55 protein-coding genes and 2 other RNA genes (2 of these 57 only partly in view) are annotated in these 55,440 nt (G+C 66.0%); 30 read left to right on the forward strand and 27 right to left on the reverse strand.

All coding sequences use genetic code 11. The annotated features are described in order from the left end of the window. The 7 genes from ACCQ07_RS06840 to recO form a co-directional block, all read left to right on the forward strand. On the forward strand, window positions 1-694 hold the end of the coding sequence (locus ACCQ07_RS06840) for a DegQ family serine endoprotease (protein WP_039416718.1). 884 nt of this gene lie to the left of the window's left edge; only the last 694 of its 1,578 coding nucleotides appear in the window; the start codon falls outside the window, past its left edge; it ends in the stop codon at window positions 692-694. A gap of 190 nt (window positions 695-884) precedes the next feature. Then, the gene (gene lepA / locus ACCQ07_RS06845) at window positions 885-2,675 is read left to right on the forward strand and encodes a translation elongation factor 4 (protein WP_008576898.1); all 1,791 of its coding nucleotides are present in this window, start codon (window positions 885-887) and stop codon (window positions 2,673-2,675) included. A gap of 105 nt (window positions 2,676-2,780) precedes the next feature. Next, window positions 2,781-3,581 carry a signal peptidase I gene (lepB, locus tag ACCQ07_RS06850; protein ID WP_007970507.1) on the forward strand — a complete coding sequence of 267 codons (801 nt, stop codon included), beginning with the start codon at window positions 2,781-2,783 and terminating at the stop codon, window positions 3,579-3,581. Beyond that, window positions 3,582-3,989, forward strand: a complete 408-nt coding sequence (locus tag ACCQ07_RS06855) for a DUF4845 domain-containing protein (protein ID WP_016850781.1) — start codon at window positions 3,582-3,584, stop codon at window positions 3,987-3,989. It abuts the gene before it with no gap. Further along, window positions 3,979-4,659, forward strand: coding sequence for a ribonuclease III (gene rnc / locus ACCQ07_RS06860; protein ID WP_031421783.1), 681 nt, complete (start codon window positions 3,979-3,981; stop codon window positions 4,657-4,659). The genes ACCQ07_RS06855 and rnc overlap by 11 nt, the downstream gene beginning before the upstream one ends. Beyond that, the gene (era, locus tag ACCQ07_RS06865) at window positions 4,656-5,555 is read left to right on the forward strand and encodes a GTPase Era (protein ID WP_014089686.1); all 900 of its coding nucleotides are present in this window, start codon (window positions 4,656-4,658) and stop codon (window positions 5,553-5,555) included. Before rnc ends, era begins: the two co-directional genes overlap by 4 nt. A gap of 232 nt (window positions 5,556-5,787) precedes the next feature. Beyond that, window positions 5,788-6,510: a DNA repair protein RecO gene (gene recO, locus ACCQ07_RS06870; RefSeq protein ID WP_372363928.1), complete on the forward strand. Its 723-nt coding sequence runs from the start codon at window positions 5,788-5,790 to the stop codon at window positions 6,508-6,510. Between the two features lie 400 nt (window positions 6,511-6,910). Here the strand turns inward: recO and ACCQ07_RS06875 are convergent, their stop codons facing one another. Beyond that, window positions 6,911-7,633: an Hpt domain-containing response regulator gene (locus tag ACCQ07_RS06875; RefSeq protein WP_008574276.1), complete on the reverse strand. Its 723-nt coding sequence runs from the start codon at window positions 7,631-7,633 to the stop codon at window positions 6,911-6,913. 158 nt (window positions 7,634-7,791) lie between these two features. Between ACCQ07_RS06875 and rlmD the strand changes: the two genes are divergently transcribed. From rlmD to ACCQ07_RS06925, 10 genes are all read left to right on the forward strand, one after another. Further along, the gene (rlmD, locus tag ACCQ07_RS06880; protein WP_372363929.1) at window positions 7,792-9,126 is read left to right on the forward strand and encodes a 23S rRNA (uracil(1939)-C(5))-methyltransferase RlmD; all 1,335 of its coding nucleotides are present in this window, start codon (window positions 7,792-7,794) and stop codon (window positions 9,124-9,126) included. 79 nt (window positions 9,127-9,205) lie between these two features. Beyond that, window positions 9,206-9,703: a CYTH domain-containing protein gene (locus ACCQ07_RS06885; protein ID WP_011346823.1), complete on the forward strand. Its 498-nt coding sequence runs from the start codon at window positions 9,206-9,208 to the stop codon at window positions 9,701-9,703. Between the two features lie 225 nt (window positions 9,704-9,928). Continuing rightward, a complete protein-coding gene (locus ACCQ07_RS06890; protein WP_039416709.1) occupies window positions 9,929-10,612 on the forward strand; it encodes a DsbA family oxidoreductase in 684 nt (227 codons plus the stop codon). A gap of 16 nt (window positions 10,613-10,628) precedes the next feature. Further along, the gene (locus tag ACCQ07_RS06895) at window positions 10,629-11,663 is read left to right on the forward strand and encodes an NAD(P)/FAD-dependent oxidoreductase (protein ID WP_372363930.1); all 1,035 of its coding nucleotides are present in this window, start codon (window positions 10,629-10,631) and stop codon (window positions 11,661-11,663) included. A 117-nt stretch (window positions 11,664-11,780) separates the two neighbouring features. Further along, window positions 11,781-13,421: a cryptochrome/photolyase family protein gene (locus ACCQ07_RS06900; RefSeq protein WP_372363931.1), complete on the forward strand. Its 1,641-nt coding sequence runs from the start codon at window positions 11,781-11,783 to the stop codon at window positions 13,419-13,421. Between the two features lie 108 nt (window positions 13,422-13,529). Beyond that, window positions 13,530-14,534, forward strand: coding sequence for a beta-N-acetylhexosaminidase (gene nagZ, locus ACCQ07_RS06905; RefSeq protein WP_029818974.1), 1,005 nt, complete (start codon window positions 13,530-13,532; stop codon window positions 14,532-14,534). Continuing rightward, complete coding sequence (locus ACCQ07_RS06910) at window positions 14,534-15,088, forward strand: hypoxanthine-guanine phosphoribosyltransferase (RefSeq protein WP_003488192.1); 555 nt, start codon at window positions 14,534-14,536, stop codon at window positions 15,086-15,088. The genes nagZ and ACCQ07_RS06910 overlap by 1 nt, the downstream gene beginning before the upstream one ends. Window positions 15,089-15,175: 87 nt before the next feature. Continuing rightward, a complete protein-coding gene (locus ACCQ07_RS06915) occupies window positions 15,176-15,928 on the forward strand; it encodes an S-methyl-5'-thioinosine phosphorylase (protein ID WP_003488190.1) in 753 nt (250 codons plus the stop codon). Between the two features lie 87 nt (window positions 15,929-16,015). Beyond that, complete coding sequence (cspE, locus tag ACCQ07_RS06920) at window positions 16,016-16,222, forward strand: transcription antiterminator/RNA stability regulator CspE (protein WP_003488188.1); 207 nt, start codon at window positions 16,016-16,018, stop codon at window positions 16,220-16,222. Between the two features lie 94 nt (window positions 16,223-16,316). Further along, entirely contained in the window at window positions 16,317-17,585 is a 1,269-nt protein-coding gene (locus ACCQ07_RS06925; protein ID WP_014089695.1) for an FAD-dependent oxidoreductase, read from the forward strand. A gap of 25 nt (window positions 17,586-17,610) precedes the next feature. Here the strand turns inward: ACCQ07_RS06925 and pdeM are convergent, their stop codons facing one another. The 12 genes from pdeM to ACCQ07_RS06985 all read right to left on the reverse strand — a co-directional run bounded on the left by pdeM (window position 17,611) and on the right by ACCQ07_RS06985 (window position 29,147). Next, entirely contained in the window at window positions 17,611-18,255 is a 645-nt protein-coding gene (gene pdeM / locus ACCQ07_RS06930; protein ID WP_122273139.1) for a ligase-associated DNA damage response endonuclease PdeM, read from the reverse strand. Continuing rightward, window positions 18,245-20,746: a ligase-associated DNA damage response DEXH box helicase gene (locus ACCQ07_RS06935; protein WP_338339597.1), complete on the reverse strand. Its 2,502-nt coding sequence runs from the start codon at window positions 20,744-20,746 to the stop codon at window positions 18,245-18,247. The genes pdeM and ACCQ07_RS06935 overlap by 11 nt, the downstream gene beginning before the upstream one ends. Further along, window positions 20,743-22,347 (reverse strand): ATP-dependent DNA ligase, encoded by a 1,605-nt coding sequence (locus ACCQ07_RS06940; protein WP_218495753.1) that lies wholly within the window; start codon window positions 22,345-22,347, stop codon window positions 20,743-20,745. The genes ACCQ07_RS06935 and ACCQ07_RS06940 overlap by 4 nt, the downstream gene beginning before the upstream one ends. Beyond that, on the reverse strand, window positions 22,344-22,577 hold the full coding sequence (locus tag ACCQ07_RS06945; RefSeq protein ID WP_029818981.1) for a hypothetical protein: 234 nt from the start codon (window positions 22,575-22,577) through the stop codon (window positions 22,344-22,346). The genes ACCQ07_RS06940 and ACCQ07_RS06945 overlap by 4 nt, the downstream gene beginning before the upstream one ends. Then, entirely contained in the window at window positions 22,574-23,596 is a 1,023-nt protein-coding gene (locus ACCQ07_RS06950; protein WP_014089699.1) for a ligase-associated DNA damage response exonuclease, read from the reverse strand. The genes ACCQ07_RS06945 and ACCQ07_RS06950 overlap by 4 nt, the downstream gene beginning before the upstream one ends. Window positions 23,597-23,842: 246 nt before the next feature. Further along, window positions 23,843-23,917, reverse strand: a non-coding RNA gene (locus ACCQ07_RS06955) — sX9 sRNA. A 61-nt stretch (window positions 23,918-23,978) separates the two neighbouring features. Continuing rightward, entirely contained in the window at window positions 23,979-24,344 is a 366-nt protein-coding gene (locus ACCQ07_RS06960; protein WP_008578205.1) for a hypothetical protein, read from the reverse strand. Next, a complete protein-coding gene (locus ACCQ07_RS06965) occupies window positions 24,341-24,898 on the reverse strand; it encodes a bactofilin family protein (RefSeq protein WP_014089701.1) in 558 nt (185 codons plus the stop codon). Before ACCQ07_RS06965 ends, ACCQ07_RS06960 begins: the two co-directional genes overlap by 4 nt. Window positions 24,899-25,131: 233 nt before the next feature. Continuing rightward, window positions 25,132-26,841 (reverse strand): diguanylate cyclase, encoded by a 1,710-nt coding sequence (locus ACCQ07_RS06970; protein WP_014089702.1) that lies wholly within the window; start codon window positions 26,839-26,841, stop codon window positions 25,132-25,134. Between the two features lie 110 nt (window positions 26,842-26,951). Continuing rightward, window positions 26,952-27,278: an XAC1346 family secretion chaperone gene (locus ACCQ07_RS06975; RefSeq protein WP_008578208.1), complete on the reverse strand. Its 327-nt coding sequence runs from the start codon at window positions 27,276-27,278 to the stop codon at window positions 26,952-26,954. Between the two features lie 229 nt (window positions 27,279-27,507). After that, window positions 27,508-27,849, reverse strand: a complete 342-nt coding sequence (locus tag ACCQ07_RS06980) for a hypothetical protein (RefSeq protein ID WP_003489455.1) — start codon at window positions 27,847-27,849, stop codon at window positions 27,508-27,510. A gap of 122 nt (window positions 27,850-27,971) precedes the next feature. Beyond that, window positions 27,972-29,147: a thiolase family protein gene (locus ACCQ07_RS06985; protein WP_218555922.1), complete on the reverse strand. Its 1,176-nt coding sequence runs from the start codon at window positions 29,145-29,147 to the stop codon at window positions 27,972-27,974. Window positions 29,148-29,302: 155 nt separating this feature from the next. On the opposite strand from ACCQ07_RS06985, the gene ACCQ07_RS06990 reads away from it, so the two are divergent. Continuing rightward, window positions 29,303-32,143, forward strand: a complete 2,841-nt coding sequence (locus ACCQ07_RS06990; protein WP_372363932.1) for a S8 family serine peptidase — start codon at window positions 29,303-29,305, stop codon at window positions 32,141-32,143. Window positions 32,144-32,241: 98 nt separating this feature from the next. On the opposite strand, the gene ACCQ07_RS06995 is transcribed toward ACCQ07_RS06990, so the two are convergent. The 4 genes from ACCQ07_RS06995 to ACCQ07_RS07010 form a co-directional block, all read right to left on the reverse strand. Continuing rightward, window positions 32,242-33,342, reverse strand: coding sequence for a Glu/Leu/Phe/Val dehydrogenase dimerization domain-containing protein (locus tag ACCQ07_RS06995; protein ID WP_005924809.1), 1,101 nt, complete (start codon window positions 33,340-33,342; stop codon window positions 32,242-32,244). A 156-nt stretch (window positions 33,343-33,498) separates the two neighbouring features. Further along, complete coding sequence (locus ACCQ07_RS07000; protein ID WP_372356352.1) at window positions 33,499-34,755, reverse strand: 2OG-Fe(II) oxygenase; 1,257 nt, start codon at window positions 34,753-34,755, stop codon at window positions 33,499-33,501. A gap of 16 nt (window positions 34,756-34,771) precedes the next feature. After that, window positions 34,772-34,849, reverse strand: a non-coding RNA gene (locus ACCQ07_RS07005) — sX9 sRNA. Between the two features lie 102 nt (window positions 34,850-34,951). Further along, entirely contained in the window at window positions 34,952-35,581 is a 630-nt protein-coding gene (locus ACCQ07_RS07010; protein WP_372363933.1) for a YgjP-like metallopeptidase domain-containing protein, read from the reverse strand. A gap of 278 nt (window positions 35,582-35,859) precedes the next feature. Between ACCQ07_RS07010 and ACCQ07_RS07015 the strand changes: the two genes are divergently transcribed. Continuing rightward, window positions 35,860-36,033 carry a DUF1328 domain-containing protein gene (locus tag ACCQ07_RS07015; protein WP_003489471.1) on the forward strand — a complete coding sequence of 58 codons (174 nt, stop codon included), beginning with the start codon at window positions 35,860-35,862 and terminating at the stop codon, window positions 36,031-36,033. Between the two features lie 157 nt (window positions 36,034-36,190). On the opposite strand, the gene ACCQ07_RS07020 is transcribed toward ACCQ07_RS07015, so the two are convergent. Continuing rightward, window positions 36,191-36,445, reverse strand: a complete 255-nt coding sequence (locus ACCQ07_RS07020) for a DUF2789 domain-containing protein (RefSeq protein WP_008578215.1) — start codon at window positions 36,443-36,445, stop codon at window positions 36,191-36,193. A 173-nt stretch (window positions 36,446-36,618) separates the two neighbouring features. Here ACCQ07_RS07020 and ACCQ07_RS07025 point away from each other — a divergent pair, with 173 nt between their 5' ends. Continuing rightward, on the forward strand, window positions 36,619-36,885 hold the full coding sequence (locus ACCQ07_RS07025) for a DksA/TraR family C4-type zinc finger protein (protein WP_029818991.1): 267 nt from the start codon (window positions 36,619-36,621) through the stop codon (window positions 36,883-36,885). A gap of 183 nt (window positions 36,886-37,068) precedes the next feature. On the opposite strand, the gene ACCQ07_RS07030 is transcribed toward ACCQ07_RS07025, so the two are convergent. From ACCQ07_RS07030 to ACCQ07_RS07050, 5 genes are all read right to left on the reverse strand, one after another. Next, window positions 37,069-37,662: a mechanosensitive ion channel family protein gene (locus ACCQ07_RS07030; RefSeq protein ID WP_029818992.1), complete on the reverse strand. Its 594-nt coding sequence runs from the start codon at window positions 37,660-37,662 to the stop codon at window positions 37,069-37,071. A 425-nt stretch (window positions 37,663-38,087) separates the two neighbouring features. After that, window positions 38,088-38,273 (reverse strand): hypothetical protein, encoded by a 186-nt coding sequence (locus tag ACCQ07_RS07035; protein WP_008578219.1) that lies wholly within the window; start codon window positions 38,271-38,273, stop codon window positions 38,088-38,090. Between the two features lie 189 nt (window positions 38,274-38,462). After that, window positions 38,463-39,839 carry an Hsp70 family protein gene (locus ACCQ07_RS07040; protein ID WP_071117411.1) on the reverse strand — a complete coding sequence of 459 codons (1,377 nt, stop codon included), beginning with the start codon at window positions 39,837-39,839 and terminating at the stop codon, window positions 38,463-38,465. Between the two features lie 152 nt (window positions 39,840-39,991). Continuing rightward, window positions 39,992-40,465: an FKBP-type peptidyl-prolyl cis-trans isomerase gene (locus ACCQ07_RS07045; protein ID WP_014089711.1), complete on the reverse strand. Its 474-nt coding sequence runs from the start codon at window positions 40,463-40,465 to the stop codon at window positions 39,992-39,994. A gap of 342 nt (window positions 40,466-40,807) precedes the next feature. Next, window positions 40,808-41,857, reverse strand: a complete 1,050-nt coding sequence (locus tag ACCQ07_RS07050) for a cation diffusion facilitator family transporter (RefSeq protein ID WP_372363935.1) — start codon at window positions 41,855-41,857, stop codon at window positions 40,808-40,810. A gap of 114 nt (window positions 41,858-41,971) precedes the next feature. On the opposite strand from ACCQ07_RS07050, the gene ACCQ07_RS07055 reads away from it, so the two are divergent. After that, complete coding sequence (locus ACCQ07_RS07055; protein ID WP_011346848.1) at window positions 41,972-42,307, forward strand: zinc ribbon domain-containing protein YjdM; 336 nt, start codon at window positions 41,972-41,974, stop codon at window positions 42,305-42,307. A 548-nt stretch (window positions 42,308-42,855) separates the two neighbouring features. On the opposite strand, the gene ACCQ07_RS07060 is transcribed toward ACCQ07_RS07055, so the two are convergent. Beyond that, entirely contained in the window at window positions 42,856-43,974 is a 1,119-nt protein-coding gene (locus ACCQ07_RS07060) for an alkene reductase (RefSeq protein WP_008578224.1), read from the reverse strand. Between the two features lie 218 nt (window positions 43,975-44,192). Between ACCQ07_RS07060 and ACCQ07_RS07065 the strand changes: the two genes are divergently transcribed. The 7 genes from ACCQ07_RS07065 to ACCQ07_RS07095 all read left to right on the forward strand — a co-directional run bounded on the left by ACCQ07_RS07065 (window position 44,193) and on the right by ACCQ07_RS07095 (window position 49,628). Next, window positions 44,193-45,404: an MFS transporter gene (locus ACCQ07_RS07065; RefSeq protein WP_031421810.1), complete on the forward strand. Its 1,212-nt coding sequence runs from the start codon at window positions 44,193-44,195 to the stop codon at window positions 45,402-45,404. A 162-nt stretch (window positions 45,405-45,566) separates the two neighbouring features. Next, window positions 45,567-45,737 (forward strand): hypothetical protein, encoded by a 171-nt coding sequence (locus ACCQ07_RS07070; RefSeq protein WP_014089715.1) that lies wholly within the window; start codon window positions 45,567-45,569, stop codon window positions 45,735-45,737. Window positions 45,738-45,956: 219 nt separating this feature from the next. Continuing rightward, window positions 45,957-46,412 (forward strand): PA2169 family four-helix-bundle protein, encoded by a 456-nt coding sequence (locus ACCQ07_RS07075; RefSeq protein ID WP_014089716.1) that lies wholly within the window; start codon window positions 45,957-45,959, stop codon window positions 46,410-46,412. Window positions 46,413-46,683: 271 nt separating this feature from the next. Continuing rightward, on the forward strand, window positions 46,684-47,286 hold the full coding sequence (gene thpR, locus ACCQ07_RS07080) for an RNA 2',3'-cyclic phosphodiesterase (protein WP_008578228.1): 603 nt from the start codon (window positions 46,684-46,686) through the stop codon (window positions 47,284-47,286). Window positions 47,287-47,321: 35 nt separating this feature from the next. Continuing rightward, window positions 47,322-47,927: an HD domain-containing protein gene (locus tag ACCQ07_RS07085; RefSeq protein WP_031421811.1), complete on the forward strand. Its 606-nt coding sequence runs from the start codon at window positions 47,322-47,324 to the stop codon at window positions 47,925-47,927. A 63-nt stretch (window positions 47,928-47,990) separates the two neighbouring features. Beyond that, window positions 47,991-48,185 carry an oxidoreductase-like domain-containing protein gene (locus ACCQ07_RS07090; protein WP_008578230.1) on the forward strand — a complete coding sequence of 65 codons (195 nt, stop codon included), beginning with the start codon at window positions 47,991-47,993 and terminating at the stop codon, window positions 48,183-48,185. 69 nt (window positions 48,186-48,254) lie between these two features. After that, on the forward strand, window positions 48,255-49,628 hold the full coding sequence (locus tag ACCQ07_RS07095) for a virulence factor (protein WP_031421813.1): 1,374 nt from the start codon (window positions 48,255-48,257) through the stop codon (window positions 49,626-49,628). A gap of 291 nt (window positions 49,629-49,919) precedes the next feature. On the opposite strand, the gene mprF is transcribed toward ACCQ07_RS07095, so the two are convergent. Beyond that, window positions 49,920-52,484 carry a bifunctional lysylphosphatidylglycerol flippase/synthetase MprF gene (mprF, locus tag ACCQ07_RS07100; protein ID WP_014089718.1) on the reverse strand — a complete coding sequence of 855 codons (2,565 nt, stop codon included), beginning with the start codon at window positions 52,482-52,484 and terminating at the stop codon, window positions 49,920-49,922. A 92-nt stretch (window positions 52,485-52,576) separates the two neighbouring features. Between mprF and ACCQ07_RS07105 the strand changes: the two genes are divergently transcribed. Together ACCQ07_RS07105 and ACCQ07_RS07110 are read left to right on the forward strand one after the other, a co-directional pair. Beyond that, on the forward strand, window positions 52,577-53,455 hold the full coding sequence (locus ACCQ07_RS07105; protein ID WP_326687314.1) for a DUF998 domain-containing protein: 879 nt from the start codon (window positions 52,577-52,579) through the stop codon (window positions 53,453-53,455). Between the two features lie 10 nt (window positions 53,456-53,465). Continuing rightward, the gene (locus ACCQ07_RS07110; RefSeq protein WP_008578235.1) at window positions 53,466-53,813 is read left to right on the forward strand and encodes a RidA family protein; all 348 of its coding nucleotides are present in this window, start codon (window positions 53,466-53,468) and stop codon (window positions 53,811-53,813) included. A gap of 156 nt (window positions 53,814-53,969) precedes the next feature. Here the strand turns inward: ACCQ07_RS07110 and ACCQ07_RS07115 are convergent, their stop codons facing one another. Next, window positions 53,970-55,040 (reverse strand): SAM-dependent methyltransferase, encoded by a 1,071-nt coding sequence (locus tag ACCQ07_RS07115; protein ID WP_014089720.1) that lies wholly within the window; start codon window positions 55,038-55,040, stop codon window positions 53,970-53,972. A gap of 17 nt (window positions 55,041-55,057) precedes the next feature. Further along, window positions 55,058-55,440: the end of a DUF1295 domain-containing protein gene (locus ACCQ07_RS07120; protein ID WP_014089721.1), read on the reverse strand. It continues 400 nt past the right edge of the window; the window shows 383 of its 783 coding nt (coding positions 401-783); its start codon lies off the right edge, out of view — the gene reads right to left on this strand; the stop codon is at window positions 55,058-55,060.

Genomic DNA, 55,440 nt, shown 5'->3' on the forward strand with positions numbered 1-55,440 from the left:
GGCCTTCAGCGCGGCCGAGCAGATCAAGGCCACCGGCCACGTGAGTCGCGGCATGCTGGGCGTGGCGGTCGGCCCGATCGACTCGCTCAAGGCCCAGGGCCTGGGCTTGCCGGACAGCCGTGGTGCCTTGGTCAACGACATCCCGGCCGGTAGCCCGGCAGCCAAGGCCGGCATCGAGGTGGGCGACGTGATCCGTGCAGTGAATGGCAAGTCGATCGACGTCGCCAGCGATCTGCCGCCAATGATCGGGCTGATGGCGCCTGGCACCAAGGTAACCCTGGACGTCTTGCGCGACGGCAAACCGCGCAAGGTGACGGTCACCCTTGCACCGCTGCAGGACGGCGGCGAGAACGCCGCACCGCGCACCGCCGCCGATGAGGCCAAGCCCAGCGCTCCGGCCAGCGTGGAATTGCTCGGCCTGCAAGTTGCCGACCTGACCGCCGCCGAGCGCAGCCGCCTGGGCCTGGAGGCGGGCGAGGGCGTGCGCATTGCGGCGGTCACCGGCGCGGCGGCGCGCAGCACCCAGCCGCCGCTGTCGCCGGGCCTGATCATCGCCCGCGTCGGCCGGACCAAGGTCGGCAGCGTCGCCGAACTCAACCGCGCCCTGTCCAGCTACAAGAAGGGCGACGTGGTCATGCTGCTGGTGACTGACGGCAAGGCAACCAGCTATGTGGCCTTGAAGGCCGGCGGCTAAGGGCGGCCGGGATTGGGGATTTGGGATTCGGGATTGGCAGCAGCGGGTCCGCGCTACGCGGCCCCCCTGCTTTTGCGATTCCCGAATCCCGATTCCCCAATCCCCGGCCCCAGAGGGGTCGGCCGTGCGATAATGCTGCGTTACCCTGACGACGGCTGCGCCGGCGCCCACCTCAATGTCCTCTGATTCAATGCGGAATATCCGCAACTTCTCCATCATTGCCCACGTCGACCACGGCAAATCCACCCTGGCCGACCGCATCATCCAGCTGTGCGGCGGCTTGCAGGCGCGCGAGATGGAAGCCCAGGTGCTCGACTCCAACCCGATCGAGCGCGAACGCGGCATCACCATCAAGGCGCAGTCGGTGTCCCTGCCGTACACGGCAAAGGACGGGCAGACCTACCACCTGAATTTCATCGACACCCCCGGGCACGTCGACTTCTCCTACGAAGTCAGCCGCTCGCTGGCTGCATGCGAAGGTGCGCTGCTGGTGGTGGATGCCGCGCAGGGCGTGGAAGCGCAGTCGGTGGCCAACTGCTATACCGCGGTGGAGCAGGGGCTGGAAGTGGTGCCGGTGCTGAACAAGATCGACCTGCCCACCGCCGATGTCGACCGCGCCAAGGCCGAGATCGAAGCGGTGATCGGCATCGATGCCGAAGACGCGGTCGCTGTCAGCGCCAAGACCGGTCTGAACATCGATCTGGTGCTGGAAGCGATCGTGCATCGCATCCCGCCGCCGAAGCCGCGCGAGACCGACAAGCTGCAGGCGTTGATCATCGATTCCTGGTTCGACAACTACCTGGGCGTGGTCTCGCTGGTGCGCGTGATGCAGGGCGAAATCAAGCCCGGCAGCAAGATCCTGGTGATGTCTACCGGGCGCACCCATCTGGTCGACAAGGTTGGCGTGTTCACCCCCAAGCGTAAGGAGCTGCCCGCGCTGGGCGCCGGCGAAGTGGGCTGGATCAACGCGTCCATCAAGGACGTGCACGGCGCACCGGTCGGCGACACGCTGACCCTGGCGGCCGACCCGGCGCCGCACGCCTTGCCCGGTTTTCAGGAAATGCAGCCGCGCGTGTTCGCCGGCCTGTTTCCGGTCGATGCCGAGGATTACCCGGATCTGCGCGAAGCGTTGGACAAGCTGCGCTTGAACGATGCCGCGCTGCGCTTCGAGCCGGAAAGCTCCGAAGCGATGGGCTTCGGCTTCCGCTGCGGCTTTTTGGGCATGCTGCACATGGAAATCGTGCAGGAGCGCCTGGAGCGCGAGTACAACCTGGACCTGATCAGCACCGCCCCCACCGTGGTGTATGAAGTGCTCAAGACCGATGGCACGGTCATCAACATGGACAACCCGGCCAAGTTGCCGCAGTTGAACCTGGTGCAGGAAATCCGCGAGCCCATCATTCGCGCCAACGTCCTCACTCCCGAGGAGTACATCGGCAACATCATCAAGTTGTGCGAGGAAAAGCGCGGCACCCAGATCGGCATCAACTACCTGGGCAGCCAGGTACAGATCAGCTATGAGCTGCCGATGGCCGAAGTGGTGCTGGATTTCTTCGACAAGCTCAAGTCGGTCAGCCGTGGCTATGCCTCGCTGGATTACCACTTCGTGCGATTCGATGCCGGCCCGTTCGTGCGCGTGGATGTGCTGATCAACGGCGACAAGGTCGACGCGTTGTCGTTGATCGTGCACCGCAGCCACGCCGATCGTCGCGGCCGCGAGCTGTGCGAAAAGATGAAAGACCTGATTCCCCGGCAGATGTTCGACGTGGCGATTCAGGCCGCGATCGGCTCGCAGATCATCTCGCGCTCCACGGTCAAGGCGATGCGCAAGAACGTGCTGGCCAAGTGCTATGGTGGCGACGTTTCGCGCAAGAAAAAGCTGCTGGAGAAGCAGAAGGAAGGCAAGAAGCGCATGAAGCAGGTCGGCCGCGTGGAGATTCCACAGGAAGCCTTCCTGGCCGTCCTGCAGATGGACAAGTAGCAGGGATTCGGGATTCGTCATTCGGGATTGGCAACGGCTTGCCCATCCTCTTGCTCTTACTAATCCCCAATCTCAAATCTCGAATCCCGTTCCGAAGGAACATCAATGAAATGGTTTGAAATCATCCTGGTTGTCCTGACGCTGGGCAGCGGCTTCATCTGGTTGCTGGACAAGCTGTTTCTGGCCAAGCGCCGTGCGGCGCGTGCCGGGTTGCTGGACAGCGAGCCGGCGATCATCGATTACTCGCGCGCCTTTTTCCCGGTGCTGGCGGTGGTGCTGATCCTGCGCAGCTTCGTGGCCGAGCCGTACAAGATTCCGTCCAGCTCGATGATGCCCAACCTGCTGATCGGCGATTTCATCCTGGTCAACAAGTTCGCCTACGGCTTCCGTCTGCCGATCACCAATACCAAGTTCATTCCCACCGGCGAGCCCAAGCGCGGCGACGTGGTGGTGTTCAAGCCGCCGCACGCGCCGGACCAGAACTGGATCAAGCGCGTGGTTGGCCTGCCGGGCGACAAGATCGGCTTCCACGGCGATACGCTGTACATCAACGACAAGCCGATGCATTACACGGTCAAGGGCGAGTACATCGGCAAGGGCAAGGGCGCCGAGATGACCGGCACCACGCTTCTGGTCGAGGACCTGCCGGGCCGCACGCACACCGTGCTGGAATGGCTGGACCGCAACATGCCGGCCGGGCAGGGCGACTGGACCGTGCCGGCGGACAGCTATTTCGTGATGGGGGATAATCGCGACAACAGCGAGGACAGCCGGTTCTGGACCCAGACGCACTTTCTGCCGGAAGCCAATCTGCGCGGCAAGGCGTTCCTGATCTGGCTCAATTGCGAAGGGTGGTTCTGCAAGGGGAGTTTCGATCCATCGCGGATCGGGACTGGAATCCAGTAAATGCACGCACGGCGTGCCAGGGGAAGCACAATGAAGCGCAAGCAAAGCGGTATGACGTTGACGTCGTTCGTGGTGGTGCTGGCGGTAGTGGGGTTCGGTTTGTACATCGGGATGAAGCTGTTCCCGATGTATCAGGAATATTACGCAGTGCGTACGTCGATGAAGGGCTTGGCAAATGAAGCAGGCACTTCCGACATGGATCCGTCCAAGTTGCAGGACATGTTCTTCAAGCGCCTGTACATCAACTATTCTGAAAATGTCAAAAAGGAAGACGTCAAGTTCGAGCGGATCGAAGGCGGCTGGCGCATGAAGGTCAATTACGAAGTCCGCCGCGAGCTGGTTGGCAATCTGGATGTGGTCGGCAAGTTCGATACGGCACAGGATCTGACGAAGCGCGGTGTCGAATAGAACCTTCCAACGCGGTGATCCGATCGGGCACGCATTCGCCGATCCGGCTCTGCTCGCCCAGGCGCTGCGGCATCGCAGCGCCGGGACGCCGCATAACGAGCGATTGGAATTTCTCGGCGACGGCATCGTCAACCTGCTGATCGCCGAGGCGCTGTATCAACGGTGGCCCAAGGCCGACGAAGGCGCATTGACCCGTGCACGTGCCGAGCTCGTGCGCGAAGGTGCGCTGGCAGTGATCGGACGCACGTTGAACCTCGGCGAGCGCCTCACGCTGGGGCCAGGCGAGCTGAAGTCCGGAGGTCACCGGCGCGATTCGATCCTGGCCGATGCGGTCGAGGCGATCGTCGCAGCCATCTATCTGGACTGCGGTTTCGAGCGTTGCCGTGCAGTGGTGCTGCCGTGGTTCGAAGCGTCGCTGGCGGCATTGCCGGTGGGCAAGGCAGAAAAGGATCCCAAGACCCGGCTGCAGGAATGGCTGCAGGCACGGCAACTGCCGCTGCCCACCTACGCGCTGATCAGCGAGAGCGGCGACGAGCATGCCAAGCAGTTCCACGTCGCCTGCATTCTGGAGCAGCCCATCGCCCGCGCCGAGGGCCAGGGCACTTCGCGTCGCCTCGCAGAGCAACAGGCGGCGACTCTTGTCATCGCACAACTGGATTCAAACACGTGAGCGAAACCTCTTCCCCCCACCGCAGCGGTAGCGTTGCGGTGATCGGCCGGCCCAACGTCGGCAAGTCCACCCTGACCAACGCCCTGGTCGGCGCGAAGGTCAGCATCGTCTCCAACCGGCCGCAGACCACGCGTCATCGGCTGCTGGGCATCGCCACCTTCCCGGAAGGGCAGCTGGTGCTGGTCGACACACCGGGCTTGCACCGCGAGCAGAAGCGCGCAATGAACCGGGTGATGAATCGCGCTGCGCGCGGCTCGCTCGAGGGCGTGGACGCGGCGGTCCTGGTGATCGAAGCCGGCCGCTGGGACGAGGAAGACACGCTGGCGTTCCGCGTGCTCAGCGACGCCGGCGTGCCGGTGGTGCTGGTGGTCAACAAGGTCGACCGGCTCAAGGACAAGACCGCGCTGTTCCCGTTCCTGGCCCAGGTCAGCGAGGGGCGCACCTTCGCCGCCGTGCATCCGGTGTCCGCGCTCAAGCGCAAGGGCCTGGACGCGTTGGTGGGCGACCTGCTCAAGCTGGTGCCCGAAGCCGAGGCGATGTTTGGCGAAGACGAGATCACCGACCGCAGCCAGCGCTTTTTGGCTGGCGAACTGGTGCGGGAACAGCTGATGCGTCAGCTCGGCGAAGAGCTGCCGTACGCCACCACCGTCGAGATCGAGCGCTTCGCCGAAGATGGCGCGCTGCTGCGCATCGGTGCGGTGATCTGGGTCGAGCGCGAAGGCCAGAAGGCCATCGTGATCGGCAAGGGCGGCACCCGTTTGAAAGAAATCGGCGGCAAGGCGCGCCTGCAGATGGAGCGCCTGTTCGGTGCCAAGGTGTTCCTGGAAACCTGGGTGCGCGTGCGCGAAGGCTGGTCGGACGACGAGGCTGCGCTGAAGGCGTTCGGCTACGAATGAGGCCGGGAAGGCCGGGACCCGGGACCCGGGACCAGGGTCCCGGGAAGAGCTGGATCAGGCAGGTGGTCTGCATACTGCGGGGGAGGCGGCTTTTCGCATTTTTCAGATTCGCGTGCTGCGCTGACGGCATTGGCTCGGCCCCCCGTCGCTACCCCGCGCGGCCCTCCGATGGCCGATCCGGTGCTTTTCCCGGGTCCCGGGTCCCGTGTCCCCGGTCCCGGCTCTTCCCCCCATGCTGATCGAGCACGAGCGCGGGTTCGTCTTGCACGTACGGGCCTGGCGCGAGACCAGCCTGCTGGTGGAAGTGCTGACCGAGCAGCACGGGCGGGTGGGACTGCTGGCGCGCGGTGTGCAGGGGCCGCGCAAGCAGGCGCTGCGCGCGGCCTTGCAGCCTTTGCAGCTGATCCAGTTCAGTGCCGTGCAGCGCGGCGAGCTGGCCCAGCTGCGCCAGGCCGAAGCGCTGGACACCGCGCCGCGGCTGGTCGGCGACACCATGCTGGCCGGTTTCTATATCAGCGAATTGCTGCTGCGCCTGGCCCCGCGTAACGATCCGGTGCCTGAACTTTATGCCTGTTATGCGCAGGCACGTACCTACCTGGCGTCCGCTCTGCCGTTGGCGTGGGGGCTGCGCCGGTTCGAGCGCGACGTGCTGGACGGGCTGGGGTTCGCCTTCGATCTGCAGCATGACAGCGACGGGCAGCCGATCGACCCGGCGGCGCGGTATCGGCTGGATCCGCAGGAGGGCGCCTTGCGCGTGTTGAGCGAACGGCTAGCCCAGGACCGCCGCGAAACCGTCACCGGTGCGGCGCTGCTGGCGCTGGGCGAAGACGTCATGCCGGATGCCGACGACATGCCAGGCCTGCGGCGCAGCATGCGCGGGGTACTGCTGCACCATCTGGGCGGGCGTGGTCTGAAATCCTGGGAAATGCTCGAGGACCTGGCGCGCCGTCGTTGATGGCGCGGAGTGCTGGAGGCCCATGCGTGATAGCGCTGGACAAAAGTCCAGCAGCGACCGGCCATCCCACGAGCCAGCAGCGAATTGAGCGAAGCGGGCGCTCGGAAAACCGGCAGGCAGCACCCGTGCCCGTCGGTTTAGAAAGCCCTTCGCCTGCCCTCGACCACGAGCGCTACTCTCGTCACCGACATGGACCGGGCGAGCAGCAACTGCATACGCCCTGCGTCGAGCTGTAGATCATCCAGGCAGTCAAACGCCAGCAACTGGAGCCGGTGCTACCTGCCATACGCAGCTTGATCGGCAGGACGACGGTGCATCGACCGCGGCGGCGAGCCGGAAGCGCACCGGCGCCGGCGTCCGGCACACCTCGTCTGGCAAGGAGGTGCTGCGCTCGATTCGCTCAATGCAGCAATGCAGCCACCGCCGCGTGGAATTGGGTGCGTGCGGTCCGCGAGTGCGGGTCGCCGCGCAGCAGGCGCACTGCGCCGGCAAGCCGCGCCGCGCCGACGAAGCCACAGCTGGCCTGCAACCGATGAAGATGGCTGCGCAGTGCCTGTTCGTCGCTGATCTGCAAGGCCGAATCCACCGCATCCCGGGTGCCCGGCAGCTCGGCCAGGAACAGCTCGCGCAGGGCATTGAGATGATGCTGCTGGCCGTTGAGCGCGCTCAGCGCAGCGGTCTCGTCCCAGTCGCTGGCGGCGATGTCCAGCACGCCCACCGGGGCCACGCTATAGCGACCGCGTGCCAGGCCGCGCCGCACCGCCTGCAGCAGGCGCTCGGAGGTCAGTGGTTTGACCAGCATTTCCAGGAACCCGTCGGACTGCAGGCTGTGCTGCATCGACATGGTCGCGTCGGCGGTGTGCGCCAGTGCCGGCACGTCCGGGTGCAGCAGGCGCAATGCACGCAGTAGCCCGCTACCGGTGCCATCGGGGAGATTGACGTCGATCAGCCAGAGGTCGTGGCGACGTTCGCGCGCGCGGTCGAGTGCGGAAGAAAGGGAATCGGCACAGTCGACCGTGGCCGGAAGACTTTCAAGCACAGCCTGCAAGAACCCGCGGCTGATCGGGTCGTCTTCCACCAGCAGTAGGCGTGGGTGGGGTTCCTGGCGTGTGGCCATGTTCATGCTGCCTCCTTGTCAGCGATGCCGCGTCCTGATTTGTCGCGCGCAGCGGAAGTTTGCCTGTGTTTGCGGGGCGCGACAATTGTTGCGCTGACCGGCGCGGCCTCCGTCGGTCGCATCTGCGACAATACGCACCCTTTTTGCCCGCAGCTTGCCGCCACGTGGCCAGAACCCGAAACCGTCTCGACCGTACCCCCTTCCAGACCGCGGTCACCGACCTGAGCCATGACGGCCGCGGGGTCGCCCGCCGCGACGGCGAGGGCGGCAAGGTCACCTTCATCAGCGGCGCCTTGCCGGGCGAGCTGGTACGCGCCGAACCCACCGCCCGTAGCCGGCATTTCGATGAGGCCAAGACCGTGGAGGTGCTGGAGGCATCGCCGCAGCGGGTCACCCCGCGCTGCCCGCACTTTGGCGTCTGCGCGGGCTGCGTGTTGCAGCATCTGGAGGAGTCGCAGCAGATCGTGGCCAAACAGCGCGTGCTGATGGACAACCTGGAACGTATCGGTCACGTCACTCCGCAAGCCGTGCTGCCTGCGCTGACCGGCGACAACTGGTGGTATCGGCGCAAGGGCAGGTTCTCGGTGCGTCGCGTCGAGAAGAAGGACAAGACCTTGGTCGGCTTTCGTGAGCTGGACCCGCGGTTCGTGGCCGATCTGTCGGTCTGCTACACGGTGATTCCGCAGATCGGCGAGAAGATCCCCTTGCTTGCCGCGCTGATCGAAGGCATGGACGGCAAGCGCGACATTCCGCAGATCGAATTCATCGCCGGCGACGATGCGGTGGCCTTGACCATTCGGCATATGCAGCCGCTCAGCGAGCGCGATCGCCAGGCCTGGGTCGCCTTTGCCCAGGAGCACGGCTTTGCGATTTTCCTGCAGCCCGGCGGGGTGGACAGCGTGCATCCGCTGTGGCCGCAGGACGTGCCGCTATCGTTCCGCTTGCCGCAGTGGGAGGTGGAACTGGCGTTCCGGCCGCTGGATTTCATTCAAGTCAACGCGTCGCTCAATCAGAAGATGATCGCCCATGCGGTTGCGCTGCTGGAGGCCAAGCCCGACGACCGCGTGCTGGACCTGTTCTGCGGCCTGGGCAACTTCACCCTGCCGCTGGCGCGCGTGGTGCGTGAGGTGGTGGGGGTGGAAGGCGACGCCGGACTTGTGGCACGGGCCAAAGAGAACGCCCAGCGCAATGGCCTGGACAATGCGCAGTTCCACGCCGCCGACCTGACCCAGGATCAGCGCAGCGCACCCTGGATGCGCCAGGGCTTCGACAAGCTGCTGCTGGACCCGCCGCGCTCCGGCGCCCTGGAAGTGCTGCAGCAGCTGCCGTTGAAAACGTTCGATCGCATCGTCTATGTGAGCTGCCACCCGGGCTCGCTGGCGCGCGACGCCGGCTATCTGGTCAACGAGCAGGGCTTCACGCTGGTTTCGGCAGGCGCGATGGACATGTTCCCGCACACCGCGCACGTGGAAAGCATTGCGGTGTTTGAGAGGCGGTGAATCAGGAGGAGGCAATCGGGAATCGTAACGGCGAACGGCTTATGCTTTTGCCATTCCCGACTCTCGATTCCCGATTCCCATGCCTGTAGAAATCGAACGCAAATTCCTGGTTACCGGCGATGGCTGGCGCGACGCCGCGCATGCGGTGATTCCGATGGCGCAGGGCTATATCAACGACCAGGCGGCGCTGCGCAGTGGCACGCAAAATGCCTCGGTACGGGTGCGGATTCAGGGCGAAAGCGCATTTCTCAATCTAAAATCGCGCGAGGTAGGGCATACGCGGCAGGAGTTCGAATATCCGATTCCACTGGCTGATGCACGCGCATTGCTGGCGCTGTGCGTAGGCGGCCTGATCGACAAACGCCGGCATCTGGTCGCCTACCAGGGACATGTGTGGGAAGTGGACGAATTCCTCGGCGACAACGCCGGCCTGATCGTGGCCGAGATCGAACTCGAACGCTCCGACGAAGCATTCGCCACGCCGGAATGGATTGGGACCGAAGTCACCGACGACGTGCGCTATTACAACCTGGCCCTGGCCTCGCATCCATTCAAGCAGTGGAAAGAGGATTTGTGATGCGGGATCTGGACTCGCAAAGGCGGACACGCAGCCCGGTGCCTTGGAGGCCTGATGCGTGAGGTGGATCGCTGATGCGTAGAACAGATGAGTGCGCGGCGCCAGGCCGCCTTGCAATGCTTGATCATCGCTCCCCGGTTTCGGCACTGGCGAACGCTTTGCGATTGCAGAATCCCGTCTATGCTCTGCAAATCCCAATCCCATCCCACAAACGAATCCCAGCTCATGCGCATCGACATCTGGTCCGACGTAGTGTGCCCCTGGTGCTGGATCGGCAAACGCCGTTTCCAGGCCGCCCTTGCGGCACTTGGCGCGCAGGCGCCGGCCTTGGACATTCATTACCACGCGTTCCAGCTTGATCCGGATGCCGGCCTGGAGCCCACGCCATTGCGCGCGGCCCTGGCGTCGAAGTTCGGCGGTACGGCACGCGTCGAACAGATCCTGGCGCAGACCCAGGCCACCGCGCAGGCGGAAGGCTTGCCGCTGGATTTCGGCCGTGGGCAGGTGCAGGTCAGCACCCTGCGTGCGCATCGTTTGATCTGGCTGGCCAGCCACGAGGGCGATGTGGATGCGGTCATGGAAGCGCTGTTCCATGCGCATTTTGCCGAAGGCCAAAACGTGGGCGCGTTCGACACGCTGGTGCGTGCCGGTGAGGCCGGTGGCCTTACGGCGGCGCGTGTGCAGGCGATGCTGGAATCGGACGAAGGCACCGTCGAGGTGCAAGCGCAGCTAGCGCAGGCCGCCGCGTTGGGCATCCGTGCAGTGCCCAGTTTCGTGATCGACGGCCGTGCGCTGATCCAGGGCGCGCAACCGCCGGAAAGTTTTGCGCAGGCGCTGCTGCAGTTGGCGGCCGAATCGACGCCCGTCGGCGGGCCCGATGCCTGCGGGCCTGACGGCTGCGTGGTGTGACCCGCATGCCTGCCGCATGCACCGGCACGTGCGCGATGGCATGACACTGCCCGACCGCGCGCAGACGATCGCCGTGATCGGCGCCGGGCTGGCCGGGTTGGCCTGCGCGCAGCAACTGCAGATGGAAGGCCATGCAGTGACGGTGTTCGATCAGGCGCAGACCCCGGGCGGCCGCATGCGCCACTACAGCGCCGAGCAGTGGCAATGCGATCACGGAGCGCAGTATTTCACTGCGCGCGATCCTGCATTTGCAGCGGTCGTGGATGCCTGGATCGATGCCGGTATTGCCGCGCCCTGGCAGGCGCGCATCGCAAGCTGGGACGGCACGCAGTTGCGCCGATCCCAGCACGCGCTGATGCGCTATGTGGGTGTGCCCGAGATGACCGCACCGGCGCGTACGCTTGCCGCGCAGCTGGATGTGCGTCTGAGTGCCGAGGTGCGCGCGCTGCGGCGCAGCCGGCAGGGATGGCGCCTGTCGGTGTCGCAAGCCGCTGCAGAGCATCTGTTCGATACGGTGTTGCTGGCCGTCCCGGCGCCGAGTGCGGCTGGGTTACTCGCGCAGGCTGCGCCTGCGTTGGCGACGATTGCCGAGCAGGTGCGCATGCAGCCTGCGTGGGCGGTGATGGCGCACTTCGATGCGCCCATCGATCCGGGCTACGATGCGCTGTTCGTCAATGCCGGCGCGTTACGCTGGGTGGCGCGCAACTCCAGCAAGCCCGCGCGTGCGGGTGCGGAGACCTGGCTGGCGCATGCAACGGCCGAGTGGAGCCAGGCGCAGTGCGCTGCCATGCCTGGGCACGTCAGCGCCAGCCTGGTGCCGGAGCTTGCAGCGCTCGGGTTGCCAGTGCCGCAGTCCTGCGATGCTTTTTTTTGGAAGGTTGCCAGCAGCGACCCGGCATTGCAGCTTGGCTGCGTCTGGGATGCGCAGCTGGGCTTGGGCATGTGCGGCGACTGGCTGGCCGGCGGCAAGGTGGAGGGCGCATGGCAGAGCGCAATGGCGTTGGCCCGGCGCGTGTCTGCCGGCGATGTGCTGTACAGCGCTGGCCACTGACGCTGTGCCAGGCAGCGCAGAACTAAAGGGCAGTGCGATGCAAGTCCATACCGCGGTCATGGCAGTCGTTGGTGCATGCGTTGCCGGTGATTCGAGTGTTTTTTTCGGGTCCAAGGCATGCCCATGCGCCGCGTCGGCACGGACGCGCCCATGCGCCCCGCATCATCGGGCGTCACTTTGATGCATGATTCCAGCGCACTTGTCGCGCAAACCACCCCACAAACGCCGGCCCATACGCTGCGTTTGGTTCTGGGCGACCAGCTCGATCCGCACCACAGCTGGTTCGCGACGCGCGATGCAGGCGTGGTCTATGTATTGATGGAAGTGCGGCAGGAAACCGACTACGTGCTGCATCACGCGCAGAAGGTCCTGGCGATCTTCGCGGCCATGCGCGCGTTCGCTGCGGGCCTGCGGCGTGCCGGGCATCGGGTGCGCTATGTGACCATCGACAATGCCAGCAACCGGCAGTCGATCCCGCACAACCTCGAGGCGTTGATGGCGCATTACCGCGCCGGCCATCTGGAATACCAGGCCCCGGACGAATGGCGGCTGGACGAAGCACTACAGCACTGGAGCGCCGCGCAGCCCTTTGCCACGCGCATGGTCGGCAGCGAACATTTTTTGACCGCACGCAGTGAAGTCGCCGGCTGTTTTCGCGCCGGCAGCCCGTGGCGCATGGAAGTGTTTTATCGGCGCATGCGGCGCCAGCATCGCATCCTGCTCGATGCCGCGGGCGAGCCGGAAGGTGGGCGCTGGAACTTCGATCGCGACAACCGTGCGCCGTGGCCGGGCGACCCGCCTGCCCCACAGGATTGGCGCACGACCCACGACCACAGCGCGCTGTGGCGCACGATCGAAGCCGCCGGGGTGCGCAGTTTTGGCGCACCGAATGCGCACGCACTGCCATGGCCGCTGGATCGCGACGAAGCCTTGCAGCATCTGGACGCTTTCATCGCGCATGCATTGCCCAATTTCGGCCGCTACGAAGATGCGATGAGCACGCGTAGCCCGCGCCTGTTCCATTCGCTGCTTTCATTCGCGCTCAACGTCAAGATGCTGCACCCGCGCGAAGTGATCGCGCGCGCCGAAGTTGCATGGCGGCAAGGGCATGCGCCGTTGGCGGCGGTGGAAGGCTTCATTCGGCAGATTCTGGGCTGGCGCGAGTACGTGCGCGGTGTGTATTGGTCGCAGATGCCCGGCTACGCGGAATCGAATCATCTCGATCAGCATGCAGCGCTGCCACACTGGTTCTGGGACGGGCAGATCGGCATGCGCTGCCTGGCAGATGCGATCGGCAATTCGTTGGCCAATGCGCATGCGCATCACATCCAGCGGCTGATGGTGATCGGTAATTTCGCGCTGCTGGCGGGGCTGGACCCGCAGGCGCTGCATCGCTGGTACCTGGGCGTGTATATCGACGCCTTCGAGTGGGTGGAGCTGCCCAATACGGTGGGCATGAGCCAGTTCGCCGATGGCGGCCTGCTCGGTAGCAAGCCGTATATCAGCGGTGCGGCCTATATCGATCGCATGAGCGATTACTGCGGTGGTTGCCGGTATCAGCGCAAGTTGCGGGTCGGGCCGAACGCCTGCCCGTACAATGCGTTGTACTGGGACTTTCTGCAGCGCCAGCGCCCGCTGTTGGGCGTCAACGAACGCCTGGCGCTGCCGTACCGCCAGCTCGACGGTATGGCCCCCGAAGTGCTGGCACAGGTGCAGGCCCAGGCCGCGCATTGGCGCGCCCACCTCGAGGTGCTGTAAGCCTGCCCGCAGGGTCGCGCAGCTGAATGCGCGATCTGACGCTGCCACGCGCATCTGCGACAATGCCGCGCTGCGCCACCGTGGCGCCTGGCCCGGGAGTCCCCCAACATGCTTCTGATCGGCGTTGCCGGTACCGAACTCAGCGCACAGGAACGCGATTGGCTGCAGCACGATGCGGTTGCCGGCGTGGTGCTGTTCAAGCGCAACTTCGCCTCGCGCACCCAGGTGGCCGAGCTGTCGGCTGCCATTCGCGCCGCCGCCCCACGCCCAGTGCTGGTCTGCGTGGACCAGGAAGGTGGGCGCGTGCAGCGGTTTCGCGAAGGATTCAGCGCGCTGGCGCCGCTGCAAAGCTTCGGTGCGCAGTACGCGCAGGACCCGGAGTCTGCACTGGCCGCCGCGCGCGCGCATGCGCAGTTGATGGCCAGCGAGGTCCGCGCCAGCGGCGTGGACCTGAGCTTTGCCCCGGTGGTGGACCTGGGGCGCGGCAACCGCGCCATCGGCGATCGCGCCTTCAGCGACGACCCGCAGATCGTGGCCACCTTCACGCGTGCTTATGTGCAGGCGCTGCACGGCGCCGGCATGGCTGCCACGCTCAAGCATTTTCCCGGCCACGGCACCGTGCTGGAAGACACCCACGTCGATCACGCCAGCGACCCACGGCCGCTGGAGGTGCTGCAGGCCGAAGACCTGGTGCCGTTCGTGGCGGGGATCGAGGCCGGCGCCGACGCCGTGATGATGGCGCACGTGGTCTACCCGCAGGTCGCGCCGGAGCCGGCCGGCTATTCGCAGCGCTGGATCGAGCAGATCCTGCGCGGCCAGATGGGCTTCCGCGGCGTGGTCTTTTCCGATGACATCGGCATGGCTGCCTCGTTCAGTGCCGGCGGGGTGGCGGGCCGGGTGCATGCGCATCTGGATGCCGGCTGCGACGTGGTGCTGGTGTGCCATCCGGAGCTGGTCGCCGAATCGCTGCAGGCCGTGCAGGGCCGCAGGCTCAATACCGCTGCATTGATCGGCCTGATCGGCCGCGGCGCACTAGGCTGGGATGGCCTGCTCGCCGGCACCGACGCCTCATTTACCACTCCTCCTTCTGCCCATTTCGGAACAACTGCCTGATGTCCACGCTCACCATTTCCCAGGCCCTGGCCCAAGCCGATCTGCTGGTCGACCGTCCCGCCATCGATGCCGCCGTTGCCACCATCGCCGATGCGATCGCACGCGACTATGCCGGCGAAGTGCCGGTGTATCTCACCATCATGCACGGTGCGCTGCCGTTCTCCGGCCAGCTGGCGCTGGAGCTGGGCGCACGTGGCCAGGACCTGCAGTTCGATTACCTGCATGCCACCCGTTACCGCGGCGAAACCACCGGCGGCGAACTGGTGTGGAAGCACCGCCCGGCCACCGCATTGTTCGGCCGCCGCGTGATCCTGGTCGACGACATTCTCGACGAGGGTTACACGCTGCAGGGCGTGCGCCAGTGGTGCCTGGAGCAGGGCGCCACTGACGTGCGCGTGGCGGTGTTGACCGTCAAGCGGCACGACCGGTGCGTGCCGGGCGTGACTGCCGACTACGTGGGCGTGGAAGTGCCCGACCGTTACGTATTCGGCTTCGGCATGGACGTCAACGAGCAGTTGCGCGGCATTCCTGCCATCTATGCGATGAAGCAGTAACGCTGCAAATCCATGCCCGCATCGTTGCGGGCAGCCCGGCGCGCACGCCTGCGCGCCCCATCATGTCTTTCGCTGCAGAGGTCGGTTGTGTCCGCAAATTCCATCGCATTGGCCGTCATCGGCGGCACTGGTGTCTACAAGCTCGCGCAGCTGGACGATGTGCAGTCGCACGACATCCAAACGCCTTACGGCGCGCCGTCCGGGCCGATCCGCGTCGGCATGCTGCTCGGCCATCGCGTCGCCTTCCTGGCACGCCATGGCGAAGGCCACTCGCTGCCGCCGCACAAGGTCAATTACCGCGCAAACATCGCTGCATTGCAGCAAATCGGCGCCTCGCGCGTGCTGGCGCTCAACACCGTGGGGGGTATCACCGAACAGTTTGGCCCGCGCGTGTTGGCGTGCCCGGATCAGTTGATCGATTACACCTGGGGCCGCGTGTCCACCTTCTGCGAAGAGCCCGGCAGCGAGGTACAGCATGTGGATTTCGGCCATCCGTATTCGCCGATGTTTCGCAGCAAGGTCATTGCGGCAGCCAAGGTGACCGGCGTCACGCTGGTGGCCGGCGGCTGCTACGGCGCAACGCAGGGACCACGACTGGAAACGGTTGCAGAGATCGCACGCATGCGTCGCGACGGCTGCGATCTGGTGGGCATGACCGGCATGCCCGAAGCGGGCCTGGCGCGCGAAAAAGGCCTGGAATATGCGTGTTTGGCGATCGTGGCCAACTGGGCGGCCGGCTGTGGCGACGCGCAGGAAATCACCATGGCCGAAGTCTTGGCCAACGTCGATGCGGCGTCGTCCGGGCTGCCCGAGCTGATTGGCGAACTTGCACGCGGGTGATTGTCATCGGGGCATAAGCTTTGCATACTCGGCGCGTACGCACCGCCGTACACCACCCATTAATTATTGCAAAGGTCTCGCATCACCATGCCGAACGGTACCGTCAAGTGGTTCAACGACGCCAAGGGATTTGGCTTCATCTCACCGGAGGACGGCAGCGCCGATGTCTTCGCGCACTTCTCCGCGATCAATTCCAAGGGCTTCCGCAGCCTGCAGGAAGGCCAGCGCGTCAGTTATGACGTGACCCAGGGCCCCAAGGGTGCCCAGGCTTCGAACATCACGCCGGTCGAGTAATCTGACTCGATTGTGCGGTTGAAAAACCCCGCCACGGCGGGGTTTTTTTGCGCCGGTTGTGCGCGGGCAGCAATAGCCAAACAGAGCAGGGACGATGCAACGAGCATTACGTATTGCAGTGGTGGGCTACGGAACCGCGGGGCAGGCATTGGCCGTGCTGCTGGGCGCCGATGGGCATCAGCTGGAGGTATTCGAGCGCGCAGCTGCACCCGGGCCGGTGGGCGCCGGTTTTCTGCTGCAACCCAGCGGGTTGCAGGTGCTCTGGAACATGGGCTTGCTGCCGCAGGCGCTCGCGCATGGCGCGCCGGTGCGCCGCTTGTATGGCGACACGCCGTGCGGGCGCGCGGTGATGGACATGCAGTACCGCGATCTGGATACGCGCCTGATGGGTGTGGGCATGCAGCGCGGCGCGTTGTTTACGCTGCTGCGCGAGGCCTGGCCGCAGCACGCGCAACTGCATGTGGATACGCAGATTACCGCGATCGATCACGCGGGCGTGCGCGTGCAGGATCAACGTGGGAAGTGGCATGGCCCCTTCGATCTGATTATCGCCGCCGATGGCTCGGCTTCCACGTTGCGTGCGCAGGCACAGGGAACGCAGCTGGATCGGGTGTATCCATGGGGAGCGCTGTGGTGCCTGCTGCCGCGCGAAGACTGGCCGTTTGTGGACGAATTGCGCCAGCGCTATATCGGCGCACGCAAGATGATCGGCCTGTTGCCGGTGGGCACGCGCCCGGGCGACGACACGCCGCGGCTGAGTTTTTTCTGGAGCCTGCCGTGCAGCGATTTCGTTGCGTGGGAACAGCGCGGCATTGCCGCTTGGCGCGATGAGGTGGCGCAGATGTGGCCAGAGGCGCATGCGCGGCTTGCCACGGTGCAGGTGCATGGTGCTCTGGCGCGCGCGAGCTATCGCGATGCGGTGGTGTCGCGCTGGCATCGCGGCCGTTTCGTGCTTGCAGGCGATGCCGCGCATGCGATGAGCCCGCAGTTGGGGCAGGGCGTGAACATGGCGCTGCTGGATGCGTTGGCGATGCGCGATGCCTTGCGCGCCGGCGCCGATCTGGACGCTGCCTTGCAGCGCTACCAGCGCGAACGCCAGGCGCACGTGGCGATCTATCACCGCTGGAGCCGCTGGCTGACGCCGCTGTTCCAGTCCGAACGCGATCTGTGGGCACATGGCCGCGACCTGCTGCTACGCCCGATGGGACGCGTGCCGGGCGGGCGCGGGCACATGTTGCGCGTGCTCAGCGGCACCCAGCATGGTTGGTTCGGCAAGCTGGCGCTGGCGCCGGAATTCGTCGAGGCTTTGGCGCGACCAGTCGCGCTGGCCGACGCTAACGCCGAAGCAGCTGCGCAGTCGTAGCATCGGCCGGTGCGTGCGTCATTGGCTAACGCACCGGTAGTGCCAGCGCATCGCCTTCCACGCAGGCAACCAGGCGCTCGCCTTCGGCCAGCGTCGGCACGATGCCTGCGGTGAACTGCGAGAACGCCGGCAGGATGGTGACGCGCTCGCGCAACCAGAACGCCGGCCAGCGCCGCGACAGCCCCGGTAGCTTGGCCAATGGATGCAGATGCCCGCACAGCACGTGGCCGCTGGGATGCAGCAACGGGTCGTGGCGCAGCACGAACGGGCCATCTTCGACCTGTTCGCCGGCCGCTTCGATGTGCAACTCCGCACTGGCCAGGGCGCGGTCGTGATTGCCGCGAATGGCGATCACGCGTAACGCGCAATGCCGTTCGCGCCATGCGCTCCAGCGTCGGTGCCAGGCCGCGCGTGGGGCAGGGCCGTGCAAGAGGTCGCCCAAAATCCATAGCGCCTGGACATCGCGTTGATCGAGCAACGCGTCCAGCCGTTCCAGATCGTGCGCGGTGCCGCCGGCCGGCAAGCCGATGCCGGCACGTCGGAACACATCGGCCTTGCCCAGATGCAGATCGGCGATCAACAGCGCACGTTGTGCCGGCCGATACAACGCGCGTTCGCCGAGCAATTCCACGGTTTCGCCGGCCAGCTGCAGCTGCACGCTATCGCCCATGCTTGCGCTCCAGTTGTTGGGCAGCGCGCAAGACGCGGGCCTTCCAGTCTTCGGTACTCAGTTGCCCACGCACGCGTTCTGCCCACAGCGGAAACGATAATGGTGTGAGGCTGCGCGGTTTGCACAGGCGCAACGCGCGGCGCGCGCAGTCTTCCAGCGCATGTGCAAGCCGCGCCAGTTCGAGCTGGCCTTCGAACACTTCGCGTTCGGCTTGCGCAAGCAGCAAATGATCGGGGTCGAAGCGCTGCAACACGTCGTACAGCAAGCCGCTGGAGGCCTGCAGCTGACGCAGGCTGCGCGGCGCACGCCCAGGCAACGAGGGCGACAACAATCCCGCCACGCGCGCGATCTCGCGAAATTGCCGGCGCGCCAACTCGCCCAGGTTGAGGCTGTCGCGCAGATCGTCGAACAGGCCCACCGGCGAGAGCAGGGCTTGCAGTACATCGGCATCGATGTCGACATCCTGCGCCGGCGACAGCACAAATCCATAGTCATTGGCAGCGAAGCTGAAGGTATTGCGTTGGCGCCGGCCCCAGCGTGCCGCGAGCAACGCGGCTAGGCCTTCGTTGACCTGCCTGCCGGCGAAGGGGTAGACGAAGACGTGGCGGCCGTCGCGCGCCTTGACGCTTTCCACCAGCAGATGGTCCGGCCCAGGCAGCGAAGAAAGCGACGCCTGCAGGTGCAGCAACGGCGCCAGTGCCTGCATCTCCGGCGCATCGCCAGGGTCGGCGAACACCGCTTCCACCTCGCGGCCCAGCGCCGACGACAACGGCATGCGCCCGCCCATCCATTTCGGCACCACGCCACTGCCGCCCTTGGCCACGCGCACGTAGGCGGTCATGTCTTCCAGGCGCACCAGTTCCAGCAGGCGGCCGGCGAACTGGAAGCGGTCGCCGCGGCGCAGGCGGCCGATGAATTGTTCTTCCACCGCGCCCAGCCGCCCGCCGCGCAGGAACTGCACGCGCACGCTGCCGTCGCTGGTGATCGTGCCGATGGACAGCCGGTGCCGCAGCGCGACGCGTCGGTCGATCACGCGGTACAGACCCTCGTCGTCGCGTACCACCTTGTGGAAGTCCGGATAATGCGCCAGCGCGCTGCCGCCTTGCACGATGAAATCCAGCACCGCGTTCCAGGTGGTTTTCTCCAGCGCGGCGAAGGCATCGGTACCGCGCACTTCCTCGAACAACGCATCGGCGTGGAAGCCGCCGCCGAGGGCGAGGGTGACGCAGTGCTGCGCCAGTACGTCCAGCGACAACCGTGGCGGTGGACGCGCTTCGATATGTCCATGCACCAGCGCGCGACGTGCCGCGGCGTATTCGACCAATTCCAGCGCATGCGAAGGCACGCACACCACGTGCCCGGATTCGCCGGGGCGATGGCGTGCGCGCCCGGCGCGTTGCAGCAGGCGCGCGATGCCTTTCGGGCTGCCGACCTGCAGCACCTGATCCACGGCCGGGAAGTCGACGCCCAGATCCAGGCTGGAGGTGGCCACCACGCAGCGCAGGCTGCCGTCGGCCAGCCCGCGTTCGGCGGCCGCGCGTAGCGATGGATCCAGCGAGCCGTGATGCAGCGCCAGCGTGGCCAACTCCTCCGGCCACACCGCGCTCAAGGCCTGATGCCACAACTCGGCCTGCGCGCGCGTATTGGTAAACACCAGGCTGGTGCGCTGTTGCATGATCTTTTGCAGCACGCGCGCCAGTTGCGCCAGACCAAGGTGGCCTGCCCAGGGAAAGCGCTCGCCACTGTCCGGCAGCAAGGTTTCAAGCGTCATGGTGCGCGGTTTGACGCCGGAGACCAGCGCCGCCTCGGGGCAATGCGGCAACAGCACATCGCGTGCCTGCGATAAGTTCCCAAGCGTCGCCGACAGCCCCCAGATGCGCAGGTGCGGCGTCCATCCGCGCAAGCGCGCAAGACACAATTGCAGCAACACGCCGCGCTTGTTGCCCAGCAGCTCGTGCCATTCGTCGACGATCACACAGCGCAATGCCGACAGCTGCGGCGCGGTATCCGGATACGACAATAGCAATGCCAGCGACTCGGGCGTGGTGACCAGCACGTCGAGCTTGCCGCTGCGTGCCAGCCGCTTGTCGCGCGCGCTGGCATCGCCGGTACGCAGGCCCACCTGCCAATCCAGCCCCAATGCGTCCACCGGCTCGCGCAGCGCGCGTGCGGTGTCGGCGGCCAGTGCGCGCAGCGGCGTGATCCACAACACTTGCAGATTGCGTTGCGGCTGGCGGCGCGCAGGGGAGGTGGGTTTGCCCGGTTTGCGCGGGGATTTGCGCCCACGCGTGGCCAATGCCTCCAGTAACGGCCCGCCAAATGCCGCCAGCGTCTTGCCGCTGCCGGTGGGCGTATGCAGCAGGCCCGATTCGCCGTCGAGATAGCGCTTCCACACATCGCGTTGGAACGGCAGTGGCGCCCAGCCGCGCTGCGCGAACCAGGCACGCCACTGTTGCAGTGGCGTGCCATACGTGTGCTGCGTGACGCTCACCGCGCCAGTGCCTGCAGGGTGCTCAGATGATCGGCTTCGGCCATCGGCTTGTCGTGACGCCAGCGCAGGATGCGCGGGAAGCGCACCGCGATGCCGGACTTATGCCGCGCGCTGCGGTTCACCGCTTCAAACCCAAGCTCGAACACGTGATGCGCGGTGACCGCGCGCACCGGGCCGAAGCGCTCAGTGGTGTTGGCACGGATCCAGCGATCCAGTTGAAGAATTTCCTTGTCGTCTAGGCCCGAATAGGCCTTGGCGATCGGCACCAGTTGGCCCTCGTGCCATAGCCCGAAGGTGTAGTCGGTGTAGAGCGTGCTGCGTCTGCCGTGGCCGGCCTGCGCGTACAGCAGCACCGCGTCGATGGTCAGTGGGTCGATCTTCCATTTCCACCAATCGCCGCGACGGCGACCGGATTGATACACCGAACTGGCGCGCTTGAGCATCAGCCCTTCCACGCCGCGTTCGCGCGCTTCCACGCGCACGCGCGCTGCGGCCTGCCAATCGCTGACCTGCACCAGCGGCGAGGCAACGATGCGCGGATCTGCCAGCGTGGCGAGCACGCCTTCCAGCAGTGCGCGCCGCTCCTGCAACGGGCGCTCGCGCAGGTCTTCGCCCGCCAGTTCCAGCAGGTCGTAGGCCACCACGCGCGCAGGTGCGGCGGCCAAGGTCTTGGGCCCGGGCTTGAGCCGCTGGATACGCGTCTGCAACGCAGTAAACGGCATTGGCAGGGGCTGTTCGGGTTGCCAGGCCAGCAGCTCGCCATCGATGACGGTGCCGTCCGGCAATTGCAGTGCGGCGTGTTCGATTTCGGGGAAACGTCCATCCAGACGCTCTTCGCCGCGCGACCACAGCGCCGCTTCGCCGGCGCGGCGAATCAGCTGCAGGCGGATGCCGTCCCATTTCCATTCCAGCAGCCAGTCGTCGATGGTGCCCAGCGTGTCGACCTCCGCTTCCAGCGGCGATGCCAGAAAGAACGGATAGGGCTGCTGGCGGTCGCCGGGCAGTTCTTCGCTGGTCAACAGGTCTGCAAGATAGGTTGGATGCGGCCGCCAACTGCCGAGCATGCGCTGCGCAATGCGCGCGATATCCACCCCCGACAATTCGGCCAGCGCCTGCTGCACGAGCCGTTGCGACACCCCAACCCGCAATGCGCCGGTCAGCAGCTTGTTGAACACCAGCCGCTCGTCGAAGGCCAGGCTGCGCCACGCCTGCACGATGCAGGCCTTGCGGACTTCCACGTCCTGGTTGGCGATCGGCAGCAGCCGCTGTTCGATCCATTCTGCCAACGGCAGATCGGCCGCCTCGGTGACCGGGTCGTCCAGCAGCAAGGCCAGGGTTTCGGCCAGATCGCCGACATGGTCGTAGCTGTCGGCGACCAGCCAATCGGCAACGCCGGCGGTGTCGGTGATCCATTCACGCAGTTCGCCGCTGCTGGCAATGCGCATGCGCGCGCTGGCCACCTTGCCACCGGCCAGCAGATACAGCGCCCATGCCGCGTCCAGCGCGGGCGCATCGCGGAAATACGCAACCAGCGCAGCGCGCTTGTCGAGCGTGCCGGTGCTGCGGTCCAGGGTGCGGTACAACGCCGCGAAACGCTTCACGGCAGCGCCTGTGTCGCTGCGCGCCTGTCGGCAGCACGCAGCTCCAGTGCGCGTCGGGTAAACGCGGCAAGCACGCGTGGGCGCCGCAGCGGTCGCGGTGGGCCGATGGTGGCCGCTGGCGCGTTGCGATGCACGCAAAACGCCAAGGCATGACGGCGGAACGCGAGCGCACCGCTCAAGCGAATGCGCGGACGCGCGCGAACATAACGACGTGCGGGCAGCGGGTTCATTCCTCGGCTCCGAAATCGGTGCGGAAGGCTTCTGCTGCGACGCCGCGTTCCCGCAAGTGTTGGATCAATGCATCGGTATTGCCATGGGTGGCAATGACGCGCTGTGCGCCGGTTTCTTCGATGGTGCGCAGCAGGTCGGGCCAGTCGGCATGGTCGGAGACCACAAAGCCCCGATCGTAATTGCGCCTGCGGCGATTGCCGCGGATGCGCATCCAGCCCGAGGCAAAACCTTGCTGTGCGCTGCGAAAACGGCGGATCCAGGCGCTGCCGGCCGCCGATGGCGGCGCGATGACCAATTGCCCGGCATAGTCGGCGCCGCGCGCATGCTCGCTGACCGGCTGGGTATCCAGCATCGGGATGCCCGCCTGGCGATAGACCTCCACACCCACCGCGACCGCGCCATGCAGCAATGCCGGCTGCGTCTCCCACGCGCGCAATTCGGCCAATACGCGCTGCGCCTTGCCCAGCGCATAGCAGTACAGGATGGCCGCTTCGCCGCGTTCGGCGCATTCGCGGCGCCAGGCAGAAATATCGGCCGCAACCTGGGAGGTGTCGGGCCAGCGGTACACCGGCAGGCCGAAGGTCGCTTCGGTGATGAAGGTGTCGCATGGCACCACTTCGAACGGCTTGCAGGTGGGGTCGGGTTGGCGCTTGTAGTCGCCGGAGGCGACCCAGACCTCGCCATCCACTTCGATGCGCACTTGCGCCGATCCCAGCACGTGTCCGGCCGGATGCAGCGACACGCGCGCACGCCCCAGCTGAAACGCTTCACCGTCCGCATGCGTGTGATAGACCTGTTCGCCCAGGCGCCATTGCAGGATGGACAGGCTCTCGCGCGTGCAGTGGTACTCGCCCATGCCGCTGCGGGCGTGGTCGCCGTGACCATGCGTAATCACCGCGCGCGGCACCGGCCGCCACGGGTCGATATGGAAATCGCCTTGCGGGCAATACAGGCCCTCCGGCCCGAGCACCACCAGATCGCCGCGTGTGTGAGATGTCTCATCGTTGCCGTTGCGCATGCGGCAACTCTGGCCAAGCCGGTGTGCAGATCCTGAGAATGGGAACCGCGTGCGGCGGTGCCTTCGCGCGGCGCGCGCTTACCGGCAGGTGCCACTCCCTCGCGAGCAGCCGCCGGACGGGCCGTGGACGGCGCACAGAGGCTACGGGTGCACGCACGGCACATGCCGATCAACTCACCGCCACGTTCGTCCGGCAGTGCGCGTTTAGAGTGTTGGCAGCCGCGTGGATCGTGGACGCCTCAGAGCGGCCAACAAAACGTAGCGAGCGGCCGTCAGGTGGCGTGGACGGTACGAAGGAGCCGCGGTGTACGCGTGGTACATGCCGATTCCGAGCACCGGCCGCGCCCGCCTGGCCGCTGCGCAGTCGTTTTGTCAGCTGTTCTCAATGCCGCGTACGCCGCCCGGGCGAACGCACCGCGCTCGCTTCCACCGCCAGGGTGAAGCCGCGTTCTTCGCCGCCGTGCATGGCGCCGACATCGACCACCTGGCGACGGATCTCCTCGCCCTTCCCGTTGCGCACCACCACCACCACCGTGTATTCCCACGGATCGCCGTCGGCCGGGTGGCGGATGGTGCCGTCGACTTTGAGCGGCACGATCGGCGCCGGCTGCGCGTGTTGCGCAGCCGCCGAATCGAAGCGCAGGTGGTGCTTGCACGCAGGGCAGACGCTGGCGCTTTCCAGGATCGTCGCCTTGCAGTGCGGGCAGCTGCGCGTGGCGCCGGGCGTGCCCGGGCGAGGTGCACTCATGTGGCGTCGCTGTCTCCGCTGACCACTGGCTTGCTGGCAGTGACCGGCTTGCCGCCATCATCGCCCCAGCCGAAATCGGCCTGGCCGCGCATGCGCGCACCCGAGGCCACCGTGAGGCTGCCGGCCTTGACATCGCCGACCAACACACCGGACGTCTGCAGTTCGACCTGCGCGGCAGATTCGATGTTGCCCTCCAGCTCGCCGGCGATGATCACCTTGTTGGCGCGCACGCCGCCATTGAGCTTGGCGCCGCGTTCGATGGTCAGATCGCCCTTGACGTTGACATCGCCCTTGAAGCGGCCGGCCAGACGCACATGGCCGGCGCCTTCGATCTTGCCTTCGATGCTGATGTCGGCAGCGATCAGCGACTCTTTCGCTTCGCTGTGACGCTGCGTGGCCACAGCTGCCGGCGCGACGCTGGGCGCTGCGGCGGCGGGCACCGGCGGCGCGGGGCTGGCCTCGGCGGTGAACAGCCTGCCATCGGCCGCAGGAACCTCGGGGGTGACCGGAACGCCGTCTTTCTTGTTGGGACCTTGATCGCGCCACATCGACATCGGACTGCCTCGCTTTAGGGGTCGAGGCCGACTATCGCTGCGCAACTGGATCTTTTGTGTGACGGACTCCGCAAACCGGGATGGACGGCGCGCGTTACGAAGCTGTCGGCAAACGCTGCGAGCAGCCGTCAAGTGGGTGCGCGCGGCGCACCAGGGCCACAGTCTCCGCGTGCTACCTCCCGGCTTCGGGCGCGGCCGCGCCTGGCTGCCCGCCGTGGCCTTGTCAGCTGCCTTCAGTCCGCACTGTCTGTAGCAGCACCGTATCGCTCGACCCGGTTGCGCCCAGCATGCTTGGCACGATACAGCGCTGCGTCGGCTTTCTGTATCAGGCTCGCACCCTGTTCGCCATCGGCAGGGAAGCTGGCCACGCCGATCGAGGCAGTCACCTTCGGCAAGGCGCGCGCACCGTCGCTGACCGCCAGCGCGGCGATGTAACTGCGAATCTGCTCGGCCACGCGCATGGCTTCTTCGCCATCGGCTTCGGGCAGAAGGACGGTGAATTCCTCACCGCCGTAGCGGCATGCCACATCCTCGGCGCGCAGGCGGGTCAGCAGCAATTCGCCCACCGCTGCCAGCAACAGGTCGCCGCCGGCATGGCCCTGGCTGTCGTTGAACTGCTTGAAATGGTCCACGTCCAGCATCAAGACCGACAACGGCAGACCACGCCGTGCGCACCGCGCCAACTCGTGGCTCAGCGATTCTTCCAGATAGCGGCGGTTATACAGCCCCGTCAGCGCATCGCGGATCGACTGCCGGCGCAGCGACTCGCGCAGACGCAGGTTGCTCAGCGCCAACGACAACTGTTCGGCGGCCGCCTCGGCGATTTCCAGCCGCGGCATCGGCCCCGGGCCGGCGGCAGACAGGAACAGAAACCCGAGCTGGGTGCCTTGCGCCGACATCGGCAGGCACGCGGTGGTGACGGATGCATCGTGTGCGGGTTCTTCGATATGCGCACACAGCGCATCCCGGCCCAGGTCTTGGACGATATGCGGCTGGCCGCGACGCAGCGCCCAGCACTGCTCGGGCGACAGATGCGGCGCGCTGCGCACCAGCGGCTCGCCCCAGTGGCTGATCGCCTCGGCGCGGTCCTGCGAGGCGCGCAGCAGGTACACGCTTCCCGCCACGCCCGGCAGCAGGCCGGCCAGGGTACGGCTGCTGACCATCAACGCTTCTTCGGCACTGATGCAGCTCTGCAGCAGGCCGGTGTAACGGCTGAGCAGGTTGAGATCGGCGGTACTGCGCTGCAGTGCCTCGATGCTCTCGCCCAACTCGCGATTGGCCTGCGCCGCCAGCTGTTCTGCCTGCGCGCGGTGGCGCAGTTCGCGCATCAACAGCGCATAGACCATGCCCACCACCAACAGCCCGAACGGAATGCCGGCCAATGCCAGTGCCAGCAACAGGTTGGCGCTTTGTTCGCTGCTTCGCGCGCGTTGTGCCAGCAGCTCCTGTTCGCGCTGCACCATCGCCAATGCCAGCTCGCGGATCGCGCTGGTGGTGCGGAAGGCGCTCTGCCGGATGTCGGCACGTGCCGGCTCCAGCCCACTTTGCGTATAAATGTCGAGCACGTGCTGAATCTGCCGCAGGCGGGTTTCCACCAGCCGTTGCAACTGCGCCAGGTGCTGCTCCTGTGCGGGGTTGTCGACGATCAGGCGGCGCAGGTTGTCCAGCAGGATCGGCAGACGTTCGACACTGGTTTGGTAGCCCAGCAGGTAGGCGTCGTTGCCGGTGAGCAGGAAGCCGCGCTGCGCCGACTCGGCATCGAGCAGGCGCGCCTGGATCTCGTCGACCCGCCCGATCACCTCGTGGGTGTGCGACACCAGCGCGGCATCGGCCAGCGAACGGCGGGCACCGACGAAGATGCCGATTCCGATGACGACGAAGATCAGCGCAGAAAAAATCAGCGCCAGCTGGTTGCGGCGGCGCGACGTAAAAGAAGAGGACATATGCGAATGCTAGCCTGCCGGCCTCGACAACACGAGCCATCCGTCGGCCGAGACAAGCGCGCCGGCACATGGCCGGCGCGTTGCGGGTGCTGCGAAAGGGGGGGACGGACTCAGTGCTGCGCGTGGTCGGCGTCGTGCTTGTCGGCGTTCTGTTCGGCCTTGTTGGCCATTTCGCGCGTCTTGTCGGCAGTGGCATCGGCCGCATTGGCGGTGGCGCGGCTGGCGTCTGCGGCCAACTCGCGCGCAGCCACGCGTGCATCGGCAGTTGCGGCCTTCGCTTCCACTGCCGCACGGTCGGCGGCCTGTTCGGTCGCGGCGGCGGCGTGCTTGGCGGCAGAAGCGGCATCGCGGCGGGCCTGCTCGGCGTCCGGGCCCTGACAGGCAGCAAGGGTAAGGGCGGCGATGGCGTTCAACGACAGCATGTGGATCGTCTTCATGGGTGGTCCTGTTCCTGTTCCGGTGTTGGAAGCCGGAGCTTATGCAGGAGGCGATGCAGTCTGCGTCAATGCGCAGCCGGCCATTCAGCCGCCGGGGAGACAGGCGCAATCTCGCAGGTTGTTCGTGTTCCTGTCGGCGGGCACGGCGTGCGAGGTTTGAATCGCAGGCAAAGAAAAAGCCGCTGGAAACCAGCGGCTTTTTCCGAACTCGCTTGGAGTCAAGAAGTGATTACTTCTTGGCTTCTTCTGCGGTGTCCTTGGCAGCCTTGGCGGTGTCTTCAGCCGTCTTGGCAGCGTCGGCAGCCTGGTCAGCAGCAGCGTCGGTCGCGGCGCCGGAAGCAGCCTGAGCAGCGTCAGCAGCGGTGTCGGCCGAAGCAGCAGCGGTGTTGGCAGCAGCCTGAGCGGCGTCAGCCGACTGCGAGCCCGAGGCAGCAGCCTGGTCGGCAGCGGTCTGAGCGTCGGCAGCAGCTTCGTTAGCCGAAGCAGCAGCGTCCTGAGCCTGTTCCGGCTTCGAGCAAGCGGTCAGGGCCAGGCCCAGAGCCATTGCGATCAGCAGCTTGTTAATGGTCATTGTTTCAATCCTCGTCGTTAGATTAGGCAACGCGCTATTGCGCGCCCCCGACATGATGACGGCCACAAGACGAGTGTCAAGCGCACGCGCATTCAGTTTTGCAAAATCGCCGTTAAAGATAATTAAATCAATTCGATAGCGATGGCGGTCGCTTCGCCGCCGCCGATGCATAGCGTTGCGATTCCGCGCTTGCCTCCGCGGCTGCGCAACGCGTTCACCAATGTCACCACCAAACGCGCGCCGGATGCGCCGATCGGATGGCCCAGTGCGCAGGCGCCGCCATGCACATTGACCTTGTCGTGCGCGATGCCAAGTTGCTTGATTGGCGCCATCGCCACGACGGCGAAGGCTTCGTTGATTTCGAACAGGTCCACATCGTCCAATTGCCAGCCGAGCTTGCCGAGCAGCGATTGAATCGCAGCGACCGGTGCGGTGGTGAACCATTCCGGCTCCTGCGAGTGGGTGACATGGCCGACGATGCGCGCCAGCGGCGTCACGCCGCGGCGTTGCGCGTCGTCCGCGCTCATCAGTACGGTGATTGCCGCGCCATCGGAAATACTCGAGGAACTGGCCGCGGTCACGCTGCCGTCCTTCTTGAAGGCTGGCTTCAACGTCGGAATCTTGGCCACGTCGGATTTGCCCGGCTGCTCATCGCTGTCCACGACGACTTCGCCCTTGCGCGTGGCGACCGTCACCGGCACGATTTCGTCGGCAAACGCGCCGCTGCGCTGCGCCGCCTGCGCGCGTTCCACCGAGGCGATCGCGAACGCATCCTGGTCGGCGCGGCTGAAGCCGAACTTCTCCGCAGTGGCTTCGCCGAATACGCCCATGGCCTGGCCGTCATACGGGTTGGTCAGGCCGTCCCAGGCCATGTGATCGACCGCCTGGAAATTGCCGTAGCGGTTGCCGGTGCGCGAGTTGGGCAGCAGATGCGGGGCATTGCTCATCGACTCCATGCCGCCGGCCACCACGATGCTGGCCGAGCCGGCCCTGATCAGGTCGTGTCCCAACATGATCGCCTTCATGCCCGAGCCGCACACCTTGTTGATGGTGGTGGCGCCGGTCGAGGTAGGAATGCCTGCGGCAATCGCGGCCTGACGCGCAGGTGCCTGGCCCAGATTGGCCGGCAGCACGCAGCCGACGATGACTTCGGAAATATCGGCAGGCGCGATGCCCGATTGCGCGAGTGCGCCCTGGATAGCAGCCGCGGCGAGCGTGGGTGCCGGCACCGCATTGAATTGGCCGAGGAACGAGCCGATGGCAGTACGTTTGGCAGCAACGATGACGATGTCGGACATGAGCAGATACCGTTTAAAGTGAAACGATTATCTGCCTCATGGCGGCGCCGCGCCAGCGTGCCCCCCACGCGCACGCTTTCCGATTTAAAGTAAGCAAAGCGTTATTCGGGCCCGGCTTGGGCCCCATCCATGGAATGGGTTCGGGGAGAACACCAATGAAGAAGCAAGACGTCGCCAGAACTGTGCTGGCCTCGGCGCTGGCCGTTGCGTTGTCCGCCTGTGGCGGCGGCGGTGGCGGGGGCGGTATCCGTCCAAGCACCCCGGCCGCACCGCCGGTGACCTCGCCACCACCGCCGCCGCCACCGACCTCACCGCCGCCGCCGCCAGTGACGACGCCAACGACGCCGGAGCCGGCGATCGATGCGCATCTGGCGCTGACCAACGCGCGTGCGGCACAGGCGCTTGGCTTTACCGGCGCGGGGTACCGCATCGGTGTCATCGATACCGGCATCAATGCCAATCATCCGGCGTTGCAGGGACGCGTCAGCGACAGCTTCATCTATGTGGATCCACGCACCAACAACACCGCAGTGGGCGATGTGGTCGGGCACGGGACCGTGGTGGCCGAGCTGGCCGCCGGGCGTGCGGTCGGGCAATGGCCCGGCGGCATCGCGCCGGGTGCGGGCCTGGTGTCTGCGCGCATCATCAGCGACCGTGCGCCGGACGATGACGGCAGCGGCGACGGCAACGAGGTCGATGGACCGCTCGGTCTGGGGCCGGTGCATGCCGATCTGATCAGTGCCGGTGTGCGCATCATGAACAATTCGTGGGGCGGCCTGTATTGGAACGACCCGACGGTGACCAATCAGATTGCCCAGGAATACCGCCCTTTCATCCTCAGCAACGATGGGCTGGTGGTGTTCGCGTCGGGCAATGAATCGCGCTCGCAGCCCTCCGATACGGCGGCGCTGCCCAGTCAGCCTGGCCCGAACGGGACGCTACCGGCGGCCGATCTGGAGCGCGGTTGGTTGGTGGTCGGCGCGCTGGATACCGCCAACCCGACGCAACTGGCGTCGTACTCCAACGCCTGTGGTGTGGCGATGCGCTACTGCCTGGTCGCGCCAGGCACTTCGCTGTTCATCGACCCGGACGCCACTGCCGGCAACATCCGTTATTTCTACGGCAGCGGCACCTCGTTCGCAGCGCCGCTGGTCTCCGGTGCGGCTGCGCTGGTGTGGCAGGCATTTCCGTATTTCAACAATGATCTGGTGCGCCAGACGCTGCTGGGAACCGCCACCGACTTGGGGGCTGCGGGCGTGGATCCGGTCTTCGGCTACGGCCTGCTCAACGTCGGCAAGGCAGTATTGGGGCCGGCACGCTTCGATTGGGGCACGGTGGATGTCACTGTCACGACCTTGCGTTCGACTTGGGCCAACGACATCAGTGGCACCGGCGGCCTGACCAAGCGCGGCACCGGCACCTTGGTATTGAGCAGCACGGCCAATACCTTCAGCGGCGACACCCAGGTCCTTGGCGGCACCTTGCAGACCGCCAGTTTGCAGAGTGCGCGGGTGAGCGTCGCCAATGGCGCGCGCCTGGTTGGCGCAGGCAACATCGGTGGTCGGGTCGACAACGCCGGGACCTTGCAGGTCAACGGCGCGGCCGCCTCCATTGCCGGCAACTACACGCAGGCCAGCAATGGTCGCCTGGCACTGAATGTGGGTGACCGGTTGGATGTCGCGGGCACGGCGACCATCGCCGGCGACCTGCAATTGCTCGGTCGGCGCGACTACGTCGCCAACAACACGACCTACGCGGTGCTGCAGGCGACCAATGGTCTGCAAGGCACATTCGACACGCTGAGCAGCGGGCCGGCGGTGACCTTTCTGAGCGCCACGCGCAGCTACGACGCCAACACCGCGTATGTGTCGCTGCAGCGCATGGATGTCACCGCGGTCGCTGCGTCGCTGGGCGCGATCGGCACCGCGTCGATGGATTCGGCCATCCGCGTCGAGCAGGCGTTCCAGCAGGTCGATGCGCAGCAGTTCCAGGGCAATGGTGCGCTCAGCGGCGGCTTCATTCGCGCTGCAGCTGCCTTGCAACAATCGCCAACCGCCAAGGTCGCGGCGGATTCGCTGCGCAGCCTGTCCGGCCGTGCGCATGCCGACTCTGCGGCGATGACCTTCGACACCATCGATCTGGGTCGCCGCGCGCTGGCAGCGCATTTCGATGGGCTCTCGCAACAGCCGCGTCTGTTGGGCAACTGGCAACGGGCACTCGGCGGGCCGGGCGAGGGCGGTGCAACTACTTCGGGCTTTGCCACCTCCGGCTGGATGATGGGCAACGATGTGCGTCTGGCTTCCGGTGCGGTCGCCGGTTTTGCGTTCGGCGAAACGCGCTCCAGTAGTCTGGGCGACCTGGATGGGGCACGCGGGCGCGATCGTCAGGTGCAGGCGCAGCTGTATTGGGGCACGACATTGGGCGCTGCGTACACGCTGGGCCAAGTGGGCTTTGGCAACGTCAATCGGCAGATCGAGCGCACCCTGCAGCTGGGCGAAGACCGCAGCAGCGCCTTCAGCGACTACAGCGGCAGTTACCTCAGCAGCAATCTGGAAACCGGGTACCGCCTGGGTGGCGCGCATGCAAGCCTGACGCCGTATATGGGCCTGGATTACGTGCGTTCGCGCAGCGACGGTTTCCGCGAAAGCGGCGGCGATGGCTTCGGCTTGCGTGCCGACGCGAATACGTCATCGCGCACGCAGGCGCTTGCCGGCGTGCGATCGGCGTATCGCTGGCGCGGTATCCAGCTGGGCGGCTATGCGGAATGGCAGCAGGCGCTGAGCAGCGATGGCTTGACGCTAGATGCCAGCTTCGTGGGGGTGGATGCGTGGGCACCGCTGCGTGGCATGCAACCGGCACGTTCGGGTGGTCTGTTCGGCATCACCGCTGCAGCACCGCTTGGCCAGCAGAGCCAGCTGCGTTTCGGTTACGACCAGCGGGTCGGCGAGCGCGGCGACGACCGTGCGTTGAGCCTGAAGTACAGCGCCGATTTCTGATCGGCGTGCATGACGCCCGGGCGCAATGCCCGGGCGTGGCGTTTTCAGCGGCAATCACGTACTGCGCTGATCGCTACGCCCAATCTATCTGTTGCCAGTTACTCGCCGCGTAGTTTGTGCAGGAAGCGCGGCGCAGTACGACCCAGCGGCAGCTTGAGTTTGCTGATGGCCTCAATGCGCGCTTCGGCAATCTGATCGGCCGCCTGCTGCGGCGAAACGTCCAGCTGCGTGGATAGATCGAAGACCTTTTCCAGGTTGTGATAGATGCTGCGGATCAGCCGCATCGCACGCTCACGGTTGTAGCCGTCGATCTCCAGCGACACATTCATCACCCCACCGGCATTCACCACGTAATCGGGTGCATACAAAATGCCGCGCCGGTGCAGCTCTTCGCCGATGGCGGCGCTGGCAAGCTGGTTGTTGGCGGTGCCGCAGATGATCTTGGCCTTGAGCTGCGGCAGCGTGTCTTCGTTGATGGCGCCTTCCAGCGCGCAGGGAGCAAATACGTCGGCCGATACCTGATGGATTTCATCCGGGCGCACCGCTTCTGCGCCGTATTCGGCCACTGCGCGGTCCACCAGCGCCTGATTCAGGTCGGCCACATAGAGTTTTGCGCCGCGCTCCTTGAGCAGCTTCACCAACTCCATGCCGATATGGCCCAGCCCCTGGATCGCAATGCTGGCCTTGCCGACTTCTTCGTGGCCGAGCTTGCGGTTGAGCGAGGCCATCAGTGCCTGCAGGGCGCCGTAGGCCGTGAACGGGGCAGGGTCGCCGGAGCCGCGGTGCACCTGGTGCACACCGGTGACGTACTCGCTTTCCAGGTAGATCTGCTCCATGTCATTGACGTCCGTGCCGACGTCCTCGGAGGTGATGTAGCGCCCGCCGAGGGTATCGACGAACCGGCCGAACGCGCGGAACAGCGCTTCGGTCTTGTCGGTCCGAGGGTCGCCGATGATGACCGCCTTGCCGCCGCCGACATTCAGGCCGGCCAGGGCGTTCTTGTAGGTCATGGTGCGGCTCAGCCGCAGCGCGTCGTTGAGTGCCGCCTCGCTACTGGCATAGGGGCGCATCCGCACGCCACCCAACGCTGGCCCAAGGCGCGTGCTGTGCAGGGCGATGATCGCCTTGAGCCCGGCGTCGCGGTTGTGACAGAAAATCACCTGCTCGTGGCCGGTGGTATCGAGGGTTTCGAAAAGCATCGAAGGCTCCGCGGGGCTGCGTGATGTGCCTTCCCTGAAGCCGGGCGTGCACCCGTGCCGTGGGAAACAAAAAACGCGACGTTTGCAGATCCTGTCCGATCACGTCGCGCTGCAACATTTTAAACCACGTCGGCAGGGGGGTGTGTATGAATCTGTTCACCAATCCCGGTAGCGTTGCTGGCGGAACCACAGCGTCCCCAACCATTTGCTGCCTGCCGTGACCGGCAGGCCGGCGTGCAGCGAATCGGCGTCCGGGCGGCCATCGGCATGCAGGTTGTCGAAGCAGACCAGTGTGCCGGGACGTGGCCGCACGCGAACGCCGGCGACCGGGAATTCGGTCTCGCCACCGGCGCCGACGTCGTTGAGATAGACGCAGACGGTGCGCTGGCGGTTGCCGGCGGTGGGGCGGTCGGCGGCGATCGTTCCGGGCGGCAGGTAGTCACGGTGCGCGCGGTACTGCTCGCCCGGTGCGTAACACAACACCGAGAGCGGTTCTGCGTGGGCGAGCGGGAGCTGCGCGCAGGCCGCCAACCGCGCCTGTGCGGCACGCGCGGCGAAGTCCTCGATGATGGGGTCCAATGTCGCGCCGTGGCTGGTGCGGATCGGCGCGCGCCCGGTGCTGGCATCGTTGGGATCGATCACCTTCGAGGCACGCAGATGCGGTCGCGCCAGCAGCATGAGCAAGCGGCATTCGTCGGCCGACAGGACTGCGGCATATTCTTCGATGCGTGGGGCTGTGTGGCGTCGCACCGGGCCAACACGCGGCGCGAATGCGATGCGGTGACCGGCGGTGTCGTCCGCGGGGTCCGGCGGCGCGACGTCCACCGGCGGTAGCGCGGTCATGCCCAGGGGCTGCAACTGCTGCAAGAGCTGTGCAGCGGCATCGGGCTGGGGCGGCACGCCTTCGCCGCGCAGCAGGCGCTCGGCCAACAGGGCGGCCGACACGGCATCGCCGCCGGCCGCCGCGCGTTCCAGCAAGGCGACGCACTGCCGTTGCCGCTCCGGATGCGCCACACGCCCGTGCTGGATGGCGATGGCGCGCAGTGCTGGCGGGTAGTCGGCATTGGCTGCCGACTGCAGTCGATCCTGCGCAGTGCCGGCCAGGGCCAGCGGCTGCTCTCCCACAGCCAGGGTCGCCAGCAAATAGCGTGCTGCTGCCGCGCCCTGCCGCTCGGCCAGCTCCCAGTGCGCACGCGCCTGACCGACGTCCACCTCGCAACCGACGCCATAGGCCCGCATGCGCCCGGCTTCGACCTGCGCCAGCGCATCGCCGGCGGCCGCGCTGCGCAAATACCAGACAAGCGCTTCTTCCGGTTGGCCGGCACGCACCAGCGCCTGGGCCAGCGCGTTGATCGCGCCGGGTTGCTGGCGTTGCGCCGCGCGGGTGAGGTCTGCAAAAGAGGAGGGCTGCATGCGCGCATCCTAAAGTGGCCAACACCACGTGGCGAGCGGTCGTCAGGTGGAGGTGGGCGGCGCGCTCGGAACTGCAGTGTACGAGAGTGTGCGAAGGAGACTTGCCGATTCCGGGCACCGATGGCGTGCGCGCCCGCCTGTCGGTGAGCGCAGTGGTTCGGTCAGCCGCGCCAAGTCCTGCGCGTGTCCTGCACGCTCAGCGATCGGCAGACAGGGCTAATTGCGTCAGATACAGGCGCAGATCGAATTCCAGCTGATGGTAGTCCGGGGTTATGTGGTTGCAGAGCTGGTAGAAGGCCTTGTTGTGATCGGCCTCCTTCAGGTGCGCCAGTTCGTGCGCCACGATCATCTGCAAGAACGGCTCCGGCGCGTCGCGAAACACCGATGCGATGCGGATCTCGCGGCTGGCCTTCAGGCGGCCGCCGTGCACGCGGGAGATCGCCGTATGCGTGCCCAGGGCGTGCTTGACCACGTGCAGATGATTGTCGTACGTCGCCTTGTGCAGGGTCGGCGATGAGCGCATGTAGCGCTCTTTCATCGCCTTGACGTACTCGTAGAGATGGCGATCGGTGCGGATCGCGTGCCGGTCGGGGTAGCGTCGCGCCAGTACGGTGGCGAGCTTGTCCTGTGCGATCAGCTCGCGCACCTGATCCAGAACGGCGGGCGGGTAGCCGGTGAGGTAGCGAAGAGTGTCCATGGCGATCTGTCGCGGGCAGAGGCGCATGATCGCCGATGTGTCGGCCACTGACCAATCCATCCGTGCAGATGCGTGACTACGAACCAGTCGCGCATGCGCGCTGAGAGTCGATGCGGCAAGCGCGTGCATCTGTTGCGCCCAGTGCGGCTTGCACGATGCCATGCGCATGTGGTGTTTCGTCGTGCAAGGACGGCCCCGCGCGCAGCTGCGATGATCCCTCCACGGGCGCGTGCGCTCGCGTGGACACGGCGCTTCCTCTCTGAATGCAACGCGTGTATTGCAGCGTGTGTCAGGCGTATTCACGAGTGCGGCACATTCGAATCGGTAGCGTGCGGTGCATGTTCTGCGGCGCTGCGCCGCAAGCACACGATCGAACAACGGCACGGTGCCGATGAGGAGACAACATCATGATCAAGTGGGCCATTATTTTCGCAATTATCGGCTTGATCGCCGGTGCGCTGGGCTTCGGCGGCATGGCCGGCGCGGCGATGGGTATCGCCAAATTCCTGTTCTGGGCGGGCATCATCATCGCCATCGTGCTGTTCGTGCTGGGCATGACGATTGCCAAAAAAGTGACCTAACGCAGGTTACACAGCCGGGCACGCGCGTGGCTGCCCGCTGTACTGCCTGCGGTGCAAAGGAGCGGCCCATGGCCGCTCCTTTTTTTTCACCAATGCGCTGGCAAGCATGTCAGCTGCAGGCGATCTCAAGCGTGGCGCACGTGAGTGCGTGCCTGGCTCAAACGCCGGTATCGTCGGCAGTGGTATGCAGGGCGATATTGAGCTGATCGATGGTCACGATCCAGTCGGCATCGTCGAGGCGTTCTTCACGCAATAGCTGGGATTGGGCAGGCGTCCAGAACGGCGCTTCTTCCAGGCGCATATCGCCCGGCAGCGGGGAGTGCTCGGCAATGAAGCTGCGAATGCTGGCTTCGTCGGACGGCAGGCCAAGCTGGGCGAAGAGTTCGGAAAACGGGTGGACGGGCTGTTCCATTGCTGTTCCTTCGTGGGTGCGGATGGCGGAGTACCTGGTCACTGACGCGCGCGGCGGCCAGTGGCGTTGATTTGATGCTAGTTGAACCAGCTTGAGCGTACTGTGCACACGCGGCTTGGATTTGTTTGCGCGAGTGACCATATATGTGTCCAGACCAGCGAGGTATGGCGATCATGGCGACCGGATGGGCGGGTGATGGAGCGGTACAGGACCAGATCGATGCCACTGTCGACGATGCGATCAAGCGCGCGCGGAGTCAGTTGCACCACGGCCCGAGCCTAACGCACTGCGAAGACTGCGAGGCACCGATTCCCGAGGCGCGCCGCAAGGCGGTGCCCGGCGTGCACTTGTGCGTGCACTGCCAAGAGGCGCATGACCTGGAGCAGGCTGGGCAAAGCGGCTACAACCGTCGCGGCAGCAAGGACAGTCAGCTGCGTTGAGTCGCTGATGGGTCATGCCCGCGATGCGACCGCGAGCGCGATCCCCGAAGACGGCGCCGCTATCGCAAGCGTGCGCCGCAGTGGAGCCTGCTGCGGTCGTCGAGGGTTGCCGCTTGCCGATATCGCCGTGTATGGGTTCTGCCACTGGCGAACTCGCCGCAGTATCGCGTCTTGGCCTTGCGCCTAGTTGGCGTTGAAGCTGCCGGTCTCGCGCCAGCGACGCGTCGTGCGCTGGAAAAACAGGCTGTTGGGGACTTGCAGTACGCTGCCGGCACGCTCGCCGGTTTCTTCCAGCGTGGTGTAGATCACGTTGATATCGATCACACGTCCCTTCAAGCCGGGCTTGTCGCCGCCTTCGAGAACCTCGATGTGATCGTGCAGGCGAAATGGCCGCGTGGTGATGATCAGGAATGTGCAGAAGATATTGGACAGCACGCTCCATGCAGCGAAGAACGCCACTGCGCCGACGGCTGCGAACCCGGTGAATGCGGTCCACAACGTGCCGCCCGAGACGCCGATGACCCGTAGCACCATCAGCAAGGCACTGACCGAAATGACGAAGCTGCCGACGCGGCGGATGCCGATCATCATTTCGGCGGGCACGCTGTAACGCGTGCACAGCCGCCGCAGCAACTGCCGGAGCAGCAGGCGGACCAACGCGGCAACTGCCAGGATCAGCACGATCTTGACCGTCGGTACCGCAATCGCCAGCCATTCGGGATTCCAATGGGGCAACAGGCTGCGGATCATGGCGGGCAACGCATCGGAGGCAGGCATCACGGCGTGCAGAATCAAAGGGGAATCCATTGTAGCGGGCCAACTCTGCGCTGTCGGTGTGCAGAGTGAATACATGCTCGTCTGCGAACGCAGAAGTGCGGCAGATTGCATGCGTTCAATGCATGCCTACGCGCGCATGCGGATGGAGTCGTGGGTACACGCCTGGAGTTTTTGCGCGGATGCAGTGCAAGGCGCCGACGCCTCCGCAGCGTTCGGTTGCAAGCATCGGCGGCCTGTGCGAAGTCATTGTGCGGGTCATCGCCAGAAGCGACACGAGGTCGCATTGGAGTTGCAGTCCTGCGCGATGCGTATGAATGACATCGGCGGACGCCAGACACAAACATGCCACCTTGCGGTGGCACGTTGATACAACAATCCAACTTCGCGGCAACATGCATTGCAAACCTGCCGCGGTGTTGGTGGCGTTAGGCGCTCTTGTCGCCGTCGTTGCGCGCCGGGCCGAAGTTGGTGGTGAGCACTTCGATCCGGCCGCCGGTCTTGCGGAACGCGGCGATGTCGGCAGCGATGCGCTCACGACTGAGCGGCTGCGACTTACCTTCGCTGCGAGCGATGCTGGGCTGGGATTTCTGCTTGGTCGCGGGACGTGCCATGTGGCCTCCTGTAGCGGGGAAGTGCGGTGACACCGCGTGCGGCTAGGGTGGCGCGCGCGGAAGCGGTGTCGAGAGTGCGGCGGCGTTCGGTGCGCCGTCGCGGCGGCACGGTGTACGTGCCGTTGCAGGCAAGACGACGGGGCGTCGAGCAGCAACCGTGCATTATAGGGGATGACGTTGCAGCGCGTGTTAATCGTCCGACGAGTGGACTACCTGCGCGGCAGCCCAGGCCAATCCCTGGACCACACCGAATGACGGATCGCCATGCACCAGGCGCGATTCGGGGAACGCAGCGGCCACGGTCTCGCGGATGTAGCCCGCCCGCGACATGCCGCCGGTGAGGAACACCGTCGTCGGTGCGGCGGCCATGTCGGCGCGCACCTGTGCCAGCAGCCCTGCCAGTTCGCCCAGATAACTGGAAGCGGACGCAACCAATGCATTGGCGTGCACCTCCACGCCCAGGCCGCGCTCAATGAAGTCGAGCGCGGCCTGGTGCCGATCCAGCTCGCTGAGCGCGATCTTGCAGGTTTCCACGCCGCGATACAGGCGCGCGGTGTTGCCGGTGTCCTGCAAGGCCTGCAGGCGCTTGTCGAAGGGGGCGGGCACGTCCTGGTACTTGTGCAGGCGGAATTCGCGCTGTCGCGTCATGTCTTGCACCATCGCCGCCTCCACGTAATGGTGGGTGGGCACGCGCGTGATGCCGCGGCCGAACAGGGGCATGTAGGCCGCCAGGCTCAACGCCAGATCGATATCGGTGCCGCCACGCGCGATGCCCCAGGCACGGTGTACCTGCGGCGCAGCGCTGCCACCGACGCTGGCATGGGCAATGTCGGTGGTGCCGCCGCCGATATCCACCACCACGGTGTCGTGGCGGCTGTCATGGCTGACGTGGTAATGCATCGCCGCCGCTGCAGGTTCTTCGAGAAAGTCCACGCTGTCGAAACCGGCGGCGATCGCGGCGGTCTGCAGGATCTCCAGCGCCTGCGCATTGCCGGCCTCACCGATCGAACTGCGAAATTGCACCGGCCGGCCCAGCGTGGCGTGACGGATGTTGATGTCGAACTGGCGCGAGGCTGTCAGCCGGATGTGTTCCAGCACATGGGTGGCGATGCCGGTAATGGTCTGGCGTGCGCGCGGATGCAGGTTGTAGCCCAGCATCGACTTGGGGCTTTGCACCAGGCTGCCTTCGCCTTCGAGAAAATACGCATCCAGCGCTTCGTCGCCGTAGACGGCGTTTTGCAGCAGGGCGGCGGAACTGCGTGGCTCACGCACCTGCTCTTCCATCCACTGCCGCCGCACGATGCGGATCGCATCGCGGCGCAGGCGGTCGGTGTTGGGGGTGCCGCCGGCGGCCAATGCATCGCGCCGGCCCGAGTCAATGAGCCGCTCTACCTCGTACTCCAGCGCTGGCGTCAGGCTGAAATCGTCCGGGTCGCGCATGGTCTCGGGAAAATACACCGTGGTGCGGAACTGCAAGGCCTCGCCGAAGCGCACCGGCACCACTTGCCCATCGACGATCGCCGCGGCGGCGGAGTTGCTGGTACCGAAGTCGATGCCGAGTTTCATGCAGACAGGTCTGGGAGCGGGCCGCGCACTTTACTACGCCCGCCGCACCTGCCGTCGAGATCGGCAGCGTCGGTGACGCCATGGCCCAGCGCGAGCGCTGTGTTACGCACTGGCCCGCGCCGCAGCCAGGAGGGCGCGCGGCGCGCGCCGGGTCAGGCGGCCAGCTCGGCCACGTGACCGTCGTTCAATTCCTGCGTGGTGGCCTCGCGCACTGCCACCACCTCGACCGCGAAGTGCAGGGTTTGCCCGGCGAGCGGGTGGTTGCCGTCCACGGTGACCTGATCGGGGCCAACCGCGGTCACGGTGACCAGGACCGGGCCTTGCTGCGTGCGCGCCTCGAACTGCACGCCGGGTACCACGTCGACATCGGTCGGAAACGCGTCGCGCGGCACCTGCTGGATGAGCTGCTCGTGGCGCGGGCCATAGCCCTGTTCGGGCACGACGTCGGCGGTGAGCGTATCGCCCAGCCGCTTGCCTTCCAGTGCCTGCTCCAGGCCGGGCACGATGTTGCCGGCGCCATGCAGATAACTCAGCGGAGTGTCGGGCGTGGAGCGGTCCAGCACTTGGCCGTTGTCGTCGGAAAGGGTGTAGTGGATGGTCGCAACGCGACCCTGGCTGATTTCCATTGGAAACCTCCATGAATGGGTGATCGAGGGGAATGCATCGGCTGATTCACGATGCGAAGAGGTGCCGCACGCACACCGTAGGCAATCGCACCGGATCATGCAACCGCAGCCAGGTTTGCGGTTGAGGCGGGGATCAGCTTGGCGGCACGACCGCCACGACCAGGCTCGCGCCGGCTGCCTCAGCGCGAAGACGGAGTGGAGCGTGGAGTGCGTTGGGCCGACCGTCCGCGGCGCGATCGGCGATTGCGGCGTTGGCGCTGCGTTCGATGGACCAACGCGCAGCGACGCGGTGACCCACGGGCATGCTTCACGACATCTGCATGCCGCACGCTTCGGTCTCCCTCAGTCCGGCGCTGCTCCGCTCTCGATCTGCGCACGCCGTGCACGCCAGGTTTCCGGGGTCTGCGGCTTGATGAACAGTGCGGTGAGCTCGGGATGTTGCTGCTTGGCGGCGGCTTCGATCCGCCCGACGCAGGCCTCGATCTGCGGTGTGGTGCGGCTGTCTTCGAACTCGGCGCTCAACGCCGCCACCACCTGGTTGGGGCCCATTTGCATGGTGAGCACGCCATTGGCCGCACGCACGTCCGGGTCGCTGGCGGCGATGCGCAGTAGCGAGTCGGTAACATGCGCATGCGCCGGCTCGCCGATCAGCAGGCCCTTGGTTTCGCGCGCCAGCAGGAACGCGGTAAACGCCAGCACGCCGGCAATGCCGATCGAGGCGATGCCGTCGAGTTCGGGCATGTCGAACAATTGCGCTCCGGCCAGGCCGAGCAGTGCCATCAGCAGGCCGATCAACGCAGCGCTGTCTTCCAGCAACACGGTGAAGGTGGTGGGGTCCTTGCTCTGGCGAAATGCCTGGAAATAGCCCATGCGGCCTTTCTTGGAGCGAAATTCGCGCACCGCCACCACCCATGAAATGCCTTCGAACACGATCGATACGCCGAGCACGCAGTAGGCAATCAGATGGCTCTTGGCCGGCTCGGGGTTGCGTAAATGCACGATGCCTTCGTACAGCGACACGCCTGCACCCATCGCGAAGACCAGCAGGGCGACGATGAACTTCCAGAAATACAGCTCGCGCCCGTAACCGAACGGATGGGTCGGGGTGGGCGGCTGTGCGGCGCGGCGCAAGCCATACAACAGCAGCACTTCGTTGACGGTGTCCACCAGCGAATGCACGCCCTCGCTGAGCATGGCCGAGCTGCCGGAAATGCCGGCGGCGATGAACTTGGCCACGGCAATGGCCAGATTGCCCGCCAGTGCCACGTACACCACCACGTGCGAACCCTTGGGCTTGCCTGGGCCATTCTCGCTGGCGGCGGGGTCGCTTTGTTGGGTGTGAGGGGAGGGCGGCGTTGTGCGCGGGGGAGTGGACACTGGCTGATTGGACACGCGCGACCTGCGGGGCATTCGACAAGCGCCGCACTATCGCCCCATCCCCGTGCCGGGTGCGTGATCGCGCACCCGGGCGGCTACAATCCACGCCCGCTTCGATCAAGGAATTGCATGCCTACCGTCCCCGCCTGTCCGCAATGCGGACTGGAAAACACCTATGCCGACGGCGCGATGTCGATCTGCGCCGACTGCGGCTTCGAATGGAGCGCAGGCGATGCCGCGGCAGACACGACGGTGGTGCGCGACAGCAACGGCAACGTGCTGCAGGCCGGCGACACGGTGACCGTGATCAAGGATCTCAAGGTCAAGGGCTCTTCGATCCCGCTCAAGCAGGGCACGGTGATCCGCAACATTCGCCTGGTCGAAGACGATGCCGAGCACATCGAGGGCAACTCGGAAAAGATCAAGGGCCTGGTGTTGAAGACCTGTTTCCTGCGCAAGGCGTAAGCGCGGTTACCCCGTGGCGCGGCAGTGTGCGTTGGCGCGAAGCTGGCGCGCGCTATGGCCCCAATGTGCAGCGCACCTGCGGATAGGCAGTGCAGGCCCATTGCGCTAGTCGCGCGGATACACCGCCGCCACCATGCAGCCCTGTCGCATGCGCGAGAGCCTTGGCAATGAGATAGCTGCATCATCGGCAGCGTTGGCGTACTGGCAATCGCGACGGTAAGCGCGCATGCGCCGCTGCGAAATCACGTGTGGTGATGGGGTGGCGTTGCGGATCAGATGATGCAGGGTGACGAGTGTCGGGCGCGCATGGCAACCGGCAAAAAACTCGATGCCAATAACGCACGACCAGGTGCGCGCAGGCGATGCGCAGGATGCCGGCAGCGGTCCGCCTGGCAATCGCCGAGCGGCCGCATGGCCAGCGGCGCGCATGCAAGACCGGTCGCTGCTTATCGGCCAACAGCAGGCATGCAGTGCATCGGCGTCACCCACGGCAACCGCACCGTGCCAGCCGGCAGGTGCGGTCGCCTGGTCAGCGGCCGATCAGGCGATTACTCCGGCAAAGCGGGGTAGTCGGTGTAACCCTTGGCACCGCCGCCGTACATGGTGGCCTGGTCGATCTCGGCCAGCGGCGCGTTCTCGCGCAGGCGACGCACCAGGTCCGGATTGGCGATGAACGGGCGGCCATACGCGATCGCATCGGCGTAGCCGCTGCTGATGGCCTGTTCGGACATGCCGCGGTCGTAGCCGTTGTTGGCGATCCAGGCGCCGTCGAACTTGGCGCGCAGCGCGGCATAGTCGAAGGCGATGTTGTCGCGCGGGCCGCCGGTGGCGCCCTCGATCACGTGCACGAAGGCCAGCCTGCCGATCAGGTTCAGGCGCTCGACCGCACGTTCGAACAGCGGCTGCGGGTCGGAGTCGTGCGCGCCGTACACCGGGGTCACCGGCGACAAGCGCACGCCGGTGCGCTCGGCGCCGATTTCATCGGCAATCGCCTGCACCACTTCGGCAAGCAGGCGGGTACGGTTTTCGATATCGCCACCGTAGGCATCGGTGCGCTGGTTAGAGCTGTCGCGCAGGAACTGGTCCAACAAATAGCCGTTGGCCGCATGCACTTCCACGCCGTCGAAGCCGGCATCGATCGCGTTGCGCGCCGCGATGCGGTAGTCCTCGATCAAGCCGGGGATTTCATCCAATGCCAGCGCGCGCGGCTCGGACACGTCCTCGAATCCATTCTTGGTGAAAGTCTTGCCTTCGGCGCGAATGGCGCTGGGCGCAACCGGCACTTCGCCCGGCGGCAGCACACTGGTGTGCGAGACGCGGCCAACGTGCCACAGCTGCAGCACGATCTTGCCGCCGCGGCGATGCACTTCGTCAGTGACGGCGCGCCAGCCCTCGATTTGTTCCTTGGTGTAGATGCCGGGCGTATCGAGGTAACCCTGGCCCAGCGGACTGATCTGGGTGCCTTCGGCCACGATCAGGCCGGCGGTGGCGCGTTGGCCGTAATACTCAGCGGCAAGCGGCGAGGGCACCTGGCCGGCGACCGCGCGGTTGCGCGTCAGCGGGGCCATGATCACGCGGTTGGCAAGCTCCAGCGCGCCCAGGCGCACCGGCGAGAACAAGGGGGATTGAGTGGATTTGGACATCAGCAACCAGTCGAAATTGATCACGCGCCAGGCGCGACGCCGCGCCGATCGCGGTGCCCGGTAGCGATGGTGGCGGACTCAAGCAGATTCGAGCGATGCAGATAGGACACAGCGTCCCTGTCGCGTCGAATGCGCTGCAACTGTGATGGAGTGGGCGCTGGCGCTGAACCGCCCCTGGTGTCGCGCTTTCCTGCTCTGCTGCATTGCACAATAATAGACCGCCCGCCACTCTGGAGTCGGGCATGACCGATACCGACCTTTCTTCGCCACGCGTGTCCCGGCGCGATTACGTGCTGATCCTGCTTGCGCTGGCGATGGGCGGCTTTGCGATCGGCATCAGCGAATTCTCCACCATGGGCCTGATGACGCAGATTGCGCAGGGCCTGCAGATCACCGAGCCGCAGGTCGGTCACGTCATCAGCGCGTATGCGTTGGGCGTGGTGGTGGGTGCGCCCTTGCTGGCGATCCTGGGCGCGCGCTGGCCGCGGCGCACCTTGTTGCTGCTGTTGATGGTGTTCTATGCGCTGGGCAACGTGGCCAGCGCATTGGCACCGAGCTACCACGCCATGCTGCTGTGCCGCTTTATCGCCGGACTGCCGCATGGCGCCTACTTCGGCGTCGCGTCGCTGGTGGCCGCATCGATCAGCCCGCCCAATCAACGTGCCACTGCAGTGGGGCGCGTGTTGTTGGGTCTGAGCGTTGCGCTGCTGGTGGGCAACCCGCTGGCAACCTGGCTGGGGCAAATCGTGAGCTGGCGCTGGGCCTATGCGTCGGTGTCGGTGATTGCGCTGGGCACGGTCGCCGCTGTGGCGGTCCTGTTGCCGCCGCAGCCGGAGGAGCCGCGCCAGCAGCCGCTGCGCGAATTGCGCGCGTTCAATCAGCCGCAGGTGTGGCTGGCGTTGGCGATCGGGGCGGTGGGTTTTTCCGGCATGTTCTGCGTCTTCAGTTACCTTGCGCCGACCTTGACTGCGGTGACCGGCGTGACCGCAGCGCGCATCCCGTTGGCGATGGTGGCATTCGGCGTGGGCGGGGTGCTGGGAAGCATCCTGGGCGGTTGGTTGTTCGATCGCATGCAGTTCCGCGCCGTACCGGTGTTGCTGCTGTGGTCGGTGGTGGTGATGTTGACGTTTCCGCTGGCAGCGCAGTCAGGCGTGTGGGTGTTCGTCTCGATTGTGGCGGTCGGCACCATGGGGGCGTTGGCGCCGGCCTTACAGACGCGCTTGATGGACGTGGCGGCAGAAGCGCAGACCCTGGCCGCAGCGTCCAACCATGCAGCGTTCAATACGGCCAATGCATTGGGTCCATGGCTGGGCGGCATGGCGATCACGGCAGGCTGGGGTTGGACCTCCACCGGCTACGTCGGCGCGGCCACCGCGCTCGGCGGGTTGCTGGTCTATGCAGCGGCGGTGTGGCAGGAACGCCATCAGCAACGTGCAGTGCTGACGAATTGCTGAGTTGCCGGTGCCGCAATGCGTCAAGCGCCCGCGGCGCCGTTTCGCTCCGGTGGCAGCTTGCGCCGCCATGCAGCGATTCGCACGGCCCATGTGCCATCACGACAGCCATCTCACGGGGCGCCGGCGAGACTTCGCGTTCCATCAAGCGGACCGAACAGTGCCATGAACGAGTTCACTCCACCGCCGTGGAAGCGCTCCAATCCCAAGGGCAAGGCGAAGTCGACACCGTTGACCGATGCGCAAAAAGCAGCCGCCAAGCAGCGCGCCGAAGAGGCGGGGCGGCCGTATCCGAATCTGGTCGACAACATGTGGGCTAGCCGCCAGCCGAAGTGATCTTGACCCGCTGTTGGCATGGATGAATTGCAATTCATCGCCTGCATGATGGCGTGAGGACGATGCCCACATCGCTCACATATCGATTATGCAGGCAACGCGAGGATGAGGCCGTACACAACGCGACGGCACTGCAATCAACCCATCGATTGACTCAACCCGCCGCACGCGCAGTCATCGCACCGCGCCGCGTCGGTCCATCCAAACAAGGAGCCACACATGAGCATTCAGAGCAAAACCGAGCATAGCCTCAATGACCTCATCGCCATCTCGCGCGACGGCAAGGACTTCTACGAAGAAGCCGCGGCCAAGGTGGGCGACGCGGAGCTCGCGACGCTGTTCCGTCGCATTGCCGGCGTCAAGACCGACATCGTCAGCAGCCTGAGCAGTGTGGTCGCCGCCGCCGGTGGCACGCCGGAACAGCACGGCACCATGGTGGGCAGCATGCAGCAGTTCTACGGCAAGGTTCGCGCAACCCTGGGCGACACCAAGTACGGCTATGTGGCCGAGCTGGAAGAGTCCGAAGACCGTCTGTTGAAGGCGTTCGACGAGACCATCGCCGACCAGGACACCCCGGCCGCTGCACGCGAAGCCGCGCTGCGCCTGCTGCCCGAGGTACGCGCTTGCCATGACGTCATGCGCAACCGCAAGCATGCGATGAAGAGCGCCGCATAAGCTGCGCGTTGAACCGAGTGCATCGTCACCGATCCGATGCAGCTCCGGAGTAAGACGATAAAGGCGGAAACGGGCAGCGCATGCTGCCCGTTTCTTTGTGTGTCGCCGCAGGCGCGCATGCATGGCGCAAGGCCGCAATCGCCGTTCCACGCAATGCAAGAGGTTCCACATCCACGCCATGCATGCCGGCATGTCCGGCACGTGTTGGGTCTGCTAGTATCCGCCGCCCTTCTTCAGGCAGGCCCGCGTTGCGCGGTCGCGGCATCCACCCATGAAGCAACAGTTCCTGTACCTGTCGTCGGCCGAGGCACAGCTGTCGCTCGGGCTTGGAGAAGAGAAGACCACCGAACGTCTGTTTTTCGCGGTGATGGCCGATGCGTCCACTGCCGAGCATGCAGCGCGCATTGCCGACCGCCTGTTGCAAGGCGGGCACGCCCAAGGCAAGGCGCTTGCGCGCGAACGGCTGCATGTGACCCTGCATCATCTGGGCGATTACGCCGGTGGTCTGCCGCCATCGTTGGTGAGCCGCGCCAGCCAGGCCGCGACGCGCGTGCAGATGGACGCGTTCGAGGTGGAGTTCGATCGCGTCGGCACCTTCGGCGGCAGGCGCTCGCAACTTCCCTGCGTGCTGCGTGGCGAAGAGCAGGTGCGCGGGCTTTACGAGCTGCAGGGCGCATTGGGAAGGCAGCTGGCGCATGTGGGCATTGCCGGCGACGCGCAATACACGCCGCACATGACGCTGCTGTACTGCAATCAGGCGGTGCCGCAGCGGCGCTGCGATGCGCTAGCCTGGACCGTGCGCGATTTCGCGCTGGTGCGCAGCTTTCTTGGCCAGTCGCGCTACCAGATCGAAGGCCGCTGGTCGCTGCGCTGATGTGCATGGCCGCGCGTACGCGGTAGCCTGCGGACATGGACATCGCCACGCCATTGCCATTGCAGGCCGACCACCTGGCCGCGCTCGAACAGGCCTATGCCGCCCCGCCGCGCGCTTACCACCACTTCGGCCACGTTCGCGCGGTGCTGCAGCACTACGCCGAGGTCGCGGCCGGGCCGGGCTGGCGCCAGCCGACAGAAGTCTGGCTGGCGGTGCTGTTCCATGATGCGGTGTATCAGCCCGGACGCAGCGACAACGAGGCGCAATCGGCACTGATGGCGGCCGAAGCCATCCCGCGCTGGTGGCCGCAGGCGCGGGTGGATGTCGAGCGGGTGCAGGCGCTGATCCTGCTCACGGCTCGGCACGGGCACGTGCTGCCGCAGGACGTGGATGAAGACGCCGCGCTGTTCCTGGACTGCGACATGGCGATCCTGGCCGCGCCCGCAGCGGTGTTCGATGCCTACGATCAGGCCATCGCCGAGGAGTATCGCGGGCACGTGCCCAGCGTGCTGTTCCGGGTCAATCGCCGCCGGTTCCTGGCCGGTGTGCTCAAGCAGCCGCGCATCTTCCTGAGCGACTACTTCCATACCCATTACGACACCGCGGCGCGCGCCAATCTGCGCCGGCGGCTGGGGCGCTGAGCGGCCATGCCCCGGCCCGGCTGCATGTCCGGCTGAGTCCGATGCGCACGCTACAATGGCCGCATGCACGACAGCGCTGCTTCCCGCCCAGACCCACGCCCGATCGCCCCGCAGCCGCCTGCGCCCAACGAATGCTGTGAGAGCGGCTGCCCGCTGTGCGTGCACGATCTGTATGCCGAGGAGCTGACGCGTTACCGCCAGGCCCTGGCAGCGTGGGAAGCGCGCCAGCCGGCGGTCAGCCGCCCCGAGGCGCAATGAGCCAGGTCCTGCGCTTCGCGCTGCAGTCCGGAACGATTATCTTTGAACCACTTTTCCCGATGGTGCGACATGCGACGACTTGAAATGTGGAGCGCGCTCTGCGGCGCGGCGATGTTGACGCTGTCGGGCATGGCCGCCGCGCAGGCGCCGGAACCGGTCAGCCACGGCCGTTTCGAGCAGGTGCCGGTGCTGATGCCCAAGGGCGAGCCGCAACGGGTGGTGATCTGGCTGGCCGGTGCGGGCGATGCCGCCAAGCGTCAGGCCCAGGCAGAAAGCCTGCGCGCCGACGGTGCGATGGTGGCGGTGGTGGACACCGCGCACCTGTACGCAGTGCTACGCAAGGCTGGCGGCACCTGCACGTTCTCGGTCGGCGACGTGGAAAATTTCTCGCGTTACGTGCAGGCCTTCTATCACATCCCCACCTATCGTCTGCCGCTGCTGGTGGGCGATGGCGAGGGCGCCGCGTTGGCCTACGCGATCGCGGCTCAGGCCAAGCCGCACGTCCTGGCCGGCGTGCTCACCGACGGGCTCTGCCCGGCCACCGTGTCCAACCAGGCAATCTGCCAGCCGGGTGTACGCCCCGGGACCAACACGCTGTTGCCGGTGCCGTTGCAGATTCCCTGGGTGCTTGCCGCCAGCCAGGACAAACGCTGCCCGGCGGCTGCCGAAGAGGGTTTCCTCAAGCAGGTGCCGCAGGCGCGAACCTTCCGGCGCTCTGCCAAAGGCGACATCCTGCCCGGCCTGCGCGCCGCGGTGCGTTCGCTGGGCGAACAGAAGGGCGTGGCGTTGCCGCCGCCGCCGGGCGGTCTGGCGGATCTGCCGGTGGTGGAACTGCCGGCCAAGCCCGATGGCGACAGCGACGACGACACCTTCGTGATCTTCGTGTCCGGCGATGGCGGTTGGGCAGGCCTGGACGAAGAGGTGGCCGATGCACTCGCCGCGCAAGGCATTCCGGTGGTCGGCCTGGATTCGCTGCGTTACTTCTGGACCGAACGCACCCCGCAAGGCTTTGCCGACGACCTGGATCGCATTGCCCGCATCTATGCGCAGCGCTGGGATCGCCAGCGCGTGGTACTGATCGGCTTTTCGCAGGGCGCCGACGTGCTGCCGGCGGCCATCAATAAACTGCCCGCTGCGACCAAGCAGAACCTGCGTATGACGGCGCTGCTGTCGGTCGGCAAGCTGGCCGACTACGAGTTCCACGTCAGCAACTGGCTGGGCTCGGACGACGAGGGCCTGCCGATCGCGCCGGAGATCCAGCGTCTGCCGGCCGGCACGACGGTGTGCATCTACGGCCAGGACGACGACGATGCGCTTTGCCCGAACCTGCCCGCAAACGTGGCCAAGCGGGTCGCACTGCCAGGCGATCACCATTTCAAGGGCGATTACACGACCCTGGCCAAGACGATCATGGACCAGTTGCACACGCTGTCGAAGCCGTAAGGCCGGACAGTGTTTGATCTGAGTGCGCCGACCGTGTCCTGGTCGGCGGCGCGGTGCCGGGTCCGGAATCGCGACACGCTGTAAACCCGTCCTGGAAGCTCGATGGCGGCATCCATGCCGCCCCACATGCGCTGGCCCGCGGAGGTGGCACCGCGCTTTCACGGTCTGCGACCGCTGCTCCGCACACCAGGATTGCCGGAAACGGCGTGCTCCTGCGTTGTCAATCCGCTCCGGTGGGCGCCAGCGAACGCGGCCGGACCTGCATGTTCGGCGCCAGCGTCGCGCGCGGGCTTACTCCTGCCGCCCAGGATCGGCCGAGATCAGGCGGGTGACATCCAGCAAGGCGGCCGGCAGATGCATGCCGCCGGGGGCGACCAGATAGCGTGGACGCCAGGTCGGGGCGAACTTCGACTTGAAGCGGCGTAGACCGCTGAATCCGTAGAAACGCTCGCCGTGCCGCGCGACCAGGCTGGCGAAGCGGTTCCAGCGCCCGGCCAGGCGATGTTCGGCCAGGCCCGACAACGGCGCCATGCCCAGCGAGAACCGCGTGTAGCCGTTGGCCTGGCCCCACAGGAACAACTCGATGAACAGGAAGTCCATGGTGCCCTTCGGTGCCTGCGCGCTGTGCCGCATCAGGTCCACCGACAGTTCGCCGCCGGCCGGTGCCCACCACACGTTGGCAAATGCCACGATCTGGCCTTCGACCTCGGCCACCGCCACCGGGAAGCGACGCAGGTAATCCGGATCGAAGCTGCCCAGCGAGAAGCCTTTCTCTTCGCCGGATTTTTCTTCCAGCCATTGTTCCGACACCTCGGCCAGGCGCGGCAATACCTCCTCCACCTGTTCGGGCGGCAGCATGCGGAAGCTCAGGCCGCCGCGCTTGCCGCGGTTCCAGGCCTGGCGCAGGTCGGCACGGTCGCGGCCTTCCAGGGTGAAACCCTCCAGCGGCACGATCGCCTCTTCGCCCAGCTTGACCAGGGTCAGGCCCATGTCGAGATAGGTCTGCCAGTACCGTTCGCCGACCTGGTAGAACACCGGGCGCAGGCCCATGTGGTCGGCCTCTTCGCGGAAGCGCCAGATCAGCGCGCACGCCACCTCCGGCGGGCCGACCGGGTCGCCCATGGAAATCAACGAACCGCCATAGCGCTGCATCATCACAAAGCCACGGCGCTGCTCATCCAACAAAAACGCCTTGTCGCCGGTCAGCGCCAGGCAGGCCTGGGTATCGGTACTGGTGGCCAGGATCGGTGCCAGCGTTTGCAGCGTCTGCGCATCGGCCGCCGGCATCGGCCTGCGTCCACCACGCAGCAGGCGCGCCATGCCGAACACGATCACGCCCACGCACAGGATCAGCGCGGCGCGCAATGCACGCGGCGCATTGGCCGAGGTGGCGAACTGCCACCACAGATCGTTGCTGTATTCGACATGGCTGTAGACGAAGAACAGCAGCCAGAACGTGGCCACCAGCACCAGGCCCAGGTTGCTCAGCCAGCGCCACGACCAGGCTTCGTCCAGCAGCGCGCCCTGGCGATAGAACTCGCGTCGCGCCGCCCACAGCGCAACCGCTGCCAGCGCCGCCGACAACGACACCGAGATATGGCTGCCGCGCAGCAGCGCCAACGGCGGCAGCAGCAAGCACACGCCCAGCGCCAGCACCCAGGCCGCATGGCTGCGGCGCTGCAGGCCCTGCCCGATCAGCAGCAGCATCATGCCGCCCAGGCTGACCAGCAGGTGCGAGGTTTCGATCAGCGGCAGCGGCGCCACTTCCTGGCGCGCGCGCGGTGTCGGCAGGGTGCCGTCGATCACCAGCGCGGCACCCACTGCAAACACCGCCAACGCCAGAATCTGCGGCAGCCACGGGCGCAGGGTCTTCCACACGGTGCGCGCGGTGCTGGCGCCGACGCGTACCGGCGCGCGCAGCCCGGAGGCGGCCGCCATGGCCACCGAGATCAGCAGTGGCACGATGTAGTACGTGACGCGGTAGGCCAGCGCCGCGGCCAGGACCGCGGCGGGAGTCACGTGCGGCAGCAGTTTGAGCAGGCTCCACTCGAACACGCCCAGGCCGGCCGGCACGGTGGAGATCAGCCCGGCCACCACGGCCACCAGCCAGATGCCGATGAAGCCGAAGTAGCCGGTACCGGGGTCCGGCGGCAGCAGCACGTAGAACGCGGCCGCGGCCAGGCCCAGTTCCACCACGCTCAGTGCGGTGACGCCCAGCACCGTGGTGCGGTCCGGTAACCAGAACCGGTGGGTGCGGATGCCGAACTCGCGGCCCTGTTTGCCGACCAGCGCCAGCATGGCGCCGTAGCCGACCAGCAGGGCGATGCCGGCGATGCGGATGGCCTGCGCGGTGATCGGCAACGCGCGCGCGGCCGCTTCCGGTTCCAGCAGCAATGCCAGACCCAGCAGCACCCAGGCCCCGAAGATGAAGCCCAGGGTGCTCATCAGCACCACCTGGCCAATCTCGGCCAGGGTCAGGCCCACGCTGCCGTAGCCGCGCAGGCGCACGGCGCCGCCGGTGAGTGCGGCAAATCCCAAGGTCTGCCCGACCGCATGCGCCATGAAGGCGGTGATGCCCACCCGTGCCGGATGCAGCTGCTTGCCGGTGCGCTTGAGCCCCACCCAGTCGAAGCCCACCAGGCACGCGTAGCTGCTCAAGCCGAGCAGCAGCGTCAGTGCGATCTGCCCCGCGCCCAGCGCACGGAATGCATGCCGGATCTGGCGGTAGCCGTGGTCGGTGAACTGCGACGACAGCGCATGCAGGGCCATCGCCAGGATCGCCAGGCTGATGATGACCGGCAAGGCGCGACGCCAACCGCTGGCGGACGTTTCGGAAGACGCGGGGGTATCCGTCATGAGGGCAACGGGATCTGTTGAAAGGGAAGGAGGGTGCATGCACGAGGTGTGCCGCGCGCGCGTTTGCAATGCATGGGCCGGTTGGGTTGAGGGTGCATGCAGCGTGGTTGCGAAGGTGCCGACATCCAGTGAACGCGTGGTTCGATCGTACCGACACAGTGTCTGTGCGGGCCGGCCGCGCGCATCATAGGGCAAAGCCGCACACGCGTGCCGAACGAACACGACAGGACCGCCATGACAGTTGGAAGGCAGACAGGCTGCTGATGCGCACTCCACCCGATTCCCCAACGTTTGCGCCGCACGCGCGGGCCATGCCGCCGCGCTGGAGCGGCTACGCCGGCCGCATCGCCGCCGCCGCGGGCATGGTCTTCATCGGGCTGGTGCTGGTGTTGCAATGGCTGCGCCGCGATCTCTGGTGGGTGGATGCGCAACTGAGCGCCTATCTGCACGGTCCGTATGGCCTGTTGCTGCGCACCGCCTACTGCCTGCTGGCCGCCAGCATGGCGTGGCTGGCGCTGGGGCTGTATGCGGCGTTGGCACCGGCCGCGCGCAGCCGCACCGTGCTGGGTTTGTTCTGGATGGCGGCATTGGGGCTGTGCATGGTCTCGATCGGCGACAGCTGGATGCCCGAGCTGGCGCCGGAGGCGGCCGCGATGGTGCATGTGTTGTCGGCGGATACGACGTTTCTGTGCGTGATTGCCGCGGTATTGCTGCAGGCGTGGTACTTCCGGGCCGATGTGCGGTGGCGTGCACACTTTCCTTCGGCCTTCCCGCTGGGCTGGGCAGCGTTTGCGGTGTTGCTGTTCCATGTCACCGTGACCAGCGCACCCCTGGGCATCAGCCAGAAGATCGCCATCGTGCTGATCGTGGCCTGGATGGTGCGCGCGGGCACCGTGTTGGCGCGCTGCGAGCGCGACGGGGCTGCACGTCTGCCGCATTCGCGGGACAATGCAGGGGTCAATCAACCGTAGGAAGCCTGAAATGCTGCAGCGATTCGATGCGGGTCCGCGTATGTCCGAAATGACCGTCCATGCCGGCGTGTGTTACCTGGCCGGCCAGATTGCCGAGGACACCAGCCAGGACATCACCGGGCAGACCCGCCAGGTGCTGGGCGAGATCGACAAGCTGCTGGCGCTGGCGGCCAGCGACAAGACCAAGATCCTGCGTGCGGAGATCTTCCTCGCCGACATCGCCGATTTCGATGGCATGAACAAGGCCTGGGACGAGTGGGTGCCGCACGGCTTCACGCCTGCCCGCGCCACCGTTGAAGCCAAGTTGGCGCGGCCGGAGTGGAAAGTGGAAATCGTGGTGACCGCTGCGGCGGGCTGATCGCGCCACTGGGTGCGGCGCTTGAAGCGGTGCGCGCGATGGCACGCAGCGCTTCAGCGCAACCAGGTGACTGCTGCGCGGTTGTCGCAGTGCGCGCAAGCACGCGCGGTGCATGGTGGCCGGCAGTCATGTTCGCAACGGCTGCCGGCGGTGCAATCAACGTTTGACGAAGCGGTAATGCGCCACGCCCCACTCGCGGCCGTGGTCGTAGCCGAACAATTCCGCGCAGGCCAGCCAGAACATCCGCCAGCGCTGCCACCAACGCTGCGCGTCGTCGCCGTAGGTCTGCTTCAACAGCGGCATGATCTGGTCGCGGTGGCGGTCCTGGTTTTCCAGCCAGGCGTTGGCGGTCTTCTCGTAATGCTCGCCCGACAGCAGCCAACGTTGTTCGATCACCACATCCTGCTGGAAGTGCAGCAGGGTATCGGCCGCCGGCATCAGCCCGCCGGTGAAAAAATGCCGGCCCATCCAGTTGTCTTCGCCGGCCACTTCGAACGGGTAGGCCAGGTCGCGGTGGCAAAAAATGTGCACGAACAGCTTGCCGCCCGGTGCCAGCCAGCTGCCGACGCGTGCGAGCAGGTCGCGGTAGTTGCGCATGTGCTCGAACATTTCCACTGACACCACGCGATCGAAGTCGCCCGGTGGCAGGGTCAGCGCGTTGACGTCGGCAGTGATCACCTGCACGTTGCTCAGGCCGCGCACGCGGCACTGCTCCAGGATATGTGCGCGCTGCGGGCGCGAGTTGGACACCGCCGTGATGCTGGCGTTCGGATAGCGCTCGGCCATCCATAGGGTCAACGAGCCCCAGCCGCAGCCCAGTTCCAGGATGCGTTGACCATCGGCCAGTTCGGCGCGCTCGCCGTACAGCGCCAGCATGCGTTCTTCGGCGGCATCCAGATTGGGCGTGGTGGCATCCCAGTAGCAGCTGCTGTACTTGAGCCGGCGGCCCAGGCACAGGGTGAAGAACTGCGGCGGCAATTCGTAATGCTGGCGATTGGCCGCATCGGTTTCGATCGCGATCGCACTGGCCCGCAGGCTGTCGATGAAGGCGCGCTGCCGCTCGCCGTTGGCATCGGCATCGTTGCCTCGCTCATCGCGCAGGCGCTGCGCGCACAGTCGACGGATGCCGTGGCGCAAGACGGCATCGGGCAGCACACCGGATTCGGCGAGCCGCGTGGAGAAGGCTTCTTCGGGCTGCGCGGAGGGCGGGACGATAACGGTAGACATGCAACTCTCCAGGCAAATCAGGACGAAGGGGGAAGCGGAAAGAACGCGCTGGTGCTGCGCTGGTACCGGGCATAGTCCTCGCCACGCGAGCGCAGCGCCTGCTGCTCGGTGTAAGGAATGCCGGTGAAGCGATACAGAAACACGAACATCACCACCGGCCCGAGCGCGCACAGCGCCACCGGCCACGGGCCGGCACCGACGGCCAGCGCCAGATAGGCGAACCAGTGCACGAACTCGAAAAAGTAATTGGGGTGGCGCGAATAACGCCACAGCCCGGCGCGACAGGTCTTGCCGCGATTGGCCGGGTTGGCCTTGTGCGCCGACAACTGCCGGTCCGCCAACGCCTCGCCACCGACCGCGATCAACCACACGACGATCGCGATGGCTGTCCATGCGCTCC

The organism is Xanthomonas sp. NCPPB 3583 (genome assembly GCF_041475715.2).
Classification (GTDB): domain Bacteria; phylum Pseudomonadota; class Gammaproteobacteria; order Xanthomonadales; family Xanthomonadaceae; genus Xanthomonas; species Xanthomonas euvesicatoria.

Excerpts from the sequence above, each read along its gene's own strand:
- ACCQ07_RS06970 (WP_014089702.1), bottom strand. The coding sequence starts at position 26,841 with ATGTCCTCTTCTTTTACGTCGCGCCGCCGCAACCAGCTGGCGCTGATT.
- ACCQ07_RS07110 (WP_008578235.1), top strand. The coding sequence starts at position 53,466 with ATGCTGCAGCGATTCGATGCGGGTCCGCGTATGTCCGAAATGACCGTC.
- ACCQ07_RS07090 (WP_008578230.1), top strand. The coding sequence starts at position 47,991 with ATGCACGACAGCGCTGCTTCCCGCCCAGACCCACGCCCGATCGCCCCG.
- ACCQ07_RS07055 (WP_011346848.1), top strand. The coding sequence starts at position 41,972 with ATGCCTACCGTCCCCGCCTGTCCGCAATGCGGACTGGAAAACACCTAT.
- ACCQ07_RS07040 (WP_071117411.1), bottom strand. The coding sequence starts at position 39,839 with ATGAAACTCGGCATCGACTTCGGTACCAGCAACTCCGCCGCCGCGGCG.
- ACCQ07_RS07075 (WP_014089716.1), top strand. The coding sequence starts at position 45,957 with ATGAGCATTCAGAGCAAAACCGAGCATAGCCTCAATGACCTCATCGCC.
- ACCQ07_RS06910 (WP_003488192.1), top strand. The coding sequence starts at position 14,534 with ATGTCCACGCTCACCATTTCCCAGGCCCTGGCCCAAGCCGATCTGCTG.
- ACCQ07_RS06975 (WP_008578208.1), bottom strand. The coding sequence starts at position 27,278 with ATGAAGACGATCCACATGCTGTCGTTGAACGCCATCGCCGCCCTTACC.
- ACCQ07_RS07010 (WP_372363933.1), bottom strand. The coding sequence starts at position 35,581 with ATGCACGCGCTTGCCGCATCGACTCTCAGCGCGCATGCGCGACTGGTT.
- ACCQ07_RS07085 (WP_031421811.1), top strand. The coding sequence starts at position 47,322 with ATGGACATCGCCACGCCATTGCCATTGCAGGCCGACCACCTGGCCGCG.
- lepA (WP_008576898.1), top strand. The coding sequence starts at position 885 with ATGCGGAATATCCGCAACTTCTCCATCATTGCCCACGTCGACCACGGC.
- ACCQ07_RS07030 (WP_029818992.1), bottom strand. The coding sequence starts at position 37,662 with ATGCCTGCCTCCGATGCGTTGCCCGCCATGATCCGCAGCCTGTTGCCC.
- ACCQ07_RS06945 (WP_029818981.1), bottom strand. The coding sequence starts at position 22,577 with ATGAACCCGCTGCCCGCACGTCGTTATGTTCGCGCGCGTCCGCGCATT.
- ACCQ07_RS07000 (WP_372356352.1), bottom strand. The coding sequence starts at position 34,755 with ATGCAGCCCTCCTCTTTTGCAGACCTCACCCGCGCGGCGCAACGCCAG.
- ACCQ07_RS06980 (WP_003489455.1), bottom strand. The coding sequence starts at position 27,849 with ATGACCATTAACAAGCTGCTGATCGCAATGGCTCTGGGCCTGGCCCTG.
- ACCQ07_RS06895 (WP_372363930.1), top strand. The coding sequence starts at position 10,629 with ATGCACCGGCACGTGCGCGATGGCATGACACTGCCCGACCGCGCGCAG.
- ACCQ07_RS06900 (WP_372363931.1), top strand. The coding sequence starts at position 11,781 with ATGCCCATGCGCCGCGTCGGCACGGACGCGCCCATGCGCCCCGCATCA.
- cspE (WP_003488188.1), top strand. The coding sequence starts at position 16,016 with ATGCCGAACGGTACCGTCAAGTGGTTCAACGACGCCAAGGGATTTGGC.
- ACCQ07_RS06995 (WP_005924809.1), bottom strand. The coding sequence starts at position 33,342 with ATGCTTTTCGAAACCCTCGATACCACCGGCCACGAGCAGGTGATTTTC.
- ACCQ07_RS07115 (WP_014089720.1), bottom strand. The coding sequence starts at position 55,040 with ATGTCTACCGTTATCGTCCCGCCCTCCGCGCAGCCCGAAGAAGCCTTC.
- ACCQ07_RS06925 (WP_014089695.1), top strand. The coding sequence starts at position 16,317 with ATGCAACGAGCATTACGTATTGCAGTGGTGGGCTACGGAACCGCGGGG.
- ACCQ07_RS06855 (WP_016850781.1), top strand. The coding sequence starts at position 3,582 with ATGCACGCACGGCGTGCCAGGGGAAGCACAATGAAGCGCAAGCAAAGC.
- ACCQ07_RS06875 (WP_008574276.1), bottom strand. The coding sequence starts at position 7,633 with ATGAACATGGCCACACGCCAGGAACCCCACCCACGCCTACTGCTGGTG.
- recO (WP_372363928.1), top strand. The coding sequence starts at position 5,788 with ATGCTGATCGAGCACGAGCGCGGGTTCGTCTTGCACGTACGGGCCTGG.
- thpR (WP_008578228.1), top strand. The coding sequence starts at position 46,684 with ATGAAGCAACAGTTCCTGTACCTGTCGTCGGCCGAGGCACAGCTGTCG.
- ACCQ07_RS06965 (WP_014089701.1), bottom strand. The coding sequence starts at position 24,898 with ATGTCGATGTGGCGCGATCAAGGTCCCAACAAGAAAGACGGCGTTCCG.
- mprF (WP_014089718.1), bottom strand. The coding sequence starts at position 52,484 with ATGACGGATACCCCCGCGTCTTCCGAAACGTCCGCCAGCGGTTGGCGT.
- ACCQ07_RS07045 (WP_014089711.1), bottom strand. The coding sequence starts at position 40,465 with ATGGAAATCAGCCAGGGTCGCGTTGCGACCATCCACTACACCCTTTCC.
- ACCQ07_RS06890 (WP_039416709.1), top strand. The coding sequence starts at position 9,929 with ATGCGCATCGACATCTGGTCCGACGTAGTGTGCCCCTGGTGCTGGATC.
- ACCQ07_RS07025 (WP_029818991.1), top strand. The coding sequence starts at position 36,619 with ATGGCGACCGGATGGGCGGGTGATGGAGCGGTACAGGACCAGATCGAT.
- nagZ (WP_029818974.1), top strand. The coding sequence starts at position 13,530 with ATGCTTCTGATCGGCGTTGCCGGTACCGAACTCAGCGCACAGGAACGC.
- ACCQ07_RS06960 (WP_008578205.1), bottom strand. The coding sequence starts at position 24,344 with ATGAGTGCACCTCGCCCGGGCACGCCCGGCGCCACGCGCAGCTGCCCG.
- ACCQ07_RS06985 (WP_218555922.1), bottom strand. The coding sequence starts at position 29,147 with ATGTCCGACATCGTCATCGTTGCTGCCAAACGTACTGCCATCGGCTCG.
- pdeM (WP_122273139.1), bottom strand. The coding sequence starts at position 18,255 with ATGGGCGATAGCGTGCAGCTGCAGCTGGCCGGCGAAACCGTGGAATTG.
- ACCQ07_RS07070 (WP_014089715.1), top strand. The coding sequence starts at position 45,567 with ATGAACGAGTTCACTCCACCGCCGTGGAAGCGCTCCAATCCCAAGGGC.
- ACCQ07_RS06950 (WP_014089699.1), bottom strand. The coding sequence starts at position 23,596 with ATGCGCAACGGCAACGATGAGACATCTCACACACGCGGCGATCTGGTG.
- ACCQ07_RS07035 (WP_008578219.1), bottom strand. The coding sequence starts at position 38,273 with ATGGCACGTCCCGCGACCAAGCAGAAATCCCAGCCCAGCATCGCTCGC.
- ACCQ07_RS07095 (WP_031421813.1), top strand. The coding sequence starts at position 48,255 with ATGCGACGACTTGAAATGTGGAGCGCGCTCTGCGGCGCGGCGATGTTG.
- ACCQ07_RS07020 (WP_008578215.1), bottom strand. The coding sequence starts at position 36,445 with ATGGAACAGCCCGTCCACCCGTTTTCCGAACTCTTCGCCCAGCTTGGC.
- ACCQ07_RS07015 (WP_003489471.1), top strand. The coding sequence starts at position 35,860 with ATGATCAAGTGGGCCATTATTTTCGCAATTATCGGCTTGATCGCCGGT.
- ACCQ07_RS07065 (WP_031421810.1), top strand. The coding sequence starts at position 44,193 with ATGACCGATACCGACCTTTCTTCGCCACGCGTGTCCCGGCGCGATTAC.
- lepB (WP_007970507.1), top strand. The coding sequence starts at position 2,781 with ATGAAATGGTTTGAAATCATCCTGGTTGTCCTGACGCTGGGCAGCGGC.
- ACCQ07_RS06885 (WP_011346823.1), top strand. The coding sequence starts at position 9,206 with ATGCCTGTAGAAATCGAACGCAAATTCCTGGTTACCGGCGATGGCTGG.
- ACCQ07_RS06990 (WP_372363932.1), top strand. The coding sequence starts at position 29,303 with ATGAAGAAGCAAGACGTCGCCAGAACTGTGCTGGCCTCGGCGCTGGCC.